This window comes from Vibrio sp. 10N.247.310.98 (genome assembly GCF_041467395.1).
Classification (GTDB): Bacteria; Pseudomonadota; Gammaproteobacteria; order Enterobacterales; family Vibrionaceae; genus Vibrio; species Vibrio crassostreae_C.
Genome location: NZ_JBFSUL010000030.1, coordinates 1 through 54,236, shown reverse-complemented (window position 1 = coordinate 54,236; position 54,236 = coordinate 1). Strand labels below are relative to the sequence as shown.

At 44.8% G+C, this 54,236-nt stretch carries 41 protein-coding genes; 26 read left to right on the top strand and 15 right to left on the bottom strand.

Annotated elements, in window-relative coordinates; all coding sequences use genetic code 11:
* Positions 1 to 148: 148 nt before the first annotated feature.
* Together AB6E78_RS13340 and AB6E78_RS13335 are read right to left on the bottom strand one after the other, a co-directional pair.
* Entirely contained in the window at positions 149 to 349 is a 201-nt protein-coding gene (locus tag AB6E78_RS13340; RefSeq protein ID WP_010431457.1) for a hypothetical protein, read from the bottom strand.
* A gap of 208 nt (positions 350 to 557) precedes the next feature.
* Positions 558 to 2,474: a methyl-accepting chemotaxis protein gene (locus tag AB6E78_RS13335; RefSeq protein WP_372133785.1), complete on the bottom strand. Its 1,917-nt coding sequence runs from the start codon at positions 2,472 to 2,474 to the stop codon at positions 558 to 560.
* 455 nt (positions 2,475 to 2,929) lie between these two features.
* On the opposite strand from AB6E78_RS13335, the gene AB6E78_RS13330 reads away from it, so the two are divergent.
* From AB6E78_RS13330 to AB6E78_RS13305, 6 genes are read left to right on the top strand one after another with little or no spacing between them, the layout of a single operon-like run.
* Positions 2,930 to 3,886: a MoxR family ATPase gene (locus AB6E78_RS13330; RefSeq protein WP_017090304.1), complete on the top strand. Its 957-nt coding sequence runs from the start codon at positions 2,930 to 2,932 to the stop codon at positions 3,884 to 3,886.
* 10 nt (positions 3,887 to 3,896) lie between these two features.
* Entirely contained in the window at positions 3,897 to 4,823 is a 927-nt protein-coding gene (locus AB6E78_RS13325; protein ID WP_372133784.1) for a DUF58 domain-containing protein, read from the top strand.
* Positions 4,820 to 5,305, top strand: a complete 486-nt coding sequence (locus tag AB6E78_RS13320; RefSeq protein ID WP_102428541.1) for a DUF4381 domain-containing protein — start codon at positions 4,820 to 4,822, stop codon at positions 5,303 to 5,305. Before AB6E78_RS13325 ends, AB6E78_RS13320 begins: the two co-directional genes overlap by 4 nt.
* Positions 5,298 to 6,305: a VWA domain-containing protein gene (locus tag AB6E78_RS13315; RefSeq protein WP_017065686.1), complete on the top strand. Its 1,008-nt coding sequence runs from the start codon at positions 5,298 to 5,300 to the stop codon at positions 6,303 to 6,305. Before AB6E78_RS13320 ends, AB6E78_RS13315 begins: the two co-directional genes overlap by 8 nt.
* Complete coding sequence (locus AB6E78_RS13310; protein ID WP_372153765.1) at positions 6,298 to 8,199, top strand: VWA domain-containing protein; 1,902 nt, start codon at positions 6,298 to 6,300, stop codon at positions 8,197 to 8,199. The genes AB6E78_RS13315 and AB6E78_RS13310 overlap by 8 nt, the downstream gene beginning before the upstream one ends.
* 2 nt (positions 8,200 to 8,201) lie before the next feature.
* Positions 8,202 to 9,881, top strand: a complete 1,680-nt coding sequence (locus AB6E78_RS13305; RefSeq protein WP_372133782.1) for a BatD family protein — start codon at positions 8,202 to 8,204, stop codon at positions 9,879 to 9,881.
* A 69-nt stretch (positions 9,882 to 9,950) separates the two neighbouring features.
* Here the strand turns inward: AB6E78_RS13305 and AB6E78_RS13300 are convergent, their stop codons facing one another.
* The 5 genes from AB6E78_RS13300 to AB6E78_RS13280 form a co-directional block, all read right to left on the bottom strand.
* Positions 9,951 to 12,095: a GGDEF domain-containing protein gene (locus tag AB6E78_RS13300; RefSeq protein WP_017064257.1), complete on the bottom strand. Its 2,145-nt coding sequence runs from the start codon at positions 12,093 to 12,095 to the stop codon at positions 9,951 to 9,953.
* A 336-nt stretch (positions 12,096 to 12,431) separates the two neighbouring features.
* On the bottom strand, positions 12,432 to 13,181 hold the full coding sequence (gene pstB, locus AB6E78_RS13295; protein WP_004737715.1) for a phosphate ABC transporter ATP-binding protein PstB: 750 nt from the start codon (positions 13,179 to 13,181) through the stop codon (positions 12,432 to 12,434).
* Between the two features lie 90 nt (positions 13,182 to 13,271).
* Entirely contained in the window at positions 13,272 to 14,135 is an 864-nt protein-coding gene (pstA, locus tag AB6E78_RS13290) for a phosphate ABC transporter permease PstA (protein ID WP_017064256.1), read from the bottom strand.
* Between the two features lie 15 nt (positions 14,136 to 14,150).
* Entirely contained in the window at positions 14,151 to 15,080 is a 930-nt protein-coding gene (gene pstC, locus AB6E78_RS13285) for a phosphate ABC transporter permease subunit PstC (RefSeq protein WP_017064255.1), read from the bottom strand.
* Between the two features lie 111 nt (positions 15,081 to 15,191).
* Positions 15,192 to 16,013 (bottom strand): phosphate ABC transporter substrate-binding protein, encoded by an 822-nt coding sequence (locus tag AB6E78_RS13280; protein ID WP_017064254.1) that lies wholly within the window; start codon positions 16,011 to 16,013, stop codon positions 15,192 to 15,194.
* A 479-nt stretch (positions 16,014 to 16,492) separates the two neighbouring features.
* On the opposite strand from AB6E78_RS13280, the gene AB6E78_RS13275 reads away from it, so the two are divergent.
* Entirely contained in the window at positions 16,493 to 18,136 is a 1,644-nt protein-coding gene (locus AB6E78_RS13275) for a methyl-accepting chemotaxis protein (protein WP_372133781.1), read from the top strand.
* 107 nt (positions 18,137 to 18,243) lie between these two features.
* On the opposite strand, the gene AB6E78_RS13270 is transcribed toward AB6E78_RS13275, so the two are convergent.
* The gene (locus AB6E78_RS13270) at positions 18,244 to 19,131 is read right to left on the bottom strand and encodes a lipase secretion chaperone (RefSeq protein ID WP_372131758.1); all 888 of its coding nucleotides are present in this window, start codon (positions 19,129 to 19,131) and stop codon (positions 18,244 to 18,246) included.
* 38 nt (positions 19,132 to 19,169) lie between these two features.
* Positions 19,170 to 20,111 (bottom strand): lipase family alpha/beta hydrolase, encoded by a 942-nt coding sequence (locus AB6E78_RS13265; protein WP_372133780.1) that lies wholly within the window; start codon positions 20,109 to 20,111, stop codon positions 19,170 to 19,172.
* Positions 20,112 to 20,592: 481 nt separating this feature from the next.
* On the opposite strand from AB6E78_RS13265, the gene AB6E78_RS13260 reads away from it, so the two are divergent.
* Positions 20,593 to 21,840, top strand: coding sequence for an SGNH/GDSL hydrolase family protein (locus AB6E78_RS13260; RefSeq protein WP_372133786.1), 1,248 nt, complete (start codon positions 20,593 to 20,595; stop codon positions 21,838 to 21,840).
* A gap of 115 nt (positions 21,841 to 21,955) precedes the next feature.
* Here AB6E78_RS13260 and AB6E78_RS13255 read toward each other — a convergent pair whose 3' ends face one another.
* The gene (locus AB6E78_RS13255; protein ID WP_017061883.1) at positions 21,956 to 23,287 is read right to left on the bottom strand and encodes a DEAD/DEAH box helicase; all 1,332 of its coding nucleotides are present in this window, start codon (positions 23,285 to 23,287) and stop codon (positions 21,956 to 21,958) included.
* Positions 23,288 to 23,648: 361 nt separating this feature from the next.
* Between AB6E78_RS13255 and AB6E78_RS13250 the strand changes: the two genes are divergently transcribed.
* Positions 23,649 to 23,915 carry an Lpp/OprI family alanine-zipper lipoprotein gene (locus AB6E78_RS13250; RefSeq protein ID WP_017061882.1) on the top strand — a complete coding sequence of 89 codons (267 nt, stop codon included), beginning with the start codon at positions 23,649 to 23,651 and terminating at the stop codon, positions 23,913 to 23,915.
* A 157-nt stretch (positions 23,916 to 24,072) separates the two neighbouring features.
* Here the strand turns inward: AB6E78_RS13250 and AB6E78_RS13245 are convergent, their stop codons facing one another.
* Entirely contained in the window at positions 24,073 to 25,047 is a 975-nt protein-coding gene (locus AB6E78_RS13245) for a L,D-transpeptidase family protein (protein WP_372133779.1), read from the bottom strand.
* 346 nt (positions 25,048 to 25,393) lie between these two features.
* Between AB6E78_RS13245 and deoD the strand changes: the two genes are divergently transcribed.
* The 4 genes from deoD (at position 25,394) to AB6E78_RS13225 (ending at position 30,892) form a co-directional block, all read left to right on the top strand.
* On the top strand, positions 25,394 to 26,104 hold the full coding sequence (deoD, locus tag AB6E78_RS13240; protein ID WP_017061880.1) for a purine-nucleoside phosphorylase: 711 nt from the start codon (positions 25,394 to 25,396) through the stop codon (positions 26,102 to 26,104).
* A gap of 82 nt (positions 26,105 to 26,186) precedes the next feature.
* Entirely contained in the window at positions 26,187 to 27,656 is a 1,470-nt protein-coding gene (locus tag AB6E78_RS13235; RefSeq protein ID WP_017061879.1) for a lactate dehydrogenase, read from the top strand.
* A gap of 186 nt (positions 27,657 to 27,842) precedes the next feature.
* Complete coding sequence (locus AB6E78_RS13230; protein ID WP_017061878.1) at positions 27,843 to 29,312, top strand: hypothetical protein; 1,470 nt, start codon at positions 27,843 to 27,845, stop codon at positions 29,310 to 29,312.
* On the top strand, positions 29,312 to 30,892 hold the full coding sequence (locus tag AB6E78_RS13225) for a diguanylate cyclase domain-containing protein (protein ID WP_372133778.1): 1,581 nt from the start codon (positions 29,312 to 29,314) through the stop codon (positions 30,890 to 30,892). Before AB6E78_RS13230 ends, AB6E78_RS13225 begins: the two co-directional genes overlap by 1 nt.
* A 32-nt stretch (positions 30,893 to 30,924) precedes the next feature.
* On the opposite strand, the gene AB6E78_RS13220 is transcribed toward AB6E78_RS13225, so the two are convergent.
* Positions 30,925 to 31,827: a DMT family transporter gene (locus AB6E78_RS13220; protein WP_017061876.1), complete on the bottom strand. Its 903-nt coding sequence runs from the start codon at positions 31,825 to 31,827 to the stop codon at positions 30,925 to 30,927.
* 250 nt (positions 31,828 to 32,077) lie between these two features.
* On the opposite strand from AB6E78_RS13220, the gene AB6E78_RS13215 reads away from it, so the two are divergent.
* The 6 genes from AB6E78_RS13215 to AB6E78_RS13190 all read left to right on the top strand — a co-directional run bounded on the left by AB6E78_RS13215 (position 32,078) and on the right by AB6E78_RS13190 (position 37,686).
* Entirely contained in the window at positions 32,078 to 32,473 is a 396-nt protein-coding gene (locus tag AB6E78_RS13215) for a DUF3302 domain-containing protein (protein WP_017061875.1), read from the top strand.
* On the top strand, positions 32,473 to 33,603 hold the full coding sequence (locus AB6E78_RS13210) for an HlyD family secretion protein (protein WP_017061874.1): 1,131 nt from the start codon (positions 32,473 to 32,475) through the stop codon (positions 33,601 to 33,603). The genes AB6E78_RS13215 and AB6E78_RS13210 overlap by 1 nt, the downstream gene beginning before the upstream one ends.
* Positions 33,604 to 33,905: 302 nt before the next feature.
* On the top strand, positions 33,906 to 34,454 hold the full coding sequence (locus AB6E78_RS13205; protein WP_017066579.1) for an ECF-type riboflavin transporter substrate-binding protein: 549 nt from the start codon (positions 33,906 to 33,908) through the stop codon (positions 34,452 to 34,454).
* 6 nt (positions 34,455 to 34,460) lie between these two features.
* The gene (locus AB6E78_RS13200; protein ID WP_372133777.1) at positions 34,461 to 36,155 is read left to right on the top strand and encodes an ABC transporter ATP-binding protein; all 1,695 of its coding nucleotides are present in this window, start codon (positions 34,461 to 34,463) and stop codon (positions 36,153 to 36,155) included.
* Entirely contained in the window at positions 36,152 to 36,991 is an 840-nt protein-coding gene (locus AB6E78_RS13195; protein WP_372133776.1) for an energy-coupling factor transporter transmembrane protein EcfT, read from the top strand. The genes AB6E78_RS13200 and AB6E78_RS13195 overlap by 4 nt, the downstream gene beginning before the upstream one ends.
* A 230-nt stretch (positions 36,992 to 37,221) precedes the next feature.
* Positions 37,222 to 37,686 (top strand): TetR/AcrR family transcriptional regulator, encoded by a 465-nt coding sequence (locus AB6E78_RS13190; RefSeq protein WP_372133775.1) that lies wholly within the window; start codon positions 37,222 to 37,224, stop codon positions 37,684 to 37,686.
* 98 nt (positions 37,687 to 37,784) lie between these two features.
* Here AB6E78_RS13190 and glgB read toward each other — a convergent pair whose 3' ends face one another.
* The 3 genes from glgB to AB6E78_RS13175 form a co-directional block, all read right to left on the bottom strand.
* Positions 37,785 to 39,965 carry a 1,4-alpha-glucan branching protein GlgB gene (gene glgB, locus AB6E78_RS13185; RefSeq protein WP_372133774.1) on the bottom strand — a complete coding sequence of 727 codons (2,181 nt, stop codon included), beginning with the start codon at positions 39,963 to 39,965 and terminating at the stop codon, positions 37,785 to 37,787.
* A 174-nt stretch (positions 39,966 to 40,139) separates the two neighbouring features.
* Complete coding sequence (gene malQ, locus AB6E78_RS13180; protein ID WP_102321109.1) at positions 40,140 to 42,320, bottom strand: 4-alpha-glucanotransferase; 2,181 nt, start codon at positions 42,318 to 42,320, stop codon at positions 40,140 to 40,142.
* Between the two features lie 185 nt (positions 42,321 to 42,505).
* The gene (locus AB6E78_RS13175) at positions 42,506 to 44,959 is read right to left on the bottom strand and encodes a glycogen/starch/alpha-glucan phosphorylase (protein ID WP_102394044.1); all 2,454 of its coding nucleotides are present in this window, start codon (positions 44,957 to 44,959) and stop codon (positions 42,506 to 42,508) included.
* Between the two features lie 567 nt (positions 44,960 to 45,526).
* Between AB6E78_RS13175 and malT the strand changes: the two genes are divergently transcribed.
* The 7 genes from malT (at position 45,527) to AB6E78_RS13140 (ending at position 54,008) form a co-directional block, all read left to right on the top strand.
* On the top strand, positions 45,527 to 48,235 hold the full coding sequence (gene malT, locus AB6E78_RS13170; protein WP_017061867.1) for an HTH-type transcriptional regulator MalT: 2,709 nt from the start codon (positions 45,527 to 45,529) through the stop codon (positions 48,233 to 48,235).
* 582 nt (positions 48,236 to 48,817) lie between these two features.
* Positions 48,818 to 49,738 (top strand): DUF368 domain-containing protein, encoded by a 921-nt coding sequence (locus AB6E78_RS13165; protein WP_102321107.1) that lies wholly within the window; start codon positions 48,818 to 48,820, stop codon positions 49,736 to 49,738.
* Positions 49,739 to 49,941: 203 nt separating this feature from the next.
* On the top strand, positions 49,942 to 50,382 hold the full coding sequence (locus tag AB6E78_RS13160; protein WP_017061864.1) for a hypothetical protein: 441 nt from the start codon (positions 49,942 to 49,944) through the stop codon (positions 50,380 to 50,382).
* Positions 50,379 to 50,975 carry an SCO family protein gene (locus AB6E78_RS13155; protein WP_004732104.1) on the top strand — a complete coding sequence of 199 codons (597 nt, stop codon included), beginning with the start codon at positions 50,379 to 50,381 and terminating at the stop codon, positions 50,973 to 50,975. Before AB6E78_RS13160 ends, AB6E78_RS13155 begins: the two co-directional genes overlap by 4 nt.
* 85 nt (positions 50,976 to 51,060) lie before the next feature.
* On the top strand, positions 51,061 to 51,519 hold the full coding sequence (locus tag AB6E78_RS13150) for a copper chaperone PCu(A)C (RefSeq protein ID WP_372113210.1): 459 nt from the start codon (positions 51,061 to 51,063) through the stop codon (positions 51,517 to 51,519).
* A 503-nt stretch (positions 51,520 to 52,022) separates the two neighbouring features.
* The gene (rsgA, locus tag AB6E78_RS13145; RefSeq protein WP_136979032.1) at positions 52,023 to 53,087 is read left to right on the top strand and encodes a ribosome small subunit-dependent GTPase A; all 1,065 of its coding nucleotides are present in this window, start codon (positions 52,023 to 52,025) and stop codon (positions 53,085 to 53,087) included.
* Between the two features lie 387 nt (positions 53,088 to 53,474).
* Positions 53,475 to 54,008, top strand: a complete 534-nt coding sequence (locus AB6E78_RS13140; protein WP_372133773.1) for a DUF4136 domain-containing protein — start codon at positions 53,475 to 53,477, stop codon at positions 54,006 to 54,008.
* Positions 54,009 to 54,236 lie beyond the last annotated feature (228 nt).

The window sequence follows — 54,236 nt, the reverse complement described above, 5'->3', positions numbered from 1 at the left end:
CTTACTACCGTTTTTGTTTTTAGTTCCCGCTAATCCGCGATGAACCATAAAAAAGGTCTAGCAAGCGCTAGACCTTTATCTGTTAGTTAGGCTATGAACCCAACCGCTAATATCACTTCTTTCAGACATGAAACCTGTCTAAATCAACTTAGTGAATTGGCGTATCATTCTGTTTGTTGAACTGGCCAAAATGCTTCTCTAACACTTCAGGAGTCAGTTTGCCTTCCGCTTCTAGTCGCTTGAACTCAGCAACAATTGCTTTTTGCTCTTCAAGTGATGGCAGTTTCACCTCAGGCTCATCGCCCATCTCTTGAGTCATCTGCTCTAGTTCTTTTTCAAAATCGCTCATGATACTTACCTAAATATTAAACCTAACCAGATTTTACTCATTTACGCCCTATGATGCTAGGGCGATTGAGTGCAAAGCCCGAAACCAGATCAAGCGAACGTCAGTTAGAAGAAAACAAGCCCGTAAATAAAAAGAGCTGAATTCACGATGAAATGAATCCAGCTCTTCGTCTATATCCCTTTCTAAGCAATGTTACAGCTTGAAAGAATTAAAGCTTAAATAAACCAACCATCTTATCTAGACGAGACGATAGATCACGAAGCTCTTGGCTCGCTTCAGCAAGTTGCTCAGCCGTGCCCGTTGTCACTTCGTTGATTGCGTTAATCTCTTCAATGTTCTGGTTGATGGTGTGAACTACGGTTGATTGCTCTTCCGTTGCCGTTGCCACTTGAGTGTTACGGTCTGTGATATCAACGATACGGTCTGAAATGCCACTCAGCACGTCTACCGCTTCATCCGAAGCCGATACACCTTCAAGGGTAATCACCTTACCCGCACTCATTGCCGTTACCGCATCTTTAGCATCGCTTTGCAGTTGGTTGATCATCTTTTGAATCTCTTCCGTTGAATCTGCGGTACGGCTTGCTAGGTTACGTACTTCATCCGCTACAACCGCAAAACCACGACCTTGCTCACCAGCACGGGCGGCTTCAATTGCAGCGTTCAATGCGAGTAAGTTAGTTTGCTCTGAAATATCACGAATAACACCCAGAATAGAACCGATGTCTTGAGTTGTAGAAGCCAGTTGCTCTACTACCTGACCTGTGCTTTCAATATCTTGCGCCAAACGGCTGATCGCGTCTTTTGCTTTGTTCACCACAGAGCGACCTACTTCCGTATTGCCTGAAGCTTGAGTTGCCGTTTCTGCTGCGGTTGCCGCGTTCGATGCAATCTCGCTGATGGTCATGCCCATTTGGTTAATGGCAGCAACTACTTGAAGGGTTTGATCACGTTGCTCTTGGCTATTATCGTGGGTGATGTGTGCTTTGTTAGAAACACTCTCTGCCGCCACTTGAAGCGCTTGGCTTGTCGAACATACTTCTTTCATAGACTCGTGAATCTTTTCAATGAATCCATTAAAGCCCTTTGAAAGCTGTGCAATTTCATCGTTGCCTTTTACTTCAATACGCTGCGCCAGGTCGCCATCACCTTCGCCAAGGTCACCGAAACGCTTAGCCAAAAGCTTGATCGGTTGAGTGATGCTGTTCGCCAGAACTACGCCCATTAGGATAAAGACTAAAGCCACGATAGCAGTCATGATCAGCATCTTTTGCGCAGTCGCGTCTAGCTCAGCAAATACTTCGCCTGTTGGTACCACACCAATAACAAACCAGTCCATTGAAGACACATACAAGCTCGCCACAAACAGCTCTTGGCCCTGGCTTTCAGTGGTAATCAAATTGAAGCCCGACTTGTTCAATAGTTGGCTTGATTGAGAGCCGTAAAGTTGTTGAAGTGAAGAATCGCTACGAGAACGCTCACGGTGAATTTGTACATCACCTTGGCTATCGGTTAAGAATACGAAACCTGTATTTTCAATCTTAAAGCCATTGAGTAAGTTAACCATGTCATCCATCGATTTTGATAGACCAGACATCGCCAAACCAGAAGGCTGCTGATAGTTAGCAAACATCTTCACTTCGCCATTCGCTTCTTGGAACATACTGACCATTGTCTGCTGGCCAGATTGCGTAAAGCCAAAGAACCAACCGTCTTGTTGTTGGTTTAGCTGGCGTAAGAAACCATCTTGGTTCCAGTAGTAAGCTGTTTGACGGTTCGCTACCGAGGCATCGTTCAACTGATACTGGTTACGAACATTGTTCAGTTGTTTCACCAGCTTGTTTTCTAATGCCGGATCGCGATCGGTCGATTCGATAGCATCAGAAATGAATTCATTCGAAGCAATTTGCTCCGCAGCTAACAATAACTGAGAGACTTCACGGTCAATTTCACCATTGATTCGCTCTAGCATTCCTGGAAGTTCAATATCGATCAATCGATGACTTAATACATCTCTTGCTTGTTGTTGTGCCATTGCGCCGACAATCACTGTCGATGCAAGAACCGCAAAGGTAATTCCAAGTACAACTTTTTGCTTGATACTCAGAGAGTTAGTTTTAAACATATTTGGACCTTTAAAAAGAATCGCTCGTTATTGGTATACCCTGAACAGGACTTTTTTAGTGCACTCCAACAAGCAATGCACAATCTGAGTGATGTATCGGCCACAACCAATAAAACTAGAGACTTTCTTCTCAAAAAACTGCAAATATGATGTAACAATTAGAAATATTCACCTTGAGCATGAATTAACTAAGCAAATACCGCATTGTCGAGAGTCAATTTTAGCTCTCAGCCCTGATATCTAACCGAACTCAAACAACGCCCTCCCCCCGAGCTTTTGTATATAAAAACCAATTGATATGGTAATAATCACACCCTAACGATGTTTTTAGCTAAACACTTGTAAATCTTTCCAATTTTGAAAAAATAAATTCCGCAAATGTACTGGAACTTTTTCCTATTAATAAGTGACCAATACTCAAAATAAGAATCAAATGGCCCCCAGAGAGTCCAAAAATGCATAAAAATAACTTCGAAATCCTTCAAAACTACTTAGAGTCTCAAATCATTGGTCAGCAAGAGCTCGTTAAGCAACTGATGATCGCCTTATTGGCAGATGGTCATATCCTAGTTGAAGGGCCTCCAGGGTTGGCAAAAACCCGCGCCGTAAAGTCGCTGGCTGACTGTGTCGAGGGAGATTTTCACCGTATTCAATTTACCCCCGATCTATTGCCTGCCGACCTAACTGGTACCGATATCTTCCGTCCAGAAACCGGAGAGTTTACCTTCCAATCTGGTCCGATTTTCAACTCGCTTATTTTAGCGGATGAGATCAACCGTGCTCCTGCGAAAGTACAAGCTGCGATGTTAGAAGCGATGGCCGAGAAACAGGTGACCGCAGGTCGAAAAACCTATGCCCTGCCTGATCTATTTTTGGTGATGGCAACGCAAAACCCGATTGAGCAAGAAGGTACTTACCCGCTACCAGAAGCTCAATTAGACCGTTTCTTGCTGCATTTAGAAGTGGCTTATCCAGACATGGAAAGTGAGCTGGAGATCTTGCGCCTCAACAGAGGCGAAGCTCAAGGTAACCAACCTATTCAACCAGAGCCTATTTCTCAACAAACTATCTTCGAAGCGCGCCAAGAAGTGCTCAACATTCACATGGCAGACACCATTGAGCAGTACATCATCAGACTGGTTATGGCGACTCGCCAACCTAAGCAATACAGTGACCAACTTGATCAATGGTTAGACATGGGTGTCAGCCCGCGTGCAACCATTGCGTTAGACCGTTGTGCCCGCGCTCACGCTTGGCTTGCAGGACGAGATTACGTCACGCCACAAGACGTTCAAGCGATGGCATTCCCTGTGTTACGCCACCGTCTACTGCGCAGCTACCACGCACAAGCTGAAGGTGTCACCGCAAACCAAGTGATCGCACACCTTATTTCATTGGTTGGCAGCGCATAGGGATACGCGCATGAATAATCAACTACCCAACCATAGTGACGGTGTCACGTTAAACCTGGACGAACTTCTGCAATACAAAGCGCAGTCTGTTCGCTGGTTGCCTCCCGCCAAGAGCCTTTGGTCACAGCTTAACGGCCAACACGAGAGCAACCGTAAAGGTCGCGGGATGAATTTCTCTGAAGTTCGTCAATATCAAGCGGGAGATGACATTCGCAGCATTGATTGGCGTGTAACAGCCAGAACGGGCAAAGCGCATACTAAGCTGTTCTCTGAAGAGAGAGAACAACCTGTCATCTTGTATTTAGATTTATCAAGCAGCATGATTTTCGGCTCAACCTTGTTGCTGAAATCGGTTCAACTTGCACACTTTGCTAGCCAACTGTGCTGGCTTACTGTGGCTCAAAAAGATCGAATTGGCGCGGTGATCGATACTGGCAAAGAGGTCATTGAGATTAAGCCAAGTGCAAGCAACCATGCTCCACTGCGTATTTTGCAAAAAGTCATAGAAATCAATAATACGGCACTGACTAATCACGACAATCATAATGACACGACCTTAGAGCATGGGCTGAAATCTCTGCACCAGCTTTGCCCTAAAGGAAGCGATATTATTATGCTCAGTGACTTTGTGCGTTACCAAGAAAGTGACTACTCACTTATCAGTCAAATTCGCCGACACAACAGAGTACGTCTTGTGCATTTCTACGACCCGCTAGAGCAAGGTGAAACCACCTATAAAGGCTCTAAACAGGTCACCGATGGCAGCAAAACTCAATGGTTTAATTTCTCTTCTAATAAAGAAAAGCAAAAGCTTAACCATGCTTTTTCGCTTAAGAAACAGCAGCTGCAACAGATGGGGTTATCTCTCGCGATACCTTATAGCTCGCTGTCGAGTGCGCAGTCACTCATGAGCCAGATATCAGGAGCTCAGTCATGAAACAGCCCTTAGATTTAAGTCCGGTGATTGCGCCAGACGCCCCGACTTGGTGGCCTTTGGCGTGGGGTTGGTGGGCAGTCATTATCACAGCCATTTTCCTGATTGCCTTGGTGTTTTTCATTCTAAAACGTAGAAAAAACAATCAACAGGCGAAACAAGAAGCGCTGTCTTACTTTAGTAATAGTCAGTCCCAAGATGGCTTGTCTCCGAGCAAAGCACAACGCATCCTTCGTCAAGCAGCACTGAGCTATTTCCCTCGTGAAAAAATTGCAGGTTTGTCTGGTGATGATTGGTTGAAGTTCTTAGATGCGCAATTGGCGAAGCCGTTATTTGTAGCAAAACAATCCCAGTGGCAACAAGCGCTCTATCAAGATGTAGCCCTAATGAACGACGAACAGAAAAAGGCTCAACAGCAATTGGTTAATGATTGCGAAACTTGGCTTCGCAAAGCACTTCCTCCAAAGCGAGGTCGTTATGAGTGATTTTCTAAGCACTATGTTTCTAAGCAGGGACTTGCTAAACATCGAGTTCGTTTGGTGGTGGATGTTCTTCATCGCGCCACTGCCGTTGCTCGTTTACTTGTTCTCACCAAAGTCAGAATCGAGCAATGCCCTAAGGCTTCCATTTCTGCCAGAAGACAGCAATACCAAAACACCGAGCAGTCGCTTACCAAAGGCGTTGTCCGTGATTATCTGGCTTCTGCTGGTTACGGCGAGCGCACGCCCTGTATGGTATGGCGAACCGGTGGAGTTTCAGCCGAAGCATCGTGATTTAATGTTAGTTGTCGACCTCTCCTATTCGATGAGCCAAGAAGACATGCAGTTCAATGGCGAATACATCGACCGCTTGTCGGCGGTGAAACGCGTATTGAGTGACTTTATTGAGCGACGAAAAGGCGACCGAGTTGGACTGGTGTTATTTGCTGATCACGCCTACTTGCAGACCCCGCTTACGCTAGATAGAGATACGCTTTCACAACAGCTCAATCAAGCGGTGTTAAAGCTGATTGGTACTCAAACAGCGATTGGTGATGGTATTGGTCTTGCCACCAAAACCTTTGTCGATAGCGATGCGCCCCAACGTGTAATGATTCTACTCAGCGACGGCAGTAATACCGCCGGGGTATTAGACCCATTAGAAGCGGCGGATATTGCAAAGAAATACGACGCAACGATTTACACCGTTGGTGTCGGTGCAGGCGAGATGATGGTCAAAGAGTTCTTCATGACGCGCAAAGTCAATACTGCTCAAGACTTGGATGAACGTACACTAATAGAAATTGCCAAACGCACCGGCGGTCAGTACTTCCGAGCGCGTGACAGCAAAGAGTTAGCGACGATTTACGACACCATTAACCAGTTAGAGCCCGTGACGAACGCCACTAAGATCTGGCGACCGCAACAAGAGTGGTTTGTATGGCCACTGTCGGCGGCAATGTTCTTCGCATTTATGCTGTTAGCCATTAGGAGAAACAATGTCTAACTTTACTTTTATCTACCCATATTGGTTCTTGGCGCTTGTCGTGCTGCCCGCTATTTGGTGGCTGAGCAAGACACAATCTAAGCAAGGATTACTCGCGTCACACATCGCCCGTTACTTGGCGCCAGAATCAAGCAAGCCATCGAAAAATCGCAGTACTTACTTCGGTATTTGGTGGCTGGTCGGCGTTATTGCGTTAGCTGGGCCAAGCTTCGAGAAAAACGAACAACCAAGCTTTGAAAAAACGCAGGCACGAGTTGTGATCATGGACATGTCGATGTCAATGTATGCCACCGATATTAAGCCGAATCGCTTAACTCAAGCGCGATACAAGGCTCTTGATCTGCTTTCATTATGGAAGGAAGGGCTAACAGGCATGGTGGCGTATGCTGGGGATGCTTACACCATTAGCCCGCTAACGTCAGACATCAACACCATCAAAAACCTAGTGCCTAACCTATCGCCAGATATCATGCCTTATCAAGGTGGTGATGCCGCATCAGCCGTTAAGCTTGCGATTGATATGATGACTCGCGCGAAGATCTACCAAGGTGATTTGGTATTGATTGCTGATGACATCGATGACCAAGAGAAGAAGCAGATCGACTCCCTACTCTCTGGCAACGATTGGACATTGTCGATTCTAGCTGTAGGGAGTGAAAACGGTGCGCCAATCTCGTTACCTACGGGGTCGATGCTGCAAAGCGACTCAGGACAAACCGTGGTGGCAAGAACCAACTTGAAGAACATGCGCGAGCTTACACGCCGCTATGGTGGCACGTTCACTGAAGTTCAATTTGATAACTCAGATGTTGAACACATCGCGAGCTACCTCGACCGCGTTGCAACAACATCGGAAGTAACCAAGACCAAGAACTCACTCAACACCAGAGTGAACAACGGTTTCTGGTTACTGCCTTTGCTATTACTTCCGGCACTTGGATTATTCAGGAAAGGGGTTATTTGGTGTGCCTTAGCTGGAGTTATCTCTTTTAGCCAACCAAATACTGCGTTTGCGAACCCGTGGAAAACCAATGATCAAGTAGGCTATCAGCTGTATCAGGACGAGGACTTCCAACAAGCTGCTGAACAGTTCACCCAACAAGAGTGGAAAGGCATTGCTCAATACAAAGCCGGTGATTTCGAAGCCGCAGAGCAGACGCTGCAAGAGCTTTCTAGTGAAGATGCTCGCTACAACCTTGCTAACGCTCAAGCCCAACAAGGTAAGTACGACCAAGCGATCCAAGAGTATCAACGTATTCTTGAAAGCAACCCTGAACATGCTTATGCGAAGAAGAACCTAGAGATTGTCGAACAGGCTCAGAAGCAACAGCAACAGCAACAGCAACAGCAACAGCAACAGCAACAGCAACAGCAACAGCAAGGCGATTCTGACTCCAAAGACCAGAATGACCAAAATCAGCAAGGTCAGCAAGGTCAGCAAGGTCAGCAAAATGATTCTTCGCAAAGCTCTCAGGATCAACAACAAAGCTCCAGTGGCAAGTCGCAAGATCAAAGCAGTAACCAAGATCAACGCGGTAGCCAAGACCAAAACTCATCTCAAGGCCAACCTGAAAATCACTCTGACTCTGAAAAGTCTAAACAAGACGACAAGCAAGCCACGCAACAAAGTAACAGTGATCAGCCGAAACAGAGTGACCAAGAAGGCGCTACACCTCAAAGTGCTAGCGCACAACAAGCTTCAAAAGAAGATGGTGAGCAAAGTAGTCAGCAAGCTGTAGCACAAACCTCAGATCAACCTCTGTCGAGCGACCCTGACATGCGAAAACTTGAGCAAGTAGAAAGCGCCCGTGACCCGAGCCAACTGCTTAAAGCGCAAATGATTTTACAAGCACGACAAAAAAGTGCTCCTAACAACCAGAACAAAAAGTGGTAACCATGCGATTTTTAAACAAGCCATTTTTATCCGTACTCCTAACATTGTTGTTGGGAGCTTTCTCGTCCTTCTCAGTATTGGCTGCAAACGCCGTGGCGAGCGTTTCACATAACAGTGTCACCAAAGATGAAGTGTTCCTTCTTAGAGTTGCAACCGATGAAAAGGTCTCCTCTGATGCTCTAGATCTAACAGCGCTCCAGCAGGACTTCTATGTCGGTACACCAAGCTTTGGCTCGTCGATGCGAATCGTCAATGGCAGCCGTTCGGTGTCAAGCGAGTGGAACATCACCCTTGCTCCACTGCGCTTAGGCCGGATACAGATCCCTAGCTTTGACATTGAAGGGGCTAAAACCAAGCCTATCACCATCAATGTCGCCGTTAATAAAGCGGCGCCAACTCAACATGACATGGCTGAGTTTCAACTTAATCTCAGCAAGAACTCACTATACCCACAAGAGACCGCAGAGCTTGATGTAAAGCTGATCATTAAAGCGGATCCAAGAAGGCTTCAAGATCCGAAAATCGCGCCACCGAGCTCTTCAGGCTTAGATGTGGAACCTATTGGGGAATCGAAGCAATTTCAAGACGTTCTCAATGGAAAGGAGGTGACGGTAGTTCAACAGTCATTCCGTATCTCGTCACAAAAAGCAGGTCAATTTAAGCTGAACGGGCCGAAGCTAACAGGAGCTGTTGTCTACTCAACCAATAACTCTAGTACAACACGTTTGTTCCAACTCGACACACCCGTTGAAACCTTAGATGTCACCGTAAAGGTTGTGCCAAAAGGCTACAAGGGTGAGTGGTTACCAACATCAAACTTCAAATTGATACAGCAATGGTCGGATAGCCAAGGCAATCAACTGGGAAATAGTAATGGTTTAGAAGGCGACAACCAAACCATTGAAATGGAAGCGGGTGATTCGTTAACTCGTACCATCACGATGACGGCTAGCAACTTAACGCAACACCAGCTGCCAAAACTGAATATCACCTACCCTAATTCGGTACGTGTTTATGAAGAGAAGCCGCAATTTGGCACAACTCAGTCAGGTGATTCTGTCGTTGTTTACAAGCAAGTCTTGATTCCGAAAGAGGCAGGAAACATCTCGCTTCCTGATGTGTCTCAAGCTTGGTTTAACACCGATTTGCAATCAGAACAAACAAGCAAAGCGCAGGGGCTAGAGTTAGCGGTAAAAGCAAGTGATCGCGCAACGTCAAGCACTCCACCAGTAACTGCTACGCCCGCCCAACAAGTAAGCCCGACGGTTGTTACTGTGGATAGCCCTGGGATCTGGCCTTATCTCACCGCCCTATTTGCAGCTTTGTGGCTAATCAGCTCAGCATTGGCATTCTACTTCTGGTCACGCCGCGGTGTAACGACAAAACCAACACACACTGTTGAACGTCAATCAGATACCGCAGAAGCGCTTATTGAAGCTCTAAGAACGAAAGATGGCGTGATGACCAGAACCTTATTTGAGCAATGGAAATCTGAAAATACAGATCTAAGTGATGAGACGTTACAAACCGTTGAAGCCGAACTCACCAAGCTAAACCAAAGCCTTTATGGTGAAGCCGGTTCACCAGCCCAAACATGGAGCCCTGAGCTGGCAATCAAAACGGTGAAGAAGCCCAAGAGAGTTGCGAGTAAAAAGCATAATAGTTCGCTAGAAAATCTTTAGTCGACGCTGTTCATCAAGAACAGTAAAACACAAAGGCCGTTGATCATCTTGAGATCAACGGCCTTTATTTTAAGAAAGAGAGGCTGTGACTTTTTTACGTTTTAAGGCAGAAACGATTCGATTTCTCCCAGAGTCTTTGGCTTGATACAAGGCTTTATCTGCCTTGCCATACAGTAGGTCGAAGTCAAACTGGTGCTGATCAGAAGTTATCGAGGCATAGCCAACGGATGCCGTTAAATATGGGCTGGTACTACTTTCACAATGCAGGATTTTTGCCTCTTCAATGCATTTTCTAATCGACTCTGCACGTTGCTTTGTCTCTGAGTGATTCGTGCCAATCATCAACAACATAAACTCCTCTCCGCCAATCCGGCAGAAGGTTTCTTTATCATTGTGAACATGGGCATTCAGTATCTCACCTACCGTCCTCAGAGCCGCATCCCCTTCAGTATGACCATAGACACTGTTGTACAAACCAAAGTGGTCGAGGTCGACAAGAATCAAGCCAAATGTAATTTCGTTCTGTAAGGCAAAGGCACCTTGATCGTCACCGTTCAAGTCTTCTAGAACCTGCGACAACATACGGCGGTTTCCAAGGCGCGTAAGAGGATCTAGCTTAGAAATGATATCCAATTGCTCATTCGCCAACTCTAGCTCTTGGGTACGCTTACTGACTTCTTGCTCCAATGTTTCATTGAGCTTTTTCAGTTCTTCTTGAGCCATGGTTCTTTGCAGCACCTCAGCAAGGCTCGAAGCAAAGATACGTATTACCTCACGAAGCTGGGAGGTTAAAGGACTGCGAGTTAATAGGTTATCAGCAGCGATAAACGCAATCGGCTCACCCGTATTGGTGGTGAGCATGGTCATTGCCGTCCAACCGACTCCCACAATATTGAAATCGTGATAGATAGGAACTGATTCTTCAAAGGCAACTTGATTAGGGCAAGCACGAGCTGCGGCTACAATGTCACGTTCCACCAGCTCAGAGCGATAATAGGACTCATCGACAATATCGCCTTTGATGTCAGTGCCCCAAGTACCTTGCATGTAACTGCACTTTTTGTCTGTTAGGAAAACAGCCAGTCGATCGATACCTAGATGTTGAATCGCAAAACTAACCGCGGACTTACAGACTTCACTGACGCTATCGCATCGAGACAGCTCAACCATACTCGAGTGCAACATACGTATGTTCTGCTCTTGGCGCTTGCGAATATAGATTTGAGAAAGCAAAGAGCCAAAAGACTCAAGCATCTGCTTTTGATAGTTAGTAATCGGTGAGCGATGAATGTAGTTATCCATGGCGATCCAGCCGACAGGTTTGTCGCCTTCACGCAAGATAAGCATGCCATTCCACCCCTGCCCGACCACCTTACCTTCTGTATACAGGGGCGCATTATCGATGATGACTAGATTAGTATGGTTATCAGACAGCGCTTCAATGTATTCCGCTTCAAGTTGGTGCAAATCGTATTGAGTGTGGTGTTCACTGTTGGTTTTACCCGCTTCGTCAGTGCCATAAGTTCCGCTGAAACAACGCTTTTTCATATCAAGCAACATGAAGATCGCACGATCAAACCCTAACCTGTCTCGCACAGCCTCAACCGATGCTTTATACAAAGCATCGAGTGACTCAGGGTTAGAAAGCTCAAGCGCGACCTGATGAACCAGCTTCATGTTCTCTACAAACAGCTCACGTAACTTTATCTCATCTAAGTATTGAGCTTCACGTGTGTCTCTGTGTTTGATTTCTAGCGCCGCGTTCTTTTCGGCACGAATACATTGCCAACGGGCAGCCGCGAGCTGTAACACATCAAGATCTTGGTCAAAGGTTTGATTAACCTTCTCAGCATTGCAATTTTGAACAATTAAATAAGTTCTGGAGGCAGGTGCGTTGTCGAGCATCATGATAAACGACTCCCCACCAAGCACTTTCATGTGTTCCCACTTGCAGGTGTTGATAGCCATTGGCAAAACCCCGTCTGCGGTATCAAACTGTGAGACCCACGGCCAAAATGTAGAGGGGTAGCTCGCCAATGAGGTTAGGTCGCCATAAGAAAAAAGCGGTAATGCGTCGCTCTCCGGCGTCGGTTCAGCAAATATTCCTATCCCTTTTGGAGTAAGTACCTTAACCAGATAGTCAAAAAGAGACTCAGCCAAAAGACGATGGTCGCGTGTCGCAGATATTTGTTTTGCAAAGGCTTTAACAGGCACAGCTTCCTTCCATTGGCGATTAAGAATAAAGCAAAAATACAGAAGGCTTGATATGCAATCAATGTAAGTAAAAATGAGATGTTAAGCGGGTCGCAGTTTCACCTTTAACATTATCACAAGCATGAGAAGGACGACAAAAATGGGATTCTCTGCCCAAAATCACATCGACATTGGGGATTTTTTAGACACATAAAAAAGCCCCACCTATAGTGGGGCAAAACTTCCATCGCTTATAGTTATAGTGATAATTCTGTTGTTCTATTCGATTATCTAACCTGCGTTTCAGTTAGTGTGTAAAGGTATCTAATCGCTTAAATACCACACGTAAATCGTCGATTAACCGAAGTCACCGTTTACGTAACCTTTAGTACGATCATCTTTTGGTTCACTGAAGATAACGCTGGTTTCGTTATGCTCTACAAGCTCTCCCATTAGGAAGAAAGCCGTGCGGTCTGAGATACGACGCGCTTGCTGCATTGAGTGCGTTACGATAACGATAGTGAAGTCTTTCTTCAGATCTTCCATCAATTCTTCAATCTTGTGTGTCGCGATTGGGTCTAGAGCCGATGTTGGTTCATCCATCAGGATTACATCTGGTTCCATTGCAATTGTACGTGCGATACATAGACGCTGTTGTTGACCACCAGACAGACCAAATGCATGCGCTTTAAGACGGTCTTTTACTTCATCCCACAGTGCAGCACTGCGTAGCGAGCGCTCAACCACTTCATCGATGTGTTTTTTGTCTTTGATACCTTGAGCACGTAGGCCGTATGCCACGTTCTCGTAGATGCTCATTGGGAACGGGTTTGGCTTTTGGAATACCATGCCTACGCGGATACGTAGGTCAGCGACATCGATATTACCGTAGATGTCAGTGCCATCCATATCCAGCTTACCCTTAATCGTAACGCCTTCAATTAGGTCATTCATGCGGTTCAAACAACGCAATAGTGTTGATTTACCACAGCCAGACGGGCCAATCAGAGCAGTAACCTGGCGAGTTGGAATTGGCAGGTTGATAGATTTAAGCGCTTGGTTGTCGCCGTAAAATAGATCTAGGTTCTCAATATCAAATTTATTCATGTTCGTAATCTCTAAATTCTTAAATTCGTGTCTAACTTGATGCTTTCTTTATCACGGGGGCTCGCTTTATTTATGAGCCAGCTAATGAGCTTAGTAAGTTGCCGTGTTGAAGCGTCTCGCAATCAGTTTTGTAACCATGTTGATCAAGAGAACCAGTACGATTAGGACTGTCGCCGTGCCGTAGGCTTGGTTCCACTCATCGATAGTAAATAGCTCTGTTGTCAGCTTATATAGGTGAACCGTTAGTGTACGGCCAGAATCGAATACCGACTCAGGAACACGTGCCACCATACCTGCTGTTAAAAATACAGGTGCTGATTCGCCAATTACACGACCAATACTAAGAATGACCGAAGTTAAGATACCTGGCATTGCGCTTGGTAAGATCAAACGCCAGATAGTGTAGATTTTTGAAGCGCCAAGGCCGTATGAGCCTTCGCGGTAAGTTTGTGGCACTGCCATCAATGCTTCTTCTGTAGTACGAATGATTACAGGAAGAATCAGGATACTTAGCGTTAGTGCACCCGACAGAATCGAGAAGCCAAGACCAAGAATCGAAACAAAGAAGGTCATACCGAACAGACCAAAGATGATCGATGGGATACCAGCTAACGACTCAGTACAGAATCGAATCACTTTCACCAATCGGCTACCTACTTTCGCATATTCAGTTAAGTATATCGCCGTCATGATGCCCAGTGGCGCGGCTACCGCAATCGATGCGATTACCATGTAGATCGTGGCAATGATCATTGGGAAAATACCACGTTCTTCACCAGTACGAGTGTAATCGTCAGTGATGAAGTTCCAATCTACGTATTGCAGACCGTTCGATAGGATGTACCAAATAATCCAGAATAAGAAACCAACGGTTACAGCTGCAGCTGCCCAGATAAAACCTTTTAGGATGTTATCTTTGGTTTGACGTGCTTGTTTTAGTTTTACGCGATCCATATTACTTATCCTCGCCTACTTCGCTTTTTCACGGTTAAGATAAAGTAGAGCACCATTTAACATCATGATGAACACTAGAAGTACAACACCTGTTGCGTACAGTGCGTTAGCGTGAACGCCACTTGCGTAAGACATTTCAATTGCAATGTTTGCTGTTAGCGTACGAGCAGAGTCCAAAATGCCTTCTGGCATTGCTGGCGCGTTACCCATAACCATGATGATTGCCATCGTTTCGCCAAGTGCGCGGCCGATACCCAAAATCACACCAGTCATAATGCCTGAACGTGCAGCAGGAACGAGTAGCTTAAAAATCGTGTAGATTTTCGAAGCACCCAGTGCAAGTGAACCTTCTTTGTATGTACGAGGTACCGCACGAATCGAAGTTTCAGAAACCGTGATAACGGTAGGAAGAATCATGATACCCAGAACAATGATACCCGCCAGGATAGTGTTACCCGCTGGTACTTGGAAAACGTTTTGAATCATTGGAACGATAATTACTAGACCGAAGAAGCCGTAAACTACCGACGGGATACCCGCTAGAAGCTCAACTGCTGGTCGAATAATATCTGCAAGACGCTTTGGAGCAATCTCAGCAATAAAAATAGCGGTTAATACACCAACTGGCACACCAACAACTACAGCTCCAAGTGTCGAAACAATCGATGCAACAATCATGGTTGCAACACCGAATAGAGCTGGAGGTAACCAGTCAACACCCAGAACGATGCCAGAAACACCGGCCTCTTGGAATGCAGGGATACTCTCTGCAACGATAAAGTAAGCGATAACGGCTAGTGATACGATGCCGATTACAGCACTCGATAAGAACAAGCCGTGGAAGATTCTTTCTCTCCAGTCGATGCGCTTCTTAGCACGTAGACTTGGCTTGTTGATTTGAGTCGCTTCAGTATTCATAAGCTTTTCACTATTTGCGATGGTCATATATAAAATCTCAAACTTTGTGGCTCAATAAGAGCTCGAAATAAACAAAGTTGAAAGAAAAGGCTCAGCCTAAAGCAGGCTGAGCAATAATTAAGATTGAGTCAGTTAAGATTAGTTAACTGTGATGTAGCCTTTCTTACCAGCGATAGCTTGAGCTTCATCTGCAACCATCCAATCTAGGAATTGTTGAGTTTCAGCTGTTGGAGCGCCTGCTTTGTAAAGAACTAGGAATGGACGAGCAACTTTGTAAGAACCGTTCTTAACGTTGTCTACAGTCGCAGCAGCGCCGTCGATAGTTAGAGCTTGAACAGATTCGTCAACTGTACCTAGAGAGATAAAGCCGATAGCGTATGGGTTGCTTGCTACAGAAACTTTAAGTGCGCCGTTACCGTTTGCAACTTGTGCACGTTGAGAGATAGCCGATACTTTCTTATCGCCAATCTTCTTCTTAAGCTTCATGATGTCTTCGAATGCACCACGTGTACCTGATGCAGTATCACGAGTGATTGCTACGATTGGCTTGTCAGCACCGCCAACATCTTTCCAGTTAGTGATGTCGCCTTTGTAGATTGAAGTGATTTGCTCAGCAGTAAGAGCAGATACTTCGTTGTTCGGGTTAACAACAACTGCGATACCGTCACGAGCGATAACTAGCTCTTTCAGGTCAGCTGTTTTCTCTTCTTCTTTTAGGTCACGAGAAGAGATACCAAGGTCAGCACTTCCATTTTTTGCTGCTTTGATGCCTGCAGAAGAACCTGGTGCTTGAATTTCGATGAACACTGGTTCGCCTTTATTCATGTAGGTTTCTGCAAAAACTTCAACCAGTGGAGAAGCACTGTTAGAGCCAACTACAGAGATAGTTTCTTTAGCTGAAGCTGTATTCACTGTTAGAGCGCCTAGTAGTGCGATTGCACCGATAACTGTCTTTTTCATCACAAATTTCCTTTAGTGGCGTTATTGCCGTAATGTTTTGCTTGAACGAGGCCTACTTTAGAATCCGAATGTGACAGTTGTGTTTCACTTAATTGAAGCCTATATGACAACTACAAATTAATGGCTAATTTCTCTCCTACTCGATGAATTGATAGTCGCGCCCCCATCAGATGCAGTTATTGAATGCAGGTGTCACCATCGTTTGAGCACCAAAAACTAGATTTCCTTCCCTATTTATATCGAACACTAACCAATATATTTCTCTATTTATCAATCAAGTAGCCCTAACACGATGGATAAAAAGATCCACCTTTATCGCCATTTAGAACAATAAACAACCATCTATATCAAATACCTATCGCATATAACGAAATCAAAGCCTTTACTGATTGAATTGTCAGTCTCATTAGTTAGAATCGCCAACTAATTCTAATAATAATAATTCTCATCTATTTATTTTATTCAAAGAAGGACATTACATGCGCCAACTTCTCAGTGGCTTATCAATCAAAATACAAATTCTTATACCCGTACTATTTTCCGTCGTTTTACTTTTAGCCGGTGTCATTATCGGTGGTGAAAAGCTAGAAAGTGCATTCAAAGATGTGTCAGTAGCAACCGACCAATTAATCTTACATAAAGAAGAACTCAGCGAAATCGTCGACAACAGCTATGGCATGCGCATCAAAGCGATTTACAGTCTATTCAATGCCGATGACGTAAAAACACTGGTTGAAACACTAAACCAAAAACGCGATCAGAATACTCGCCTACTGAATTCATTAGACACAGTGCCAGGCATGCAAGATGAAGTGGCCGCGATGAACAAAGCGATGAATCACTATGTCGATTTTTCTCGCACCACCATGCTTCCGCTATTAAGAGCGAAACACGGCGATGCGTCACTCTCGTCAGATTTTGAAAACCGCTACCAGATCGCAATCGACCAATACCGACATGCGGGTAATGAAATGGTGCAAGCGATCAACACTCTGTCTAAGAAGCTGAACTTGCTTGCCACTCAAGAGGTGGACATCAACGGCCAGCAACACGCTAGTACACTGACTACCGCGACCATTGCACTGTTGGTAATCCTGTCTGTAGCTCTAGTTATCAGTTGGACGCTGGCTGGTATCATTGTTAAGCCGATCAGCAACATTCAAGAAACCATGCGCGAAGTTGCAAAAGGTAACTTGTTAGTTAAAGCCGAAGAATATGGCGACAACGAAATCTCACGCCTAGCGCAAGACGTAAACCAGTCTGTTGAACAACTGCGTGACACGGTAAGCTCACTGTCTCGAATCAGTATCGAAGTGGCTTCTGCGTCGACAGAGCTAGCAGCGGTAATGACCCAATCCAGCGTTAACTCAGACCAAGAGAAACAAGAAGTGGAACAAGTCGCTTCTGCTGTGAACCAACTTGAAAGTACTGCATCGCACGTTAACGAGAACGCAGTACAAGCTGACTCAGCGTCTAAGCAAGCTGACGAAATGGCGACACACAGCATGAGCTTGTTTAATGAAAGCAACAAAGCTAACGAACAGATGGCGATTCAGCTAAGCGAAGCTGCAAATGTTGTGGGTACGCTAAAAGAGCACTCTGAACAGATTGGTAAAGTGATTGAGGTGATTCAAAGTATCTCTGAACAAACTAACCTGTTGGCGCTTAACGCAGCAATTGAAGCCGCTCGCGCGGGTGAAAGCGGTCGTGGTTTCGCAGTGGTTGCTGATGAAGTTCGAATGTTAGCGGCACGTACACAAGATTCAACCAAAGAGATCCAAACCATCATTGAAGGTTTGCAGGTTCAATCCGGTAACGCGAATGAAAGCATGAGCAGCTCACTGGCTATGCTGGAACACAACCAAACTCTTGCTGGTGAAGTAAGCGCGGCGCTTTCAGGCATTGCTAACTCGGTAACGGACATGACTGAGATTAACACTCAGGTTGCCTCTGCCGCCGAAGAGCAAAGCCAAGTAACCTCAGACATCAACCGTAACATCTCAAACATCTACAGCCTAGTAAGCCAAAACGTTACCGGCATTACTCAAGCCGCTGCAGCAAGCCACGAGCTTTCTAACCTAGCAGAACAACAGAAGCAGCAGTTGGATTACTTTAAGGTATAGGCTTCAAGGTACGAAGTTCAAGGCAAACAGATTCAGGCTGTATGCTCTTTAGAACTCGCCGATAAACAAAAAGCCAGCCATCATGGCTGGTTTTTCGCTTTTAGACACTACTGACGAGATTCAGCCGCTCGAATTCTTTCAATCGCTTCTACCCTTCTAAGCTGTTCTGGTAGGAAATGTTCAGTCCTAAGTTGCGCAATCTTCTCTTGTTGTTCGGTTTTTGATAGGAATGAATCTTTCAAGACATCATTTCGTTCTGCGAAGTAGACCTCTAACGAGTCTTCAAAGGCCGCTCTTTGTTTATCAAGTGCTTCAAGTCTCTGGGTTGCTTCTTCACCGACAAGTTCGCTTCTCTTTAAGTATTTACCCTGTTCATCGAGACCTTCAGAGCTAGAGAGCTGTTGGAGTAACACCTGATTCTGGTGACTCGACTGAACATAATCAGGTTGCTCAGATAGATAGGATTCGAGTCTTTGTTGGTATTCTTCATCCTCTAATCCCTCCTGTTTCAGAAGTAACTTTTCTAAGGCGATTTCTCTCATTCTGTTGTCGTGCGTAAACAGAATACTTATCTCGCTCTCACTGAAAAACTGAGCTTGGAGGTCAAGGAGCGCTTGATTGAGTGCACGTAGATCATCAGCGGAAATGGATGTGGTATCGAACTGCACGTCCAACGATGTCAGTGCCGACTTATACTCAAGATATTTGGCAAACAGTGCTTCATCAACCACGGTTGTTGATGATTGTTCGTGGTGTTTCGCCACGTTGTCTCGAATATCTTCAAGGGTTAATTCTGTATTACCTGACACGAAATATTCCATCATGTCTTTTGCTGATGCGTTATCGATGTCGGTATCTTGCTGAGAGGTGACTTTCAATGAGGAGACGCGTTGTTCGTCGTCAGTATGTGTATCTTGATTATTTAGATATAAAAAGACCGCCGCTGTGCTCATCAGGGCTATCGTGGTTATCGACAAAATGGCGGTCTTTTTCATCATACTTCCCTTGTTTTCTTATTAAACGGCTTTGCAGACTACAAGCCAGCCAACTTCAATCGATTGGCATGCTGACGATATAGAGTTACAGGATCTGTCTCAAACAAGTGGTGAATTCCCAATAACCCATTAATCTCATCTAGGTGGTTCATTTTGTAATCATCACCAATCACTTTGCCCAAATGCGCGCTGCATGCTCCTACTAAGCCATCATTAGGTTCGTTGAAGGCTAAGCCTAGGATTGTCATCGCTCCGTCGTTAGGATCAAGAAGGTTGGTAAAAGTGGAAGACCCTGTCCATGAATAGTAATAAACGCCGTTACTTGCTTGCCACTCACCATCGCCACACTCAGACGTCGGAACGCCCTCAGGGTAAAACTGGTTGAAGGCTAGCGAGCCTTCTGTGGTCAATGCTTCAAGAGAAGCGAGGCCGTCTTGGTCGAGATCCGTTCCACCAGATAAAAGGTTAATCAGTGTCGTTAATCCACCTGCTAATTTAACCGCGATACCTTCTGTAACAGAGCCTTCAGATACGTTCCCTCGAACGAGATCAGCGACCTTAGAACCTTTATGCACACCGCCAATACTGGTCACTGAAGCAACAAGATCAGGTCGAACTGACGCAACATAACGAGCCGTAGGCCCACCGTGGCTATGACCAACCAGATTCACCTTACTTGCTCCTGTTGCAGCTAACAGCGTTTCAACTTGGCTGAGTAACTGTTCACCACGGACCTCTGAACTGTTGGTTGCAGAGACCTGAGCGACATATACGTTCGCGCCATCTTTGGTTAGGGATTCAGGTACGCCATAGAAATAGTCAACGCCCGCTAATGTATCGAAACCAAACAGACCATGTACCAACATAATGGGGTATTTCGTTTCAGTGTATCCGCTGGCTTCTAATGCTGATGCGCTCGTTCCGGCATATACGCCAAAACTGGATAGGCAGGCTATCGTCCAAATTAATATCTTTTTCAATGCTCTTTCCTTAAACAGATTAGACCTCTGATGAGTAAAAGAACCGTAGATGATGATTTTATAAAACAGAAAGTAACGACTTCATATTTGTGATGGCGAACTTGAATTAAACAGGTGCGATGAACATCAGGCAAACAGAATCAGGAGAAAAAACATAAGCAATTGATTAAATTAACATTTAACTAAGGTTGATGAGATTGTTCTTTCAATATCCCGACTCAAATATCAATTCAACATTCTCAATAAACCAAAATTATTCGACAAATAACCGTTTGGAAACAGGTATTTTTCAACCAAAACTCGTTGATAACTTGATGCTTATTCCATTAACGACACACCACAACCCTGAATATATTGACGCTAATTATTGATTTTAGATATAGGTCGTACCAGTTATTTACTTATCCACTTATCCACTTATCCACTTATCAAGCAACAGCGTTTCTGTTTGGCTCATCTAAATATAAAAGAGAATACAGTGATGAAAAATACGGCTTTAATACTCACGTTAGCCCTGCCTTTTGGCGCTTATACCGCTGAAGACTCAATACCAACACCTGAATCGATTACATCTGCACAAGTACTCAGTGCACAAGGCTCAGAGACCTATTCATATGTTAGATGTTGGTATCGAACCGATGCCTCTCATGACTCCCCAGCCACCGACTGGAAGTGGGCAAAGAAAGAGAATGGTGATTACTACACGATCAACGGATATTGGTGGTCTTCCGTTTCATTCAAAAACATGTTCTACAGCGATGCCCCGCAATCGGAAATTAAACAACGTTGCGAACAGACGCTCGACATCCAACATGACGCCGCTGACATCACCTACTTTGCCGCAGATAATCGCTTCTCTTACAACCACTCAATCTGGACCAACGACAACGCTTTTCAAGCCAGTAGCATCAATCGTATTGTCACCTTTGGTGATAGCCTGTCCGACACTGGTAATCTATTTAATGGCTCACAATGGGTTTTTCCGAACGCAGATTCGTGGTTTTTAGGGCACTTTTCGAATGGTTTAGTCTGGACGGAGTATTTAGCAAAAGCGAAAGATGTCCCTCTGTATAACTGGGCTGTGGGTGGCGCCGCAGGTACCAACCAATACGTGGCATTGACTGGTGTTTATGATCAAGTCACCTCTTATCTGACCTACATGAAAGTCGCCAAAAACTATCGTCCGGAAAACTCACTGTTTACTTTAGAGTTTGGCCTCAATGACTTCATGAATTACAACCGAGAAGTCGCCGATGTAAAGGCTGACTTTAGCAGCGCGCTGATCCGCTTAACAGAATCTGGTGCGAACAATATCCTGCTGTTCACCTTACCCGATGCAACCAAAGCCCCTCAATTCAAATACTCTACCGAACAAGAGATAATAAAAGTTCGTGGCAAGATCTTAGAATTCAACCAGTTCATCAAAGCTCAAGCCGAGTATTACCAAGGTATGGGGAAAAACGTGGTGTTGTTCGATGCAAGTGCGTTGTTCGCCAGCATTACCGATAACCCAGAACAACATGGCTTTAGAAACGCGAGTGATGCTTGTCTTAATATCAATCGAAGCTCAGCCGCGGACTACTTGCGAAGCCACAGCTTAACCAATGACTGTGCCACCTATGGTTCAGACAGTTATGTATTTTGGGGCGTGACACACCCAACTACAGCTACTCATAAATACATTGCCGACCACATCTTGGCGTATTCGTTCTCGACGTTCAATTTCTAACTAAATATCGAAAAGTAATGGCTGAGCCAAGGTCGAGATACAAAAAAACCGCCTAATATTGGCGGTTTTTATTTATGTCAGTTTTACTAGCAAACGCTTTAAAACTGGCTGGTGATTACTCGTCGTCCACTTTTGGTGCGACTTTCTTCTTAGGGATAAACACGGTATCACCCACGGCCACATTTTGGTGGAAGCTCTTATCGCGCTTAACTGGTTTCTTCGGCGTTTTCTTCGCTTGAGTGTTGGTCTTCTTCTTAGCAGGACCGCCTTTAGCAAACGCAGGTTTACGTGGCTTAATGCCTTTGAATTTACCTTTTAGGCCTTCAAGTACAGAGAAGGTCAAATCTTGTTGAAGGTAAAGTTCAACACGCTTGAAGCTGTCCCAGTCTTTTGGACCAACCAAAGAAATCGCATCGCCTTTGTTACCCGCACGGCCAGTACGACCTACACGGTGCACGTACTCTTCCGTATGCTTAGGCATATCAAAGTTGATAACGTGGCTCACGTTTGGAATATCAATACCACGTGAAGCAACATCGGTAGTTACCAAGATCTTGTAAACCGCACGCTCGAACTGGCTCATAATAGCATTACGTTGCGTTTGGTTTAGGTTACCACTCAGTGCTACCGCTTTAAGCTTCTTCTCGTTCAACTTATCTGTTAAACGGTCAGTATCAGCGCGTGTTGCTGTGAAGATCATTACCTGACGGTATTCAGCTTCTTCCAGTACACGGTCTAAAATCGCTTCTTTGTGATCTAGGTGATCACATAAGTAGAATTTCTGTGTGATATCTAAGTGTTGCTCGTTAGAAACACCAACAGAGATACGCTTAGGTGCGTCTAGCATTTCATTTGCAATGCCATTTACTTCAGCGTGATCTAACGTTGCAGAGAACATCAACGTTTGACGACGACGGTGTTTAGCTGCATTGGCAATGCGACGAAGTTCTGGAGCGAAACCCAGATCAAGCATACGGTCCGCTTCATCAAGGATTAGCGTTTCAACACCATCTAGGAACAATGAACGATGTTCTAGGTGGTCAGCAAGACGGCCTGGAGTCGCAACGATAAAACGAGGGTACTTACGCAGTGCTTTAACTTGGTCGTTAAAGTTCTCACCACCTAAGATAAGCGCCGCTTCATAAGACAGACCACCAAGCATGCTACGCAGTTCGCCGTAAACTTGCTTCGCTAGCTCACGAGTAGGAGCCAAAATTACACCACGAGGATCTTTAGCAGAAAACGCTTTTGTTTTTAATGCTTTATGTATCATTGGCAACACAAACGCCAATGTTTTTCCTGATCCCGTTTTTGATGAAGCCAATAGATCCTTACCAGCAATAGCAACAGGGATCGCTTTTGATTGGATCTCTGTCGCCTTCTTGAAGTCGTAATGTTTTAAGTTCTTCAGTAAGCGGTTATCTAAGCCTAAATCTTTAAAGTGCAAAGGACTCTCCAGTCATGATGGTATTGAATAAAATTAATTTAACGTGACATGATACCGCGAAAGTACTTTATAAGGATAGAGATCACAGTAAATTTATCCCTTTATCTATCTTTAGCTAGAACAACGTATGCATTGCTAGCAAAGGGATAGCTCTCCAAAAACACCTTCAAGTCGTCTCTAAATCCTTCATCTCATAAATGAGACACAACGTGATACTTAGCTAATTAACTCAAAAATTTAGCAATTTCTTTAGTTATTGTTTTTGCAGTTAAAAAATTAGTCGCTACAATCATTAATGAAGCGACTATATGATAAAGAATGTATAGCGCATCTTTTGATGATAAATAAGCAAGGAGTTCTTATGAATAAGACGTTAATCGCAGCTGCAGCATCAGTTTTCATTTTAGCCGGTTGTTCTTCAGAACCAGAAGAAGCTGCAGTGTCAGAAATGGATCAACTAACTAACCAAGTGGCTCAACTTACAAGCGAAGTTGAAGCACTTAAGAGTGACAAAGCAGCCGCAGAAATGAAGGCTCAAGAAGCAGAAGCAGCCGCTATGGCAGCGAAAGAAGAAGCGGATCGTGCTAACGAACGCATCGACAACATCGCTGAGTCTTACACTAAGTAGTTTGAGATCTAATCGCGATTAAGCTGTAGATTAAATAAGTCGCAAAAAGCAGTATATAGACAGCACCACTTCTTATCGGATGTGGTGCTTTTTTTGGGTGACACTAATGCGAGTAAACAAGATAAAACCGCCCCTTGTTGCAGAAGAGGCAATCGAATTAAAACTCAATCACAGGTGGTGCTATCTCTACAGGTACGCCGTTTTGAGCAAAGATAACCGCTTTCGCCTTTGAATTTGGCAGTTCTGCGTCTTCAAGCCACCATTTTAGTTCCACAGGGATCTGTAATGATTTCTTTGAACCATCACTTCGAGTTAATGGCTCGTGCGCTTCTACAAACACACTTCTATCAGGCTCTAATGACACCTTAATCGGCTCATTGATAATGGTGACCTGTTCACCACGGTTCACTTGCTCAAACAGCCACTCAATGTCTTTAGGTTCCATTCGGATACAACCAGAGCTAACTCGTAAACCTATCCCGAAATCTTTGTTTGTACCATGGATCAAATAGTCGCCAGCGCCATAAGCAAGCCTCAAAGCGTACTCTCCCAATGGATTTTCCGGCCCGGCAGGAACCACTCTCGGTAATTCAATGCCCTTTTCAAGATACTCGTTGCGGATTGAATTTGGTGGCGTCCATGTTGGATTCGGTCTTTTTTGGCTTATCTTGGTGATCATCTCGGGAGTATCACGCCCCACTCGACCGATGCCGACAGGGAAAACATGCACCTGATTTTTCTCAGGCTCAAAGTAATACAACCTTAACTCAGCAAGATTGATGACAATCCCCTTTCTTGGGGTGTCAGGCAAAATCAAGCGGCTTGGAATGCTTAACACATAGCCTTCCGCGGGAAGAAAAGGATCCACCCCTTTGTTGGCTGCCATTAAAGAGAGAAAACCAATATCGTATTGCTTGGCAATGATGGCCAAGGTTTCGCCCGCCGCCACTTCATGCTGCTGGATTCTGCCCACAATGCGGCTTTCCGTTGGTGGCAATTCAAAGGTTGCAGCAGACACCCACGATGAAGCTATCCCGCTGGCAAGCAAAGTAGTTCTTACAACAAGCGACACCGCCCTGTGGAGTCGTGTTTTCATTGACTGCAAAGGCGTCGAGTTAACGCAATACGACATACAAATCCTTGGTTTGTCTTTTATCAAAGTTTAGATTATCTCTGATCAAACGTCTCTACAACGTATTGTTGTCTCGAAACTAATAGGCAACAAGTTTATATGTAAGCCTTTTCTTCTCATTCACTTGCAATTTACCCATACAAAATCGATTGCCTTTACGCTTTCAACATATTTGGTTATCAATATTAATAAAACTATAATGGCAGACCTATTTTGTGACTAAAGTCTCATGGAGCCACGTTCTAACTCGCTAATATTGCCTCAACAAAACGAATTCAATTCAACAGAATCGGTAATTGATTAAATCCTGTTCCTATAATTACCGTTTAAACTTTGGAGAACGACCATGGCTACACCTCATATTAATGCTCAAGCTGGTGATTTCGCAGAAACAGTACTTATGCCGGGCGACCCGCTTCGCGCAAAATACATTGCAGAAACATTCCTTGATGACGTGAAGCAAGTTTGTGACGTTCGCAACATGTTTGGCTACACAGGCACTTACAAAGGTAAGAAAGTTTCTGTAATGGGCCACGGTATGGGTATCCCATCATGCTGCATCTACGTACACGAGCTAATCGCTGAGTTCGGCGTGAAAAACGTTATTCGTGTAGGTAGCTGTGGCGCGGTACGTGACGACGTTAAACTAATGGACGTTGTTATCGGCATGGGTGCATCTACTGACTCAAAAGTAAACCGCATTCGTTTCAACAACCACGACTTCGCTGCTATCGCTGATTTCGGTCTTCTAGAAGAAGCAGTAAACCAAGCTCGTGCACAAGAAGTTCCAGTTAAAGTTGGTAACGTATTCTCTGCAGACCTTTTCTACACTCCAGAAGCTGACCTTTTCGAAAAAATGGAAAAGCTAGGCATCCTAGGTGTTGATATGGAAGCGGCTGGTATCTACGGCGTTGCTGCAGACCTTGGTGCTAAAGCACTAACTATCCTAACAGTATCTGACCACATCATCCGTGGTGAAAAACTAAGTTCTGAAGAGCGTCAAAAGTCTTTCAACGACATGATGAAAGTTGCTCTAGAGACAGCAATCAACATCTAACGATTTGATAAAAGATACATTGAAAAGCGTTACCCCGCAGCCAGGCTCGCTTGGCTGCTCAAATAATCCCGAGGGGGAGATCGTGTCTAACGACAAGCTGCCAAAAGATGCGGATGGTTTGCAACTCAACTTTTGTAAAACATTGGCGTGTGACAACTTTGGCTTGAGCGATGCAAAACGGTATGTTTTGCAACACGCGAACCCTAAGCGTCCAGCGATGGTTTGTCGTGAATGTGGAGCTTTCCCCCCCTTACTTAACAATCGTGAAGTGTTAAGCGAACTTCATCGCCTAAGACAACTTCACAGCGACGGGCTCCCTGCTTGTCGTAATGATGATTGCGATAACTTCGGCTTATCGGTTCATACCCATAAACATCTTTATCATGCCTTCGGCTACAGTGGCGACAGGCAGCGTTATCGATGCAAAGACTGCCAAACAACCTTCGTTGATAAATGGTCTGGATCCAATAAAAAACTCCAATTTCAAGAGAACCTCATGGGCTTACTGTTCATGGGCTATTCCGTACGTGAAATCTGCCGAAAATTAGAGATCAACCCAAAGACTTTCTATGATCATGTTGACCATATCGCGAGCCGTTGTCGTCGTAAATTAGCGATGATCGATGCACGATGGGTTAACCATGCGAAAGATTACGAGTTCGCATCTCACTACCAGCGTCTGCAACCACAAAGTAACAACGGTGTGGTGTGGATAGCGACGGGCGAGGCGCATTCTGGCTATATACTTTGCCAACACGTTAACTACTCTCAAAATGAAGAACCATCAGGAAACGTCGACCATAACCCTTATGATGATGTGGCACGATTTGTATCCAAAGAGCACTCTTCAGAAGCAAATCTCGAACTGCCTCAGCCCTCTGACAAACTAAAAGAGCGCATTGAACAGCAGTACCAAGTGATTCTTGCGAGAGGTAACGTTGAGGACCCTATGGGTAACCTCACCACATTTAGTTACCCTTCAAAAGGCGCTCTCATTCGACCGCCTTATACCTCTTATGCTCACTTCTTACATGTGTTGGATATGTGTAACGAAGACAAGCATGTCGCCATCTATATGCCACAAGATCCATTACTAAGATCTGCCGCTTTAAGTGTATGTTTGCCGCGCATTCAGAGTCAAAATATTGACCTCATGTATGTCGAAGAAGATTCAGGCTGGCAAGACGACCAAAGTTTTGAAAAGATCGACATCGTTCACATGAGTTGGTGGCGAGATCGCTGGGCTATTGCCAATCAGGGTGATAACCAGAAAGGTATCTGCTATCTAACCGGTAACAATCCAGAACCAAAACAGTGGTTTAACACAGCCTCAATTCAACAAACTAAGTTCTATCAACAGCGCTTTCAGTTGTTATTTGATAGCTTTATTAATGAGCCCAGACGTAAGCTTCGTCCTGGGGGCATTCTTCCATTGCTCGACATATTTAGAGCTTGGCACAATCTGTGCTACCAAGATAAGCAAGGGCTCACGGCAGCACAACGCTTAGGCGTAGGGGAGCTGCCATTAACTCTAAAGCAACTACTTTCATAGCAACAAAGCCTCTAGGTAATTATTCGGGAACTCATTGATTTTAAAGCGACAACATGAGGTAACACCCATAATTAGAAAAGATCGATGTTCCTTTGACGCTCTACGAAAGATAATTGGTGCTTATCTCAAATTACACTCTTATAATGATTGTGTTATCAATATGTTCGATAATCATGGATGTAAGTCTTGGACAAAAATCAGTACCTTCTTGAAACAGAATTAGAAAAACTCAAAACTCGTGTCGACTCTGAGCCATCGGTGATCCTAGAGATTGCCCAACAGTGCCTAGTCCGATCAGAGCAAGTTCTGTTTGAAGAGGGTGCCATCCAGTCATTAATGTTAATGGCAAGATGTAGCTGGAACCTGATGGATTACCAAAAAGGTTTAAAATACATCAAGGAAGCCTACAAGCGCCAAAGCCGATTAGATACCGACCTTTTTCTCCCTGAAATCCTCCATTTACACGCGCTCCAGTTCTGGGGACAAGCCAAGTACTATTCCGCCCAACAGTTCTGGATCAATGCTTTAGAGCAGTCCGCGTTGGTTGATGAAGTCGAAATTCAAATTGAATGCCTCATTGGCCTTGGCAATATTTGGCGGATGACCCACGAATATAAACTTGCACGTTCTACCCACCAGCTTGCCGTTAAAGTTGCTAACAACAGCCGCATTGGTTGGTTAGAGGGTAAAGCCAGAATACTGCTTGCGTGGGATTACTACCTGCTCAACAACTATGTTGAAATGCTGTCGGTATTGGACGGTGCAGAAGAAGCATTAAAAGACCATAAAGATAACACTTGGCATGCAGAGGTATGGGACTTTCGAGGCCTTGCCCTACTTGGTCTTGAACGCTTAGATGACGCGGAGCGCGCCACGGCCAAAGCGCACAATCTGGCAGTTGAACACAACCTAGTTTGGATGAAGGCGCACTCATACATCAGCCGAGCTAGATTGGAGCTCCTGAGAAAAAGACCAGAACAAGCGGCGGAATTACTGAGGCTCGCAGAACAATCCGCAAACGAGTTCGATAATGGCGAGTTGCTGAGCCAAATCTGTTACCAACAATCCTTGGTGGCGGAAGAAAACCAAGACTTCCAAGCCGCGCTCGTCGCCTTTAAAAAGTACCGTCAATATTCTATCGGCATGCTCAAAGAGCAAACGACACGTGTCGGTTTGGACAAAGCACGCAGTTCAAAACGCCAACTTGAACAGAGAGCACGAAAACTGATTAATCGTATTCGCGGTCAGCACGAGTACGATCCTGAAAAGCACCTCTCTTACGTTGTCTCTGAAACCTTTTGGTGGGAAAAGTTGGTGCTGTTCAAGACAGAGCTTAAACGTTCAAACCACAGCATCATTATGTTCCATCATGTCGATACTGATTACTTAGATGTCTGTACCGAGATTGCTCATGCTTTATGTAACCAGAATGACTTCATCGCAAGGCTAAGTTCTGAACGTGTGGCCCTTATGCTTTCCGAAAAAGGCGAAGCCGCAGAGCAAACCTTCCAAACTCTCAGCACCATGCTTGATATCTATCCATGGCATAGAAAAGGACTAAAGGGTTCGAAACCGACCGTCAGCCTCAATGATATTTTGACGTTCCCGTTCACGCTTGAACAATTAGAAGAAGACGATGCTGAGGTAATAGAATAATGGAAACTCTATTAAGCAAGATCACAGACGCCGGTTTAGACCCTTCATCAGTATCAGGTGAAGAAGCGATCATCTTCTGGAACCACATTCGTCAGCACGTTTCGACAACGCAAACAGAGCAAGCGCACTGCTATATCATTAGCTCTGAATACCGTGCCGAGTTACAACAAAATCAAACCAGTATCGAAGAGTTGAGACGAGCACTCGATCTGCTCCACCTTCCTGCCGATATCGAAGATATTCTGACAGTCAAAACCAGTTTAAGTGACCGCTTAGTTGAAACTGGTGATTACACCTCAGCACTCAATGAATTCGTCAGTTCATCGACTATCGCGGTTGAACACGGTCATATCGATGAGTATGTATTAGCTATTTTAGGCATGGGCAACCTGTGTGATTCCTATGGCGATCACAACAGAGCACTTCGTTACTACCAAAAAATCAGCAGCATAGACCATGCGATAAGCAGTCGCTCACTTCGCCTCAAATTCAAGCTGCATATGGTAGCAAGCCTACTTCTACTCAATCGCATTACAGCAGCCAGCGATTTACTGAATGAGTGCGAAGAACTGAGTATTTTGGTCAGTGACAAGTTGCTCACAGCTCAAATACTGCTTTACCAAGCAAAGGTGCTGCGCGCTAAGAAAAAACACCATGAAGCGCTACGCTGTCTGTCTAAGGTTCAATACCCAGCCAACAGCACTCAAGCAAGCTGGCTTGCAACCATGACTCGTCTAGAGCTCTCACATTGCCTAAGTGCAACCGGCAAGCAAGACTACGCGAGCATGATTTTGTCGAGCACAGACAAACGCGTGAAAGCCTACTCGTCGCCAGTACTTGCAAAACGATTCTACGATTCGCTGAGTGATGTGTGTATGAATCAAGGGCGTTTTCAAGAAGCGCTAAGCTATGAGAAAAAAGGCTACCGAATTGAAACCGATCTGATGAAGCAGATCCCGATCAGTGAACTCGGTGCAACCCAACTACGCCGCCTGTCCCGTTTTGAATTACAACTCAAACTCATTCTCTCTGAACAAGAAAACAAAGAGCTGAAAGAGACAACGGAACAACACAAGAATGCGGTTGCTCAGCTTCAACAAGACGTATTCACCGATCCATTGACAGGGTTACACAACCGTCGCTGGTTAGATGTGAAATTGAAAGACATGCTGTTGCACGATACCTCTTTCGCACTGATGGTTATTGATATTGACCACTTCAAGTCTATCAATGATGAACTGAGTCACTTAGTGGGCGATAAAGCGATTGTTAGTGTGTCTCAAGAGCTACGTTCATACTTTAAGTTTAGAGGCGCGTCATGTGTCAGATTTGGTGGAGAAGAGTTCCTCGTCATTCTAGAGAACACTGATCTTCCGAAGGCAGAAATGCACTCTGAAAATTATCGAGAGCGCATCTTCCAATTTGGATGGCATGAAATACTTGGGGAGCGTGGTTTGACCGTGAGTATTGGTATCACTTTGCATCGTGACGGAGAGAATACTCAACGCACCTTCTACCGTGCGGATAAAGCGCTATACCGAGCTAAAGCCAACGGCCGTAATCAAGTGTGTACAGAGTAGTGGCATATAGCTCTGTAGCTTAGGCCAACTGCTTATTGATAAAAGAACAGAGAAATACCAGCAAGGGCGGCAAGTGTGCCTATGATACTTTGCTTTGACACCTTCTCCCCTTTCAGCGCATAAATCACCAAAATAAAGACCGGGCTGGTCGCTATCAACGTTTGTGCAATCGCAGGGTTAGCATTCTTCAACGCCACTTGTTGAAGCCATAGAGCGAGAAACGTCCCGACAAAGATTGCTCCTAGTAACCACAGTTTATCGAGCTTGGTCATTTCCCATAAATCTCTTTTTATCGATGAATACGGCTTCTTTTCAACGAAAGGGATAATCAGCATCACAGCAAACACGCCAATCGTCAGGCGAATCAAAGCACCTAACAATGGTGGGATATCACCCGCCACTAACGCGTAATGAGAAATAACCACACCAGATGCCTGACAGACACTCGCCACAAGCCCATAACCAATGCCACCCCACTGCGCTTTGTTATTCGATTCACCGCTCGCCGATTTTGATGGCTGGAAGACAACGAAGGTCACCGCTAGTGTTGTAATCACGACACCGAGCCAACTTTGCACTGTCAATACAGCGCCCAGGAACATTAATGCCAGCACACCAGAAAGAGGCGGGGCTAAAGATTCCAGTAACAGCGTCTTATTGGCACCGATTCTTTTCAACGCCGCAAAATAGGCGCTATCTCCAATCGCAATGCCAATCACACCTGAAATTGCCAATATCAGAAAATGGTTGGTACTCAGTTCAAACTCCGGCATCGGAATAAGAGGCATCACCAGCAACATCATCCCTGACGCCACTACACCCTTAACAATGTTCAATTGCATCGCAGAGAAGCGATGACCAAACTGTCCATAAATCCATGTCGCACACGCCCACACAATCGCAGCACCAATAGCCGCCAATTCACCTATATACATCCGTGTTTATCCTTTGTGGTTGTGCACGTCATTTAGAATCGTAGCTGTCATCATTTCAGCTAAAATACCAACCAGAAAGCCGAAATAGCCTCTTCAAACGCGATGAGATTTTATAAGATTCGTCAATAGTTTTGCTCACATTAGAAGCGAACACTCATTATTTATAACTCAGCAAATCATTTTTATAACAATTACTTGGATGATAACGTACTATATTTATAACTAACATCTAACATTACAAGGATCTGTTATGTTTTTAGACTACTTTGCACTCGGCTTACTCATTTTCGTTGCTCTAGTCATCTTTTACGGCATCATCGTTATTCACGATATCCCTTATGAAATAGCCAAAGAACGTAATCATCCTCACCAAGACGCAATTCACGTCTCAGGCTGGGTTAGCCTATTCACTTTGCACACAATTTGGCCCTTTCTATGGATTTGGGCAACATTATGGCGGAAAGACCGAGGCTGGGGCTTCGAAAAACTCGAAGAAGAGCAGCACGATATTCATCACCGAGTGGATGTTTTAATCGATCAAGTTAGCACCCTTCAAGAAGAGATCGCACAGCTCAAACAAGCAAATACTAAACAAAGCAGCACAAAAAAAGAGTCAAACAACGTTCAAGATCAGGAGGCTAAGTAATGGATTTACTACTGATAATGACCTACGCGGCACTTTGTATCACTATTTTCAAAGTATTTAATATCCCACTAAACAAATGGACAGTGCCTACCGCAGTGCTCGGTGGTGTGGTCATCGTAGGAACATTGATCCTATTAATGAACTACAACCATCCTTTCACACAACTTGGCAACCAAGTTTACTCAACGACTCCAATTGTTTCAGGCGTTAGAGGTAAAGTCATTGAGGTTCCTGTTGAGGCGAATTCTCCTTTAAAGAAAGGAGACATCCTCTTTAAAATTGACCCTATCCCTTTTGAAGCAGAAGTCGCTAAGCTCGAAGCGAAAGTAAAAGAAGCAAGCCAAGGAGCACTTGGGCTTGAATCTCAAGTTGCTGAAGCTGAAGCTGCTAAAATCAAAGCGATTGCAGAAAGAGACAAAGCGCAACGCGAATTTTCTCGTTATAAGCGTGGCTTTGAAAGTGGTGCGTTTACCGAACAACAATTGGATACTCGTAGACAAGCTTATAAGGCATCGGAAGCAGCAGTAAAAGTAGCAGAAGCAAGTCAACAACAAGCTCAGATCGCTCTAAATTCTGAAATTGGTGGCGAGAACACCGCAGTGGCAGGATTACTTGCAGACTTACGTAAGGCTCAATTCAACCTTGACCAAACGGTCGTGAGAGCACCAACGGATGGATATGTTACACAACTAGCACTGCGTCCAGGCGTAATGGCTGTACCGCTACCTCTTGCTCCTGTCATGACATTTGTCCATACGGAAGAAAAATACTACATCGCAGCATTCAGACAAAACTCATTGCAACGACTGCATCCTGGTTTCGAAGCTGAATTTTTATTCAGAGCACTACCAGGCAAGATTTTCAAAGGACGCATTGATGAAATAATCCCAGCTATTGGTGAGAGTCAAATTCAAGCGCGCGGGACACTTATTGGTACCAATGCACTTCGTACTAATGGACGCGTATTTGCTAAAATGACCATCACTGATGACCTGTCTGACTACCATTTACCTATGGGTACCGCGGTTGAAGTTGCCGTTTATTCTGACAGCTTCACCCACGTTTCAATCATGCGCAAGGTCCTTATTCGCATGAAGAGTTGGCAAAACTATCTATACCTAGACCACTAAACGGTCAAAGGTACGTGACGAACCCGCTTAACACATTGTTAAGACGAATGAAAAAGTCAGACTCGCTCTGACTTTTTTATTGCTGGATTAACCGTAAAATTACGCTTTTTACACGATATTTAGGTGTTCAGATGGAATTTTAGACATCTAGACACTTACCTTCCCTTATGGAAGGGTTCTACTGTATAATGCGCGCCTTATTTTTTATATTTGCCCAAAAAACGTTCTCATTGAGACGCATATTAATAATGGCGAATATTTATTCTTTATTTTGCTTTATTTTTCAGAATTCGAGGTTATCTATGAACTTTTCAGCTAAAACAGTGGTCGTTATCGCCATTGGCGCGGCACTGTACGGCATTGGTGGTTTACCTATGTTTGGTGTCCCAGTGTTTGCTAACACGACATTGAAACCAGCAATGGCAGTTCTAGCACTGTTTTCTGTTTTGTTCGGCCCTATTGTTGGCTTCTTAGTTGGCTTTATCGGTCACTGGGTAACGGATCTGTTCGCAGGCTGGGGTGTGTGGTTAACTTGGGTTTTAGGCTCAGGTATCGTAGGCATGGTTATCGGCTTATTCCCGATGTTGACCAAGAACCGCCTTCAGCAAGGTGAGTTGCCTATGAAGGACTTCGCGCTGTTTGTGGTACTTGCCCTTGCCGGTAATGTGGTTGGTTACGGCTGCTCTGCATTCCTAGATACCATCCTTTATGCAGAACCGTTTACTAAAGTCTTCACTCAACTCTCTATCATTGCTGCGGGTAACACCGTTCTGATCGCTGTTGTTGGCTTACTGATCCTAAAATCAGTCGCTAAACGCAACAAACAAAGCCGTAACCTGACTGAGGCATAAGCGATAATGACTATAGCATTTTCGAACTTCTCTTTTAGATATGAGTCGCTGGATAAACCGACGCTAAAAAATATCAATCTAAGGATAGAGAAAGGAGAGAAAATCGTCATTATTGGACCAAGCGGTAGTGGTAAATCTACCCTAGGTCAATGCCTTAACGGTCTGATTCCTCATGCTATCAAAGGTGAGGTGACTGGCTCTCTAGAGATCAACGGTAAGAACATTTCTGATTTTTCTATGCACGACTATACCGAGCAGGTTGGCACAGTATTACAAGATACTGATAGCCAATTTGTCGGTTTGAGTATTGGCGAAGACATCGCATTCGCACTGGAAAATCAGTTAGTGTCGAACATTGATATGTACGCTCTGGTTAAGTCGACAGCAAAAATGGTCGACTTAGCAGATATGCTTGATCGCTCGCCACATGATTTATCCGGCGGCCAGAAACAACGCGTGTCATTAGCGGGCATCTTAGTTGATGACGTTGACATCCTGTTGTTTGATGAACCTTTGGCTAGCCTTGACCCGAAAACGGGTAAAGCGACTATCGAAATCATCGACCAACTTCATAAAGAAACCAACAAGACTATAGTCATCATCGAGCATCGCCTTGAAGATGTACTACATCGCGATATCGATCGAGTGATCTTGATGGAGCGCGGTGAAATTGTCGCGGACATGACACCCGATGAAATCTTAGCTTCTGAACTGCTTGAAACACACGGTATTCGTGAACCACTTTATTTATCTGCTCTGAAGGCAGCGAAAGCACCTTTGACCAGTGAAGATAAGCTATCAAACCTCAAAGCTCTCGATTACAAAAGATTCCGCCCTGCGGTTCAGGCTTGGTTTGCAGAGCGCCCGACTCCAGTTGCCGAGAAGCAGTACCAACCTTTGCTTGAGGTCCACGGCCTGACTTACTCTTACGATGGTGAAAAGAACGCTCTCGAAGATGTCAGCTTTAAGATTGGTAAGGGTGAGTTCGTTTCAATCTTAGGCAAAAACGGTTCAGGCAAATCTACCATCACTAAACTCATCATGGGTGTGATCGATGCCGATTCAGGCTCTTCCTATCTAAATGGTGAAGACCTATCTGAGCTTTCTATCTTTGAAAGAAGCCAGAAAGTCGGTGTCGTGATGCAGAACCCAAATCATATGATCTCTCATCATATGATTTTTGATGAAGTTGCATTCGGTCTGCGTAATCGTGGGGTTGCAGAACAGGAAATCAAAGAGAAGGTGGAAAACGTTCTTGAGCTGTGTGGCTTGAGCAAGTTCCGCCACTGGCCAATCGAAGCACTGAGCTACGGTCAGAAAAAACGAGTAACCATCGCTTCTATTTTGGTGCTGGAGCCTGAGCTTCTTATCTTGGATGAGCCGACAGCAGGTCAAGACTACCGTAACTACACATCCATGCTGGCATTCATCCAAAAGCTTAATCGTGATTTGGGTATTACCGTTGTGATCATCTCACACGACATGCACCTCGTTCTCGAGTACACCACACGTTCAATCGTAATCGCAGACAGCAAGTTGATTGCCAATGCCGCGATGACGGAAGTATTTAGCCAACCATCACTTCTAGAACGTGCAAATCTTTGTACCACCAGCATTTATGAACTCGCGACTATGATGAAAATCGACGACACCAATGCGTTTATGCAGTACTTCATCGACTACGAGAGAAGCGCTCAATGAACGCATCAAAAGTAAAATTCGGCATCAATTACATTGATACAAAATCACCGCTTCATGCACTTAACGGCATCACCAAATTTGCGCTCTTCTTAGCTTGGGTAACCGTGGTCTTAACTACGTTCGACCTAAGATTGATTGCACTGCTTATTGTGACTGGTTTATACCTGCTAAAGCTGACCAATGTGCCTGTACGCGTATATAAGCCTCTGTTATTGGGTACGGCGAGTGTATTGAGCCTAAATGCTTTGTTCATGTATCTGCTGGCTCCACAGCAAGGTACTGAGCTCATCGGCAGCAAAACCTTATTGCTGACATTGCCGGGTAACTACTCGTTGAGCCAAGAGACTCTGTTTTACTTGGTTACTGTGACGCTCAAATACATGAGCATGTTCCCGATAGCGTTGATCTTTGTCTTCACAACGCATCCGACTGAGTTTGCAGCTAGCCTCAACCGTATCGGTGTTCCTTACAAGATCGCCTATGCGGTCAGCTTAACACTGCGTTACTTGCCAGAAGTTAAGAAAGACTTCATCAATATCATGCATGCTCAACAGGCTCGTGGTGTAGAGCTCTCAAAGAAAGCGCCTCTAATTACTCGAATCAAAAATGTGGCTAAGGTTCTAGGCCCGCTCATTTTCTCTAGCTTGGACCGAGCAGACGAGATCTCTAACGCAATGACGTTACGAGGTTTTGGCCGACACAAAGCTCGCGCTTGGTATAGCTATGCACCTTTGAAACGTATCGACTTTGTTTGTTTAGGTGTCATCGCTTTTATCGTGGTGTTAGCCATTGCGAAACGCATTCTAGAGCCGCAGTTATTTTGGTATCCGTTCTAGTCATCTGAATTAGCATAGATAAACAAAGACTTTAAATAACACACCGCTCAATAGGGCGGTGTTTTTGTTTATGCCAAAATCTGATTGATAATTGAACCAATGACACAATACTGACTATATTTAACGATAAATTGACCAGTTATTTACCCTTGGAGTTTGAGATTTAATTCATAAGCTCTTAATATACTCGTTTACAGAATACAGAATGTTACAATCAGTAGAGATTTGTAATGGCTCGAATTACTCAAGTACAGAAACTAGAAAATCAAAAGCACTACGATGAGATCGTACTAAACCTTTTTCTGGCTGAAGGACATGAAGCACTAACTTATGCAAGGATTGCTCAAGAAATTGGCATTAGTTTGACGACGCTTCAGGGCTATTATCCATCGACCCGCGCTATCCGATCAGCGTTACACCAACACATGCTATCAATTGTTATAGAGAATCTAGAGTTCTCATCGGAAGAAGTATTCATTCAATCTTGGCAAGCCGCTCTAGATAATGAGCAGTTTCGATACGTGATTAAATTGATGTTTTTCCATGCTTCGCAAATAAAGAACCCTGAGCAATTTAACCTCAGCTCGAACGGCGAATTTCGTGAAAAGATGTTGGACAGTTTAGGCAACGACTCAGTTCGAATCCTTGAAATGGTAGTCGGACGCTCAATGTTCTATCTCACCAACTTCAAGTAACGCTAACCAGCTTACTGAAATAGAAAAAGGGAACCCTAGGGTTCCCTTTTTTAGACTTTCAGAAAAGTGAGCAGCGATGACCTGCTCAACTTATAGACCTAATTTAGCTTGTAAAAAACGGTCGATAACGGCGGCAAACGCAGCTCAATCGATGTGTCTAGCCCTTCGCTCTCTATAGATTCAATCTCAGCAGTCTGCTTCACTTCAAAACCGCTGCCTGCATAGTCGACAGAGTCTGTATTCAACAACAATGCGTATTCACCTTTTGCAGGAACACCTAAGCGGAAATGCTCGTGAGGCACTGGCGTAAAGTTAGACACTATCAATACTCGCTCACCAGATTCACTGATGCGCTCGTGCGCAAGAATGCTCGCTTCAGCAGAGTCCTGTAGACGCCATTCAAAGCCTTTCGGATCAAAATCAAGATCGTGCATTGCAGCTTCAGAGCGGTACAGATTGTTCAGGTCTTTCGTTAAACGCTGAACACCTTGATGACGCTCGTAATCCAGCAAAAACCATTGCAGCTGGTCGTCATGGTTCCATTCAGCCGTCTGACCAAATTCTGCACCCATGAAGTTCAGCTTCTTACCTGGTTGCGCATACATGTAACCCATATAAGCACGTAGGTTTGCCGTTTGCTGCCATTCATCACCAGGCATCTTGTTGTGGATAGAACCTTTACCGTAAACCACCTCATCGTGAGACAGAGACAATACATAATTCTCACTGTGTGCGTAAACCAGTGGGAAGGTAATCGTATCGTGGTGATATTTACGGTTGATTGGGTCTTCTTGAATGTAAGACAAGCTGTCGTGCATCCAACCCATATTCCACTTAAAGCCAAAGCCTAAGCCGCCCATAAAAGTCGGTGCTGAAACACCAGGGAAAGCCGTTGATTCTTCAGCAATCGTCATCGCATTCGGAAAGTGTTTATACACTTCTTCGTTCATCCACTTAAGGGTTGCGATAGCGTCGTAGTTTTCGTTGCCGCCATCCGCATTCGGGATCCATTGGTCATGGCTACGCGAATAGTCGAGGTACAACATCGAAGCAACCGCATCAACACGGATGCCATCAATGTGGAATTGCTCGAACCAGTACAGTGCATTAGAAACTAAGAAACGACGAACATGCTCTTTGCCTAAATCGTAAATGTACGAGTTCCAATCTTGATGCCAACCACGACGTGGATCTGGATCATGGAATAATGGCGTACCATCGAAGTTTGCTAGGCCGTGATCATCACTTGGGAAGTGAGCAGGAACCCAGTCCAGAACAACGCCAAGACCCGCTTGGTGACATTGATCGACGAAGTATTTGAAATCATCTGGAGAGCCAAAACGGCTAGTCGGTGCAAATAGACCTACAGGCTGATAGCCCCAAGAACCGTAGAATGGATGTTCTGAAACTGGCATTAGTTCAACGTGCGTGTAGCCAAGATCCGTTAGATATGGGATCAGCTCTGCCGCAAGCTCGCGATAATTTAAGAATTCACCTTCAGCGTTACGCTTCCAAGAACCTGCATGCAATTCATAGAACGAAAGCGCTTCTTTGCGCTTTTGCGTTACCGGGCGATTTTGCCATTGAGTATCTTGCCACTGGTAACGAGCGTGATCGTAAGTTACAGATGAGAACGATGGGTATTGCTCAGAGTAGAAACCCCATGGGTCAGCTTTGTGTGGTAAGCCTTCGCCATTTGGTCCTTTTAATTCAAACTTGTATTGAGCGCCTTCTTCCAGTTCAGGAATGAATAAGCCCCACATACCGTAATCTAGGCGTTGCATTGGGTGGCGGCGACCATCCCAAGCGTTGAAGTTACCCACCAAGCTTACCGCAGTTGCATGCGGTGCGTACACCAAGAAACGCGTACCTGAAATCGTCTGTCCATCACGCTCTAGCGTAATAAACTGAGCCCCCATGTGATGATACATATCTTTCGGTGTATGAAGATCTTCATAACTCGCGTACAGATCGTGGTACTGGTAAGGATCATCGATGATCTGTTCTACGCCAGCCCAATCAACCGCAAGCTTATAGTGAGTAAAACGTAAGTCTCTCTCTTGCTTAAGAATGAAACCACTTTCACCCTCTCGCGCTAACTCAATACGAGGTTCCTTTCCAACAATCAACTCGACTTTATCTGCCCCAGGAATCCACACACGTAATGCACCTTGCTCAGAAGGTAGGTATGGCCCTAAAAACGCGAATGGGTCTGTGAAACAAGCCTGTGATAGTTGGGTATATATTTGTTTTTGCTTTGAAATCGAACTTAGTTCCAAAACGTTTCTCCCTAACCAAACATCCAAAAAACATAATACAAAAATGCCCGCTATTAGTGCGGGCAATATAACGACGGTTTATTCTACCAGATGAGCATTCATTATTGAGTGACCGAGGTTGTAGTTTCGTACGGCGTAAGCAAAAAACCACCTAATTTCAAGTCACTCACGTCATTACTTACCGGCTTTTTCTCGAACGTCAGTCAGCTTAGAAGCGATACGATTAACGCCTTCGTAAGCAAATATTTCGTCCAAGTTCATTGATAGTTTACGACGCCAGTTAGGGTATTCATCAACCGTGCCAGGAATGTTTACTGGCTTGTCCATCTCTAGCCAATCTTCTAGCTGAACGCTCAGTAGTGTTGAACCACCAGCCGCTACGTGCAGTTGAAGTGCCTCAGCAAGGTAAGAGTCCATCGGTACTTGGCTCGCATCGCGGCCCACACCTTCTGGTAGGAAACCATGCCATGCTACTGAATCTAAGATACCTTGCTTGCACTCTAGGCGGTCATCGAACAAGGTTTCTAATTGTTCTGCATCTGGGTATAAGCCAATCTCTTGGCCCATTTTCAGGTCATCACAGTGCCAGAAGCCACGAAGCGTTGGCATATCGTGAGTACACAGTGCCGCCATCGATTGTGATGCGTAGTGTTTTGGTGAGATGAAACCACCGTCATCTTCTGATGTTTCGAAGAAGAACACTTTGTAAGAGTGCACGCCAGCATCTGCAAGGATGTCGACAATCTCATCCGGTACCGTTCCTAAATCTTCACCGATAACGCTACATTGGTAACGGTGAGATTCAAGCGCCAGAATAGACAGCATATCTTGTACTGGGTAGTAGATGTACGCGCCCTTAGTTGCGTTCTCACCCTTTGGAATCCACCACAAGCGCAGTAGACCTAAAACGTGGTCGATACGCAGTGCACCACAGTGCTTCATGTTCGCACGAAGTAGCTTGATGTAAGCGTCGTAGCTTGTTTCTTGAAGCACTTCTGGGTTTAACGGAGGTAGACCCCAGTTCTGACCCAAAGGACCAAGAATATCAGGTGGAGCACCAATGCTCGCATCCATCACTAGGTTGCCTTCGTCAGCCCAAGTCTCGCTGCCTGAATCTGCAACACCTACCGCTAAGTCACGGTACAGGCCAACAGCCATGCCCTTCTCTTCTGCAAGAGACTGTGCATCGTTGATCTGGCAATCTGCTAGCCATTGCAGGTACATGTACAGATGAACGTTTTCTAAGTTCTCTTTGATGTATTTCTGTGTCGCTGGGCTGTCGAATGTACGGTACTTCTCAGGGAATACCGGCCATCCCCACATGCCAGAATCTTCTGCATGCAGTTCACCATGTAGAGCATCAAACGCCGCTTGATGCATCAGGCTATCGCCACCCTCTTCTACGAAGGCTAAGAACGCTTGTGCACGGTCGCTGTTTTTGTCTAGATGACGAGTCTTAAATTCTGCGAATAGCAGAGGCAAGATGCTCATCTTAAGCTCAGACACTTCGGTGTAGTTTACCCAGTGTGCTTCACGCGCTTTTTGTAGACGCTGTTGGAACTCTGCGCTGCCGACTGTTTGTTGTGCTTCTGCACTTAGTGCAAATTCAGGAACTGAACTCACATCAATGTATAAGATGTTCAACCAGCGACGAGAAGATGGGCTATATGGGCTCGCACCTTCAGGGTTCGCAGGGAACAATGAGTGAATTGGGTTTAGACCAACGAAGTCACCACCACGAGAAGCGATATCCGCAACAAGCTGTTTTAGGTCACCGAAATCACCAATACCCCAGTTATGCTGAGTTCTTAGGGTATAAAGTTGAACACTGGGTCCCCAAAGCTTTTTGCCTTGCTCGATTGGTGACTGCTTGAAACACGCTTTTGGCGTAATAATCAGTGTCATCTCGTAAGGCTTCTTACGGCGCTTACGGCTCACAATGAGCTTGTGATAACCCCATGCCAAATCACTTGGCAATGCAAACACTAAAGGGCCACCCTCGGCACGCTCGTCACGAATGACTTGAGATTGAAGATAGCCTTCAAGTACCTCTCCTTGCTCGGTTTCTAAGCGCCAGCTGAACTCACTTTCACGAGCACTTACACCTAGATTAAGCGCCACTTCTACTGGCTCACCGTCACGCAAGACAAGAACTGGGTCTAGTACATCTTTTTTGTGTTTTCTTTCTGCTGACTTAAGCAGTGCATCATCGCTGCTTGTATCGTAGCCCAACGAAGCCAATAGAGACGTGATCGTCTCGTCTGATACTTGTGCTTCATCGCCCCACGCACTAACGTAACTGTCGGCAATGTTTGCCATTTCTGCGACTTGTTTTAATACGGTCTGTTCTTTCATCGCTCTCTCCGAAAACGTTCTGACGCTTTCTATTTTGTAGGGTTGTTAATTTAATTTTTACTAATCAATTAGCTTGTGACAATCGGTTTGTAAGCAGCTTGTTTATAAACGAAACCTTTAAGCCTTTCGTTTGCTCACAAGCTAATTGAGCCAAGGCAGAAACTGCCTTGGCTACTTTGGAAGTATTAACGGTTAACCGCTTCAAGTTTCCAGATGTTGTTCACGTAGTCGCGGATAGAGCGGTCTGATGTGAACTTACCAACCAATGCTGTGTTAAGAATTGCTTTCTTAGCCCAACCTGCTTGGTCTTTGTATTGCGTGCCCATGTCTTCGTGCGCTTTCACGTAAGATGCGAAGTCAGCAAGACATAGGTAAGGGTCACCACCGTCTAGCAGGCTATCAAACGTTGCACGTAGAAGGCCTGGTTGACCTGGAGTGAACTCATCGCCAGTCAGTAGGTCTAGAGATGCTTTCAGTAGTGGGTCTGCATTGTAGTAGTCGTATGGGTTGTAGCCTTGAGCTTTCAGAGCTTGAACACCATCAACGTCTAGGCCGAAGATGTAGATGTTTTCATCACCCACTTCTTCACGAATCTCAACGTTTGCACCATCCATCGTACCGATAGTTAGCGCGCCGTTTAGAGCCATCTTCATGTTGCCCGTACCAGATGCTTCTTTACCCGCTAGTGAGATTTGCTGAGAAACGTCTGCTGCAGGGATGATGATTTCAGCCATGCTTACACGGTAGTCAGGAATGAATACCACTTTCAGTTTGTTACCGATGCGAGGGTCGTTGTTGATCTTCTCTGCAATCTTGTTAACCGCGAAGATGATCTCTTTCGCTAGGTGGTAACCCGGTGCTGCTTTCGCTGCGAAGAAACATACGCGTGGCTCACACTCGAAACCAGGTTCGTTAAGAATACGGTGGTACAGAGATAGAATGTGTAGCAAATCTAGGTGCTGACGCTTGTATTCGTGAAGACGTTTGATTTGAACGTCAAAGATAGCGTTAGTATCTAGCTCGATACCCATGTTCTCTTGAACCCAATCAGCTAGGCGCTGTTTGTTTTCTTTCTTAACAGCCATGAATTCTTTTTGGAATTTCGCGTCTGTTGCAAACTTAGCGATGCCTTCTAGCTGCTCAAGTTTTGCTGGCCATTCAGTGCCGATCTTACCCGTGATTAGCGTAGATAGACCTGGGTTACAGAACTTCAACCAACGACGTGGCGTGATGCCGTTCGTTACGTTAGTCAGTTTACCTGGGAAGATTTCGTTGAACTCAGGGAACAAGTCTTTCTTAACCAGTTGTGAGTGAAGCGCAGCTACACCGTTTACTTTGTAAGAACCAATCACACATAGGTTTGCCATGCGAACCATGCGGTGGAAACCTTCTTGGATGATAGAAAGCTTCGCTTGCTTCTCACCGTCACCAGGCCACATCTTGCGAACTTCTTGCATGAAGCGGTGGTTGATTTCAAAGATGATTTCCATGTGACGTGGAAGAAGACGATTGATCAGTGATTCAGACCAAGTCTCTAGCGCTTCTGGAAGTAGTGTGTGGTTCGTGTAAGCGAACGTGTGAGCACTGATTTCCCATGCTTGATCCCAAGATAGACCTTTCTCGTCAATCAGGATGCGCATTAGCTCAGGAATCGCGATCGTTGGGTGTGTATCGTTCAGCTGAATCGTTTCTTGCTTAGGCAGATCTTCTAGAGAGAAACCTGCTGCTTCGTGGCGACGTAGAATATCGCGAACCGATGCTGCTGAATGGAAGTACTGCTGCATTAGACGCAGTGTCTTACCTTTCTCGTGGTTATCGTTCGGGTAAAGAACCTTAGTGATGTTACCTGCATCGATTAGCGAGTGTTGCGCTTCGAAGTAATCACCGTTGTTGAAGCTTGCTAGTGAGAATGGTGCAATTGCCTGACATTCCCAAAGGCGCAGTGGGTAAACCGTGCTTGACTCGTAACCTACGATAGGTAGATCCCAAGGCATTGCTTTCACTTCCATACCTGGAACCCAAGTACGTACTTCTTTACCGTCGATGAATTCAACTTCTACATGACCGTAAAAACCAATGTGTTGTGCTAGTTCTGGACGAGCCACTTCCCATGGGTAACCTTCAACACCGCGCCATGCGTCAGGTGCTTCTTGTTGGCGACCGTCTTGGAAAGACTGCTTGAATAAACCGTATTCGTAGTGAAGACCGTAGCCTACTGTTGGGTATTCTTGAGCGGCACAAGAATCCATGAAACAAGCAGCTAGACGACCAAGACCACCATTACCTAGTGATGGGTCACGTTCTTCTTCTAGAAGGTCAGTTAGGTTTTGACCTAGCTCTTCCATTGCATGAGTGATCTGTTCGTATAGACCCATGCTGATCAGGTTGTTACCTGTTAGACGGCCAATCAAAAACTCAAGTGATAGGTAGTTAACGCTCTTCGCGTTCTTAATTTTTTCGTCATTTTCAGTTTCTAACAGATCAAATGTTGTGAGTTCTGCTAGCGCACGCCCCATTGCTAGGTACCATGCGCGGCTATCTGCGTTTTCAATCGTTGTTGCGTAGGTTGCAGATAAATGTTTCTTAACACTCTCTTGGAATGACACTTTATCGAAAGTTTTTTGCTGAGTTGGTTTCATTTCAGAAATCTCGCTTTTAATAGTTCTAATTCATCTGTGACATATCGTGCATGGTCACCATAAACTAAACATCCTCCCGCTAATGCAACTGACTAGGAGTAGATGGGAGGGCGTAGGGGGCGTACCGACTTAGGGTTAGTGATCTGACTCTCATGTTCTGACTGCGAACAAAAACTTGGAGTGACTAAGATCACAAGCTCCCGTTCGATAACTTAACTTCAATTGATGTGACTTTTATTTAACCCATTTAAAGTCATTGCCAAATCTGAGTTTCAGATCACGAAAATAATTTCCAACTCTCATCTTTTGCATTGATTCCCGTGTAGGGATGAACGAAGTCACATTCACAAACCAACCCGCAACGTGAGCAAAGTCTCAAATAAAGGGCGTAGACACCCAAAAACATGCAGGAGTGCAAGGTTTCTGAGGAGGATCGTAGTCGGTAACGTTTGGCTTCACGTAATATGAGTAAAGACTTAAGTAATTAGGCTCATGTCATTGGAGTGCACTCAACGATAGATTGGGATATTCCAGAACATAGCCACGGAATAGGTGTAAAACTTCGATATGTGGATCCCTTCGAAACTGACTCGTCCCGGCCGCTTACATAATGCAATCCTACGACCTAGGGTTCTCGATCTGCTTCACAATGCAGATTGCTATAAGCTTGTGTTGTTCCGCTCTCCAGCGGGCTACGGCAAAACCACCATGGCTGCACAATGGTTGGTAGATAAACCTAATGTGGGTTGGTACAGCATTGATGATAGCGACAATGATGCCTTCCGCTTTATCAACTACCTACTTCAATCACTTAATAAAGCGACTCAAAATGCCTGTCCGAATGCCCAAAAACTGGCAGAAAAGCGACAGTTTTCATCGCTGCATTCTTTATTAAGTGAAGTATTTGCCGAGATGTCGGAATTCCATCACGAGTGCTTTCTGGTGTTGGATGACTATCACTTGGTCAACAATGACGACATCCACGAAGCCATGCGCTTCTTCCTCAAACACATGCCCGATAACCTAACGTTGGTTGTCACCAGTCGTGGTACGCCACCACTTGGTACAGCAAACCTGCGCGTTCGTGACTTAATGATCGAATTAGGTAATGACTCGTTGGCGTTTGATACCGAAGAAACCACACGCTTTTTCAACCAACGCGTAGCCGACGGCATTGATGACACCACGGCAGATAGCATTTGTAGTTATGTAGAAGGTTGGCCTTCTGCACTACAACTTATCGCGCTACAAGCACAACACCAAAAACGCACTCTTGCACAGTCCGCAGAGTCATTCTCTCACTTTAACCACGCCCATCTTTGGGACTACTTGGTTGAAGAAGTATTCGACCTGCTAGACAAAGAAACCCGACAGTTCTTGATGCAATGTTCTGTGCTTGATCACTTCAACGATGAGCTTGTGTGTGCACTTACACAGCGTGAAGATGCGTTAGGTATGATCGAATCACTCAACCGTTTTGGTTTGTTCATCTACCCGCTTGAAGGTGAAAAGAACTGGTATCGCTTCCATAACTTGTTTGGTGAATTCCTCGCACATGAGCGCCAAGCTCGAATTCCTCAGCAAGAAGCTGAACTGCATCGAAGTGCTGCAAAAGCGTGGATCAAGCAAAACACACCACACCAAGCACTACGTCACGCACAGCGTGCTGAAGATCCAGAACTGATCATTCAAATCCTGACTGAGCACGGTTGGCCGATGTTCAACCAAGGTGAGCTTTCGTCATTAGAAATGGCGATCAAACAGCTAACCACAGATCAACTATACAGTGAGCCAAAGCTTTCGATGTTGCGCGCTTGGCTTGCACAAAGTCAGCACCGTTATGACCAAGTGGGTACTTTGTTGGAAGAGGCTGAGACTCAATATCAAGCGCGAAACATTGAACTCGATACTCAGCAGCAAGGCCAATACAACGCCTTACGCGCACAAGTTGCCATCAACAGCAATGAGCCTGAGAAAGCATTGGAATTGGCTGAGCTTTCGTTGAGTCAGTTGAACACCACCGTTTATCGTAGCCGCATTGTCGCAACCTCGGTTGTGGGCGAAGTGAATCACGTAATGGGTAACCTAAGCCGTGCGCTACCGATGATGCAACAAACAGAAAAACTGGCACGTCAGTATCAGGTTTACCATCAGGCCCTGTGGGCGATTCTGCAACAAAGCGAAATCTTGATTGCTCAAGGTTATGTTCAAGCTGCATTTGAGCTACAAGACAGTGCATTCAAATTGATTGAAGAACATCAGCTGCAATACGTACCTCTGCACGAATTCTTGCTGCGTGTTCGCGCTCAGATCTTCTGGTGTTGGAACCGACTAGATGAAGCGGAAGAGTGTTGCTACAAAGGCTTAGATATCCTTGGTCACCACTCTCCGAGTAAACACCTGCACAGCTATTCTATGTTGGCTCGTATTTCATTGAGCCGTGGTGAGATTGATAAAGCGTCGAAATTTATCGACCAGATTCAGCACCTATTGCGTCAATCGACTTACCACGTAGATTGGACGGCAAATGCTTCTCTTTCTTTGATTCTGTTCTGGCAAGTAAAAGGCGATAAAGAAGCTATCCGTGATTGGCTGAGTGTGGCTGTTCGACCTGAATCGGCAAGTAACCACTTCTGCCAACTTCAGTGGCGAAACATCGTTCGTGCTCACATCATCCTTGAGCAGTATGAAGACGCAGAAGAAGCGCTGACTTTCCTTAAGAGTGAAGCCCAGCGTTCGCACCTGATTACAGACACCAACCGCAACTTGATCGTTGAAGCCGTGTTACGTACACAAATTAACGATGAAGACAGCGCACGAATACTACTCGAAGAAGCGCTTCATATGACTAACCAAACCGGTATGGTCGGTAACTTCTTGGTAGACGGTGGGACTATCGGGCATATCTTGGATAAGTTGAGCAACAAGCCAGGCTTAGGTGATTTAGAACGTCACCGCGCACAACAAATCATGAAAGATATTTCCGCGACCCAACGCAGCCGCTCGGTTCACTTCGATGAAGACTTTGTTGAGAACTTGGTTAATCACCCGAACATTCCTGAGCTTGTGCGTACTAGCCCACTCACCCAGCGTGAATGGCAAGTACTTGGTCTGATCTACTCAGGATTCAGTAATGAGCAGATCGCTCAAGAACTCGATGTAGCGGGTACCACAATCAAGACTCACATCCGTAACCTTTACCAAAAGCTCAACATTGCTAACCGTAAAGAAGCAATCAGCACAGCGGAGAACTTGCTGCAGTTGATGGGGTACTAAAACGGATTCGAGATTCGAGATTCGAGATTGATTCGAGAAAACATAAGCTAGTCACCGATGGTGGCTGGCTTTTTTTTCATCTGAAGTTTAGAACCTAAAAATGTAGGAATGGGAAAAGTAAAAAGACGATCACCAAACGACAGGCAAAAAAATAGCCAACCGCAATAATCGCGATTGGCTCTATATATTTGTGAACAAATCATAAGTTCACTAACAACGTCAGTTGGCTAGGTGACCCTCGGCTTAAGAAGGGTCAATGTATATAATGCAGTTAGCGTGCCAACTTTTATTCGACGTTTTATAAGCCCTGCACCGCATAAAAACCATGAATTTGTCATGCGAATTGCAAAGTGCATTTGCATATTGCAACCAAGATGCAATATCGATAAGGGATCAGTTTCATCTCTGCTCTTAATGACAAATCACTAAGTGGTTGTTATCTAAATGTTAGGCAAATATTCACTTCAACTTATTGCCTTACAATTAATAGAGTAATAAAAGCCCTTCCCCAAAAGCATATTCATACTTTTTTTACACTAAAGTTTGTATACTGCACAAAATCATCCTCAACTCTATGAAGCAATGAACTACTTAAGTACTTTTTTCAAAGGCATGGCAATGGGCGCAGCAGACGTTGTACCTGGCGTGTCGGGCGGAACCATCGCATTCATCACTGGTATCTACGATACGCTGCTAGAAAGCATTCGCAGAATTAACCCTAGCGTACTTGGCTTATGGAAACTCGAAGGCTTCAAAGCCGCGTTTAATCACATCAATGGTTTCTTCCTAATTTCACTGTTCGCGGGCGTATTCACGAGCATTGCGACATTCGCAAAATTGATTTCTTGGTTATTAGTCACCCACCCTGTTCCACTGTGGTCTTTCTTCTTCGGCCTGATCTTGGTCTCGGTTTTCCATATTCTTAAGCAAGTAGAGAAACGCGATATGATTCGCTTCGTGTTTTTGCTGCTTGGCGTTGCTTTCGCTTATAGCATTACCGTGCTTAAACCGCTGCAAATGGAACCAACCAGCATCAACGTATTGATTGCGGGTGCGATTGCTATCTGCGCGATGATTTTACCCGGTATTTCAGGCAGCTTTATTCTGCTCCTGATTGGCATGTATGGCCCCGTGCTTGGCGCCGTTAAATCATTTCAAGTCGATATACTTGCGCTATTCCTTGCGGGCTGTGTGATCGGACTGCTGACTTTCTCACATGTACTGTCTTGGCTATTGCGTTCATTCCGCGACTTCACATTGGTATTCTTAACCGGTTTGATGATCGGTACGCTGCCTAAGATCTGGCCTTGGAAAGAGACCATCAGCTGGCGCACAAACTCAAAAGGTGAACAAGTTCCTCTGATTCAAGAAAACCTATCACCGTTTGATTTTGAAGCGGTAACCTCTCAGCCTTCTCAGTTGGTCATGGCGATTGTGATGATGTTTGCTGCGATTGCATTGGTTTTAGGCCTGGAGAAGTTTGCAGAGCGTAATGCTGACTAATCATTCAGCCAGCTTCTGGAAAGCGTTTAGAACGGATAATGCTTAGAAATACTAAGCTCACATATCTATTAAACAGACAAAAGCGAAGCCAATGGCTTCGCTTTTTTAGTTCTACCATACGCACAAAATTGCTTTTTGATACAAGCACGTATTGAGGGGTGTGATAACATCGCCGCTCTTATAAAATTAAATGAGAACACGACATGCACTCTGCATTAAAGGTTGCTGCTGTTGGGATCGCTCTCGTGGCAGGCTTTTATGGGCCGCAAGCAATTCAGCAATTTAAATCAGCGATGGAGCACTCAACTGCCGACGTCAGCTTGGATGATTACTGCATGCTTTCAACCACATCGTGTGAGCAAGAATCCATTTCAATGTCGCTTGACCGAGAAACCGCGCAACCTCTTCTACCCACAAAGATAAAGGTAGTTTGGGAAGGTGCTGCATCTGAGACACTGGTGTTATCGCTCACAGGTTTAGAAATGGAAATGGGATCAGCGCGTTTTCAATTAAAGAGCATTGGCAACAATACCTATGAAGGTGATGTGATTTTACCTGTATGTACTTTAGATAAAATGACATGGATCGGTGAACTCACTGATGGTGTCGATACTGTAAACCCTGCAATAAGGATGGCAAGATGAGTAGAAATTGGTCGTTAGCATTGGTTGTCGCTTTTGTACTTGGCTTTGGTGTCAAAAGCTATCTTGATGGGCAAAACGAAGTTCAAGAACAACACGCTGCAAAACAAGAGTTCTCCGCAACGACTCTTTTCGGCAAAGACAACCAACCAACGGAAATCTTTGACCAAACCGATGACAGAATTCGTATCGTTTACTTCGGTTTCACACGCTGCCCAGATGTGTGCCCCACTTCTTTGGCTATGTTGGCCGGAGCACTTAACCAAGTCTCTGATGAAGCAAAAGCCAAGATTCGCCCGATGTTTGTCTCTCTCGACCCTGAGCGTGATGCAGCAGAAGCCTCATACGAATACGCACAATACTTCCACCCAATGATGGAAGGATTAAGTGGTCCTTTGGATGTGACAACCACGCTTGCACACAACTACGGTGTTATTTTCAGAAAGACCAAGCTGGAAGGTTCAGAGTTGGAATACACCCTTGACCACAGCTCATATTTTTATTTTTTAAAGCCCGACGGTACCTTGATTACCAAAGTGCCGCATACGTTAACGCCAGCACCAATTGTTGAGGCTATCAACAAGCTGACGCAGTAAAACGTAAAAACAAAGAACTTAACTAATAAAGTTCGAACAAAAAGTCAGGTCCCAGACCAAAAACATAAAAATTAAGGACAACAACATGAAGTTAAAAGCACTTGCTCTAGCAGGCTTATTGCTAACCCCTTTTGCTCAGGCTAGTAGCGATATTATGGTTCATGACGCGTACGCTCGTGCAACCCCGCCTTCAGCAGTGAACAGCGCGGTGTTCACGACTCTGATAAACCACAGCGATAAAGATCGCGCTATTGTTTCTGCAACAACACCTGCAGCAGGTAAAGTAGAACTTCATGATGTAATCATTGATGGCGATGTTATGAAAATGCGCCAAGTTCAAGAAATCACCATCCCTGCAAACGGTGAAGCGGTACTTAAACCTGGCAGCCTACACATCATGTTGTTCGACCTAAGAAGTAGCCTAAAAGAAGGTGAGCAAATCGAGATGATACTGACCTTTGCCAATGGTGAAACACAGACCTTCGACGCACCAGTGAAGAAAGTGATGAGCGGCATGAAAAAGATGAATCACGATCATCACTAATTCTAGAAACTGATGCTCAATGAGGCTTATCAAGAGCCAAAGCACATCAGTGAAAAATTAGACAAAATAAGCCACGATGACTTCTCGCCATCGTGGCTTTTTGTTAAACTGCACTCGCTTTTTATGCAAAGCCTAACCATATTAATAACCAAGGAGAAGAGAAGATGATTGTAATGAAAACACTAAAACTGGCAGTAAAAGTAACGCGTTAATTTTGTTTGGTTAAACCAACTTTAATTCCGAACTACCAACATTGAGCCACCAGCTGGCTACCGCACACTTTTACCCGGTTTACGTTTGATCGCACATGGTCAAAGCATGCTCATTATGCATGAATCAATCCGGGGTCCTATCTATTGAATTCGACCCAAACTCTAAAGCAATTTTGACGTCTCGACGCTTTTTTAGCTTTTAACGCTTCTGATCTCACCAACAATAAGAGATCTCACAAGAAGTTAATGCTCTCATAAGAAAAGAAAGCTCGCACGTCTGGGTAAATAGACATGAATTCACAAACTGCATTTTCTCATCCAATGTCACTTCAACAACTTGGATGGCAACCTGTATTTCAACAACAACTGACACTTGAAGACTACGACCATTCAGTGATCGCCCGTATCACCGCGCACCATCGCAGTGGCTACACATTTGCGTCTGAACAAGGCGAAATCACTCTACCTATTCATCACAACCAACCTGCAATGACGGTTGGCGATTGGGTAATATTGAACTCTGAACTGCAATTCGATCGCTTACTAGAACGCCAATCGCTCTTTAGCCGAAAAGCTGCAGGCAGTCGTGTGGCTGAACAATATATTTCAGCCAATATCGACACAGTGTTTATCGTGGTTTCATTGAACAACGACTTTAATCTGAGTCGCATTGAACGCTACCTGGCACTCGCAAATGAAGCACAAGTTGAAGCGGTTATCGTCCTGACTAAGAAAGACTTGTGTGACGACTACGAAGGCAAAGTACAACAGGTACAAAGCTTAGACCCGATGCTCATGATCGAAGCGGTCAATAGCCTAGATCAAGGCTCAACCCAAGTACTGTCACCTTGGTGTAAAACCGGCAAAACCGTCGCGCTAATGGGGTCTTCTGGTGTGGGTAAGTCGACTTTGGTTAACTCATTGCTAGGTGAAGCATCGCAGGCAACTGGTGGTATTCGTGAAGACGACAGTAAAGGTCGTCATACAACCACATCACGATCACTCCACTTGCTCGCATCAGGTGGCTTGCTTCTCGACACTCCAGGAATGCGAGAGCTCCAACTTGCAGACTGCGCTGAAGGCGTGAGTGAAACTTTTTCAGACGTCGAAGAGTTAGCAATGCACTGCCGCTTCTCTGATTGTCATCATGAATCAGAGCCAGGATGCAAGATAAGGGCTGCCATTGAGAGTGGTGAACTGTCTGAAAGACGATTTACTAATTATCAAAAGCTACTGAGAGAACAAGCAAGAAACGGCGCTTCTCTTGCAGAGCAACGCGCTAACAATAAGCAGCTTTCCAAAATGTACCGAAACGTACAGTCAGAAAGCCGCAATATTAAGAAAGGCTCAGCTTAAGCAGTTGGATATTGACGGTAATCTGAGTTAATCGCTCAACGCTGATCTGAAACACCGAGCCCCACGTGTCAATCGCGTGGGGCTTTATCTACAAATTCCCCTCCTAATCAACAAGGGATATTAAGATATCGTCTGCTTCCGAAAGTAAAAATTCACCATTTATAATAGTTGGAATTTTTCTTAGCGAGTTAATCATCACGTTGATGTTTCTCTTTATCCAGTTCAATATAATTCCCCCTTGAACAATAAAGTTAAAATACGATTAATCGCGTCACTTTTACTACCAGATTGACTGAATATAACGAACATAAAGTATCGATTACCGGACAAGTATAATCACCTTCAGAAGAAAATTTCATTTCAAACCACCTTCCAAGGAGATAGAAAATGCTTCGTCTAACCACCATATTATTAACGCTTCCTCTAGCTGCCTGCTCTACAATAAATACTGACTTCGAAAAGCAAACCGATTTCTCAATGTATAAAACCTATGATTTCAGCTCGCCCGGGACTGCGAAAGAAGAGAAGAACAAAATACCGATTAGTATCGACTCAATCAGGATTGAAAGTGCGATCATTAAAGAAATGAGCCGCACAGGGGTTTCATTTGTAGAGGACGGAGGCGACCTATACGTCCGCTACCAACTTCAGCAAGCATCTGAACTTGTGTCTTCCGGCTCGTCAGTTGGTATTGGCTATGGTTGGAACAATTTCCGTGGGGGAATGTCCACTCCACAAAATTATCACCGACAGACGTACGGACAATTGGTTGTAGAACTGATCGATGATAGAACCAACATCGTTGTATGGACAGCGAATTCAAGCCGAAAATTGACTCGCTCAATGAGTTCTAAGGAACGTGAAGAGCTGATTTACGAGGAGATCGCCGAAATGTTTCAACAGTACCCTTCGTACAAATGATTGAAAACTTCTAGGTGATAACTTCTTCAAATATCGGCCATTGAATGTGCAGATAGAGGAAGCCTAGGCATTAGAGGAAGAAGGCACCAAAGCCACTAATGCAATAGATCAAAGCTGCATCATATTGTTATATACCCTCAACCTTAAAGCTAACGCTGTAACTCACGTCCGAGTCAGGGCAAGATCATGAAAAACCCATATGGAATAAGGGGTAGCGTGAAGTGATGT

Excerpts from the sequence above, each read along its gene's own strand:
- AB6E78_RS13225 (WP_372133778.1), top strand. The coding sequence starts at position 29,312 with ATGGAAACTCTATTAAGCAAGATCACAGACGCCGGTTTAGACCCTTCA.
- AB6E78_RS13210 (WP_017061874.1), top strand. The coding sequence starts at position 32,473 with ATGGATTTACTACTGATAATGACCTACGCGGCACTTTGTATCACTATT.
- AB6E78_RS13190 (WP_372133775.1), top strand. The coding sequence starts at position 37,222 with ATGGCTCGAATTACTCAAGTACAGAAACTAGAAAATCAAAAGCACTAC.
- malQ (WP_102321109.1), bottom strand. The coding sequence starts at position 42,320 with ATGAAAGAACAGACCGTATTAAAACAAGTCGCAGAAATGGCAAACATT.
- AB6E78_RS13150 (WP_372113210.1), top strand. The coding sequence starts at position 51,061 with ATGAAGTTAAAAGCACTTGCTCTAGCAGGCTTATTGCTAACCCCTTTT.
- AB6E78_RS13205 (WP_017066579.1), top strand. The coding sequence starts at position 33,906 with ATGAACTTTTCAGCTAAAACAGTGGTCGTTATCGCCATTGGCGCGGCA.
- deoD (WP_017061880.1), top strand. The coding sequence starts at position 25,394 with ATGGCTACACCTCATATTAATGCTCAAGCTGGTGATTTCGCAGAAACA.
- AB6E78_RS13280 (WP_017064254.1), bottom strand. The coding sequence starts at position 16,013 with ATGAAAAAGACAGTTATCGGTGCAATCGCACTACTAGGCGCTCTAACA.
- AB6E78_RS13340 (WP_010431457.1), bottom strand. The coding sequence starts at position 349 with ATGAGCGATTTTGAAAAAGAACTAGAGCAGATGACTCAAGAGATGGGC.
- AB6E78_RS13275 (WP_372133781.1), top strand. The coding sequence starts at position 16,493 with ATGCGCCAACTTCTCAGTGGCTTATCAATCAAAATACAAATTCTTATA.
- AB6E78_RS13245 (WP_372133779.1), bottom strand. The coding sequence starts at position 25,047 with ATGTCGTATTGCGTTAACTCGACGCCTTTGCAGTCAATGAAAACACGA.
- AB6E78_RS13155 (WP_004732104.1), top strand. The coding sequence starts at position 50,379 with ATGAGTAGAAATTGGTCGTTAGCATTGGTTGTCGCTTTTGTACTTGGC.
- AB6E78_RS13310 (WP_372153765.1), top strand. The coding sequence starts at position 6,298 with ATGTCTAACTTTACTTTTATCTACCCATATTGGTTCTTGGCGCTTGTC.
- AB6E78_RS13140 (WP_372133773.1), top strand. The coding sequence starts at position 53,475 with ATGCTTCGTCTAACCACCATATTATTAACGCTTCCTCTAGCTGCCTGC.
- AB6E78_RS13195 (WP_372133776.1), top strand. The coding sequence starts at position 36,152 with ATGAACGCATCAAAAGTAAAATTCGGCATCAATTACATTGATACAAAA.
- AB6E78_RS13330 (WP_017090304.1), top strand. The coding sequence starts at position 2,930 with ATGCATAAAAATAACTTCGAAATCCTTCAAAACTACTTAGAGTCTCAA.
- pstA (WP_017064256.1), bottom strand. The coding sequence starts at position 14,135 with ATGGATCGCGTAAAACTAAAACAAGCACGTCAAACCAAAGATAACATC.
- AB6E78_RS13220 (WP_017061876.1), bottom strand. The coding sequence starts at position 31,827 with ATGTATATAGGTGAATTGGCGGCTATTGGTGCTGCGATTGTGTGGGCG.
- AB6E78_RS13260 (WP_372133786.1), top strand. The coding sequence starts at position 20,593 with ATGAAAAATACGGCTTTAATACTCACGTTAGCCCTGCCTTTTGGCGCT.
- malT (WP_017061867.1), top strand. The coding sequence starts at position 45,527 with ATGTGGATCCCTTCGAAACTGACTCGTCCCGGCCGCTTACATAATGCA.
- AB6E78_RS13315 (WP_017065686.1), top strand. The coding sequence starts at position 5,298 with ATGAGTGATTTTCTAAGCACTATGTTTCTAAGCAGGGACTTGCTAAAC.
- AB6E78_RS13305 (WP_372133782.1), top strand. The coding sequence starts at position 8,202 with ATGCGATTTTTAAACAAGCCATTTTTATCCGTACTCCTAACATTGTTG.
- pstB (WP_004737715.1), bottom strand. The coding sequence starts at position 13,181 with ATGAATAAATTTGATATTGAGAACCTAGATCTATTTTACGGCGACAAC.
- AB6E78_RS13160 (WP_017061864.1), top strand. The coding sequence starts at position 49,942 with ATGCACTCTGCATTAAAGGTTGCTGCTGTTGGGATCGCTCTCGTGGCA.
- AB6E78_RS13215 (WP_017061875.1), top strand. The coding sequence starts at position 32,078 with ATGTTTTTAGACTACTTTGCACTCGGCTTACTCATTTTCGTTGCTCTA.
- rsgA (WP_136979032.1), top strand. The coding sequence starts at position 52,023 with ATGAATTCACAAACTGCATTTTCTCATCCAATGTCACTTCAACAACTT.
- AB6E78_RS13320 (WP_102428541.1), top strand. The coding sequence starts at position 4,820 with ATGAAACAGCCCTTAGATTTAAGTCCGGTGATTGCGCCAGACGCCCCG.
- AB6E78_RS13165 (WP_102321107.1), top strand. The coding sequence starts at position 48,818 with ATGAACTACTTAAGTACTTTTTTCAAAGGCATGGCAATGGGCGCAGCA.
- AB6E78_RS13200 (WP_372133777.1), top strand. The coding sequence starts at position 34,461 with ATGACTATAGCATTTTCGAACTTCTCTTTTAGATATGAGTCGCTGGAT.
- AB6E78_RS13175 (WP_102394044.1), bottom strand. The coding sequence starts at position 44,959 with ATGAAACCAACTCAGCAAAAAACTTTCGATAAAGTGTCATTCCAAGAG.
- AB6E78_RS13250 (WP_017061882.1), top strand. The coding sequence starts at position 23,649 with ATGAATAAGACGTTAATCGCAGCTGCAGCATCAGTTTTCATTTTAGCC.
- AB6E78_RS13325 (WP_372133784.1), top strand. The coding sequence starts at position 3,897 with ATGAATAATCAACTACCCAACCATAGTGACGGTGTCACGTTAAACCTG.
- pstC (WP_017064255.1), bottom strand. The coding sequence starts at position 15,080 with ATGACCATCGCAAATAGTGAAAAGCTTATGAATACTGAAGCGACTCAA.
- AB6E78_RS13270 (WP_372131758.1), bottom strand. The coding sequence starts at position 19,131 with ATGAAAAAGACCGCCATTTTGTCGATAACCACGATAGCCCTGATGAGC.
- AB6E78_RS13335 (WP_372133785.1), bottom strand. The coding sequence starts at position 2,474 with ATGTTTAAAACTAACTCTCTGAGTATCAAGCAAAAAGTTGTACTTGGA.